The 55562-nt window shown below is 67.6% G+C and carries 53 protein-coding genes (2 of these 53 only partly in view); 25 read left to right on the top strand and 28 right to left on the bottom strand.

Annotated elements, in window-relative coordinates; genetic code table 11:
• The 3 genes from AC07WS_RS09940 to AC07WS_RS09930 form a co-directional block, all read right to left on the bottom strand.
• Positions 1 to 889, bottom strand: partial view of a tetratricopeptide repeat protein gene (locus tag AC07WS_RS09940; protein ID WP_494728875.1) — the 5' portion only. 296 nt of this gene lie to the left of the window's left edge; only the first 889 of its 1185 coding nucleotides appear in the window; it begins with the start codon at positions 887 to 889; its stop codon lies beyond the left edge, outside the window.
• A gap of 122 nt (positions 890 to 1011) precedes the next feature.
• The gene (locus tag AC07WS_RS09935; protein ID WP_494728874.1) at positions 1012 to 2229 is read right to left on the bottom strand and encodes a DUF2863 family protein; all 1218 of its coding nucleotides are present in this window, start codon (positions 2227 to 2229) and stop codon (positions 1012 to 1014) included.
• Between the two features lie 7 nt (positions 2230 to 2236).
• Entirely contained in the window at positions 2237 to 3103 is an 867-nt protein-coding gene (locus AC07WS_RS09930) for an HDOD domain-containing protein (RefSeq protein WP_494728873.1), read from the bottom strand.
• Positions 3104 to 3347: 244 nt separating this feature from the next.
• Here AC07WS_RS09930 and AC07WS_RS09925 point away from each other — a divergent pair, with 244 nt between their 5' ends.
• Positions 3348 to 3917 (top strand): DNA-3-methyladenine glycosylase, encoded by a 570-nt coding sequence (locus AC07WS_RS09925; protein ID WP_494728872.1) that lies wholly within the window; start codon positions 3348 to 3350, stop codon positions 3915 to 3917.
• Here the strand turns inward: AC07WS_RS09925 and AC07WS_RS09920 are convergent.
• A complete protein-coding gene (locus AC07WS_RS09920; protein WP_494728871.1) occupies positions 3822 to 5483 on the bottom strand; it encodes a methyl-accepting chemotaxis protein in 1662 nt (553 codons plus the stop codon). The two genes, AC07WS_RS09925 and AC07WS_RS09920, sit on opposite strands and share 96 nt — an antisense overlap.
• 15 nt (positions 5484 to 5498) lie before the next feature.
• Entirely contained in the window at positions 5499 to 5954 is a 456-nt protein-coding gene (locus AC07WS_RS09915) for a cache domain-containing protein (protein ID WP_494728870.1), read from the bottom strand.
• 229 nt (positions 5955 to 6183) lie between these two features.
• Here AC07WS_RS09915 and AC07WS_RS09910 point away from each other — a divergent pair, with 229 nt between their 5' ends.
• From AC07WS_RS09910 to AC07WS_RS09895, 4 genes are read left to right on the top strand one after another with little or no spacing between them, the layout of a single operon-like run.
• Positions 6184 to 7653: a KamA family radical SAM protein gene (locus AC07WS_RS09910; RefSeq protein WP_494728869.1), complete on the top strand. Its 1470-nt coding sequence runs from the start codon at positions 6184 to 6186 to the stop codon at positions 7651 to 7653.
• A gap of 7 nt (positions 7654 to 7660) precedes the next feature.
• Complete coding sequence (locus tag AC07WS_RS09905; protein WP_494728868.1) at positions 7661 to 8938, top strand: MFS transporter; 1278 nt, start codon at positions 7661 to 7663, stop codon at positions 8936 to 8938.
• Positions 8935 to 9810: a 2OG-Fe(II) oxygenase gene (locus tag AC07WS_RS09900; protein ID WP_494728867.1), complete on the top strand. Its 876-nt coding sequence runs from the start codon at positions 8935 to 8937 to the stop codon at positions 9808 to 9810. Before AC07WS_RS09905 ends, AC07WS_RS09900 begins: the two co-directional genes overlap by 4 nt.
• A 38-nt stretch (positions 9811 to 9848) precedes the next feature.
• Positions 9849 to 10703 (top strand): fumarylacetoacetate hydrolase family protein, encoded by an 855-nt coding sequence (locus AC07WS_RS09895; protein WP_494728866.1) that lies wholly within the window; start codon positions 9849 to 9851, stop codon positions 10701 to 10703.
• Here AC07WS_RS09895 and AC07WS_RS09890 read toward each other — a convergent pair whose 3' ends face one another.
• On the bottom strand, positions 10704 to 12035 hold the full coding sequence (locus tag AC07WS_RS09890) for an aspartate aminotransferase family protein (protein ID WP_494728865.1): 1332 nt from the start codon (positions 12033 to 12035) through the stop codon (positions 10704 to 10706). It abuts the gene before it with no gap.
• A 107-nt stretch (positions 12036 to 12142) separates the two neighbouring features.
• Here AC07WS_RS09890 and AC07WS_RS09885 point away from each other — a divergent pair, with 107 nt between their 5' ends.
• Positions 12143 to 12697, top strand: coding sequence for a carboxymuconolactone decarboxylase family protein (locus tag AC07WS_RS09885; protein WP_494728864.1), 555 nt, complete (start codon positions 12143 to 12145; stop codon positions 12695 to 12697).
• 17 nt (positions 12698 to 12714) lie between these two features.
• Positions 12715 to 13716: a serine hydrolase domain-containing protein gene (locus tag AC07WS_RS09880; RefSeq protein ID WP_494728863.1), complete on the top strand. Its 1002-nt coding sequence runs from the start codon at positions 12715 to 12717 to the stop codon at positions 13714 to 13716.
• A 98-nt stretch (positions 13717 to 13814) separates the two neighbouring features.
• Here AC07WS_RS09880 and AC07WS_RS09875 read toward each other — a convergent pair whose 3' ends face one another.
• Genes AC07WS_RS09875 through yjgA form a run of 3 tightly spaced genes read right to left on the bottom strand, consistent with a single transcriptional unit; the run spans position 13815 to position 15695 of the window.
• Positions 13815 to 14480, bottom strand: a complete 666-nt coding sequence (locus tag AC07WS_RS09875) for an alpha/beta hydrolase (protein ID WP_494728862.1) — start codon at positions 14478 to 14480, stop codon at positions 13815 to 13817.
• A gap of 8 nt (positions 14481 to 14488) precedes the next feature.
• Positions 14489 to 15097, bottom strand: a complete 609-nt coding sequence (gene mog / locus AC07WS_RS09870) for a molybdopterin adenylyltransferase (RefSeq protein WP_494728861.1) — start codon at positions 15095 to 15097, stop codon at positions 14489 to 14491.
• Positions 15087 to 15695, bottom strand: coding sequence for a ribosome biogenesis factor YjgA (yjgA, locus tag AC07WS_RS09865; RefSeq protein WP_494728860.1), 609 nt, complete (start codon positions 15693 to 15695; stop codon positions 15087 to 15089). Before yjgA ends, mog begins: the two co-directional genes overlap by 11 nt.
• 94 nt (positions 15696 to 15789) lie before the next feature.
• Here yjgA and pmbA point away from each other — a divergent pair, with 94 nt between their 5' ends.
• A complete protein-coding gene (pmbA, locus tag AC07WS_RS09860; protein ID WP_494728859.1) occupies positions 15790 to 17142 on the top strand; it encodes a metalloprotease PmbA in 1353 nt (450 codons plus the stop codon).
• A 3-nt stretch (positions 17143 to 17145) separates the two neighbouring features.
• Here pmbA and AC07WS_RS09855 read toward each other — a convergent pair whose 3' ends face one another.
• The 3 genes from AC07WS_RS09855 to paaX form a co-directional block, all read right to left on the bottom strand.
• Complete coding sequence (locus AC07WS_RS09855; RefSeq protein ID WP_494728858.1) at positions 17146 to 18267, bottom strand: hypothetical protein; 1122 nt, start codon at positions 18265 to 18267, stop codon at positions 17146 to 17148.
• Between the two features lie 97 nt (positions 18268 to 18364).
• Complete coding sequence (locus AC07WS_RS09850) at positions 18365 to 19495, bottom strand: M14 family metallopeptidase (protein WP_494728857.1); 1131 nt, start codon at positions 19493 to 19495, stop codon at positions 18365 to 18367.
• A gap of 194 nt (positions 19496 to 19689) precedes the next feature.
• The gene (paaX, locus tag AC07WS_RS09845; protein WP_494728856.1) at positions 19690 to 20604 is read right to left on the bottom strand and encodes a phenylacetic acid degradation operon negative regulatory protein PaaX; all 915 of its coding nucleotides are present in this window, start codon (positions 20602 to 20604) and stop codon (positions 19690 to 19692) included.
• A 176-nt stretch (positions 20605 to 20780) separates the two neighbouring features.
• Here paaX and paaA point away from each other — a divergent pair, with 176 nt between their 5' ends.
• The 12 genes from paaA to paaZ are packed head-to-tail and all read left to right on the top strand — an operon-like array spanning position 20781 to position 32581.
• Positions 20781 to 21767 (top strand): 1,2-phenylacetyl-CoA epoxidase subunit PaaA, encoded by a 987-nt coding sequence (gene paaA, locus AC07WS_RS09840; RefSeq protein ID WP_494728855.1) that lies wholly within the window; start codon positions 20781 to 20783, stop codon positions 21765 to 21767.
• 10 nt (positions 21768 to 21777) lie between these two features.
• Entirely contained in the window at positions 21778 to 22062 is a 285-nt protein-coding gene (gene paaB / locus AC07WS_RS09835) for a 1,2-phenylacetyl-CoA epoxidase subunit PaaB (protein WP_020701068.1), read from the top strand.
• A gap of 12 nt (positions 22063 to 22074) precedes the next feature.
• On the top strand, positions 22075 to 22827 hold the full coding sequence (gene paaC, locus AC07WS_RS09830) for a 1,2-phenylacetyl-CoA epoxidase subunit PaaC (RefSeq protein ID WP_494728854.1): 753 nt from the start codon (positions 22075 to 22077) through the stop codon (positions 22825 to 22827).
• Positions 22828 to 22838: 11 nt separating this feature from the next.
• Positions 22839 to 23384, top strand: a complete 546-nt coding sequence (gene paaD, locus AC07WS_RS09825; protein ID WP_494728942.1) for a 1,2-phenylacetyl-CoA epoxidase subunit PaaD — start codon at positions 22839 to 22841, stop codon at positions 23382 to 23384.
• 7 nt (positions 23385 to 23391) lie between these two features.
• Entirely contained in the window at positions 23392 to 24471 is a 1080-nt protein-coding gene (gene paaE, locus AC07WS_RS09820) for a 1,2-phenylacetyl-CoA epoxidase subunit PaaE (RefSeq protein ID WP_494728853.1), read from the top strand.
• A 22-nt stretch (positions 24472 to 24493) separates the two neighbouring features.
• Positions 24494 to 25285 carry a 2-(1,2-epoxy-1,2-dihydrophenyl)acetyl-CoA isomerase PaaG gene (gene paaG / locus AC07WS_RS09815; RefSeq protein ID WP_494728852.1) on the top strand — a complete coding sequence of 264 codons (792 nt, stop codon included), beginning with the start codon at positions 24494 to 24496 and terminating at the stop codon, positions 25283 to 25285.
• A 1-nt stretch (position 25286) separates the two neighbouring features.
• Positions 25287 to 26879 carry a 3-hydroxyacyl-CoA dehydrogenase PaaH gene (gene paaH, locus AC07WS_RS09810; RefSeq protein ID WP_494728851.1) on the top strand — a complete coding sequence of 531 codons (1593 nt, stop codon included), beginning with the start codon at positions 25287 to 25289 and terminating at the stop codon, positions 26877 to 26879.
• Positions 26872 to 27348, top strand: coding sequence for a hydroxyphenylacetyl-CoA thioesterase PaaI (gene paaI, locus AC07WS_RS09805; protein WP_494728850.1), 477 nt, complete (start codon positions 26872 to 26874; stop codon positions 27346 to 27348). The genes paaH and paaI overlap by 8 nt, the downstream gene beginning before the upstream one ends.
• 22 nt (positions 27349 to 27370) lie before the next feature.
• Positions 27371 to 28681: a phenylacetate--CoA ligase PaaK gene (gene paaK, locus AC07WS_RS09800; protein WP_494728849.1), complete on the top strand. Its 1311-nt coding sequence runs from the start codon at positions 27371 to 27373 to the stop codon at positions 28679 to 28681.
• Between the two features lie 9 nt (positions 28682 to 28690).
• On the top strand, positions 28691 to 29896 hold the full coding sequence (gene pcaF, locus AC07WS_RS09795; RefSeq protein WP_494728848.1) for a 3-oxoadipyl-CoA thiolase: 1206 nt from the start codon (positions 28691 to 28693) through the stop codon (positions 29894 to 29896).
• Between the two features lie 12 nt (positions 29897 to 29908).
• Complete coding sequence (gene paaY, locus AC07WS_RS09790; RefSeq protein ID WP_494728847.1) at positions 29909 to 30520, top strand: phenylacetic acid degradation protein PaaY; 612 nt, start codon at positions 29909 to 29911, stop codon at positions 30518 to 30520.
• Between the two features lie 15 nt (positions 30521 to 30535).
• A complete protein-coding gene (gene paaZ, locus AC07WS_RS09785; protein WP_494728846.1) occupies positions 30536 to 32581 on the top strand; it encodes a phenylacetic acid degradation bifunctional protein PaaZ in 2046 nt (681 codons plus the stop codon).
• A gap of 19 nt (positions 32582 to 32600) precedes the next feature.
• Here paaZ and AC07WS_RS09780 read toward each other — a convergent pair whose 3' ends face one another.
• Positions 32601 to 33110 (bottom strand): MarR family winged helix-turn-helix transcriptional regulator, encoded by a 510-nt coding sequence (locus tag AC07WS_RS09780; protein WP_494728845.1) that lies wholly within the window; start codon positions 33108 to 33110, stop codon positions 32601 to 32603.
• A gap of 78 nt (positions 33111 to 33188) precedes the next feature.
• On the opposite strand from AC07WS_RS09780, the gene AC07WS_RS09775 reads away from it, so the two are divergent.
• The 3 genes from AC07WS_RS09775 (at position 33189) to AC07WS_RS09765 (ending at position 35225) form a co-directional block, all read left to right on the top strand.
• Positions 33189 to 34061, top strand: a complete 873-nt coding sequence (locus AC07WS_RS09775) for an EamA family transporter (protein WP_494728844.1) — start codon at positions 33189 to 33191, stop codon at positions 34059 to 34061.
• 34 nt (positions 34062 to 34095) lie between these two features.
• Positions 34096 to 34707 (top strand): nitroreductase family protein, encoded by a 612-nt coding sequence (locus AC07WS_RS09770; protein WP_494728843.1) that lies wholly within the window; start codon positions 34096 to 34098, stop codon positions 34705 to 34707.
• An 89-nt stretch (positions 34708 to 34796) separates the two neighbouring features.
• The gene (locus AC07WS_RS09765) at positions 34797 to 35225 is read left to right on the top strand and encodes a hypothetical protein (RefSeq protein WP_494728842.1); all 429 of its coding nucleotides are present in this window, start codon (positions 34797 to 34799) and stop codon (positions 35223 to 35225) included.
• A 3-nt stretch (positions 35226 to 35228) separates the two neighbouring features.
• Here the strand turns inward: AC07WS_RS09765 and AC07WS_RS09760 are convergent, their stop codons facing one another.
• Entirely contained in the window at positions 35229 to 36458 is a 1230-nt protein-coding gene (locus AC07WS_RS09760; RefSeq protein WP_494728841.1) for a M24 family metallopeptidase, read from the bottom strand.
• A 155-nt stretch (positions 36459 to 36613) separates the two neighbouring features.
• Between AC07WS_RS09760 and AC07WS_RS09755 the strand changes: the two genes are divergently transcribed.
• Complete coding sequence (locus AC07WS_RS09755; RefSeq protein WP_494728840.1) at positions 36614 to 38242, top strand: CehA/McbA family metallohydrolase domain-containing protein; 1629 nt, start codon at positions 36614 to 36616, stop codon at positions 38240 to 38242.
• On the opposite strand, the gene AC07WS_RS09750 is transcribed toward AC07WS_RS09755, so the two are convergent.
• From AC07WS_RS09750 to AC07WS_RS09695, 12 genes are all read right to left on the bottom strand, one after another.
• Positions 38243 to 40765, bottom strand: coding sequence for a M4 family metallopeptidase (locus AC07WS_RS09750; protein ID WP_494728839.1), 2523 nt, complete (start codon positions 40763 to 40765; stop codon positions 38243 to 38245).
• 128 nt (positions 40766 to 40893) lie between these two features.
• Positions 40894 to 41397: a type II secretion system protein gene (locus AC07WS_RS09745; RefSeq protein ID WP_494728838.1), complete on the bottom strand. Its 504-nt coding sequence runs from the start codon at positions 41395 to 41397 to the stop codon at positions 40894 to 40896.
• The gene (locus AC07WS_RS09740; protein ID WP_161085347.1) at positions 41372 to 41746 is read right to left on the bottom strand and encodes a type II secretion system protein; all 375 of its coding nucleotides are present in this window, start codon (positions 41744 to 41746) and stop codon (positions 41372 to 41374) included. Before AC07WS_RS09740 ends, AC07WS_RS09745 begins: the two co-directional genes overlap by 26 nt.
• 5 nt (positions 41747 to 41751) lie before the next feature.
• Positions 41752 to 42225, bottom strand: coding sequence for a type II secretion system protein (locus AC07WS_RS09735; RefSeq protein ID WP_494728837.1), 474 nt, complete (start codon positions 42223 to 42225; stop codon positions 41752 to 41754).
• A 2-nt stretch (positions 42226 to 42227) separates the two neighbouring features.
• Positions 42228 to 44201: a secretin GspD/PilQ domain-containing protein gene (locus tag AC07WS_RS09730; protein WP_494728836.1), complete on the bottom strand. Its 1974-nt coding sequence runs from the start codon at positions 44199 to 44201 to the stop codon at positions 42228 to 42230.
• Positions 44198 to 44776: a hypothetical protein gene (locus AC07WS_RS09725; protein WP_494728835.1), complete on the bottom strand. Its 579-nt coding sequence runs from the start codon at positions 44774 to 44776 to the stop codon at positions 44198 to 44200. Before AC07WS_RS09725 ends, AC07WS_RS09730 begins: the two co-directional genes overlap by 4 nt.
• A complete protein-coding gene (locus tag AC07WS_RS09720; protein WP_494728834.1) occupies positions 44773 to 45369 on the bottom strand; it encodes a hypothetical protein in 597 nt (198 codons plus the stop codon). Before AC07WS_RS09720 ends, AC07WS_RS09725 begins: the two co-directional genes overlap by 4 nt.
• Entirely contained in the window at positions 45357 to 45917 is a 561-nt protein-coding gene (locus AC07WS_RS09715; protein ID WP_494728833.1) for a hypothetical protein, read from the bottom strand. Before AC07WS_RS09715 ends, AC07WS_RS09720 begins: the two co-directional genes overlap by 13 nt.
• Positions 45914 to 46885 carry a hypothetical protein gene (locus AC07WS_RS09710; protein WP_494728832.1) on the bottom strand — a complete coding sequence of 324 codons (972 nt, stop codon included), beginning with the start codon at positions 46883 to 46885 and terminating at the stop codon, positions 45914 to 45916. The genes AC07WS_RS09715 and AC07WS_RS09710 overlap by 4 nt, the downstream gene beginning before the upstream one ends.
• Complete coding sequence (locus AC07WS_RS09705; RefSeq protein ID WP_494728831.1) at positions 46872 to 48563, bottom strand: GspE/PulE family protein; 1692 nt, start codon at positions 48561 to 48563, stop codon at positions 46872 to 46874. The genes AC07WS_RS09710 and AC07WS_RS09705 overlap by 14 nt, the downstream gene beginning before the upstream one ends.
• Entirely contained in the window at positions 48560 to 49762 is a 1203-nt protein-coding gene (locus tag AC07WS_RS09700) for a type II secretion system F family protein (protein ID WP_494728830.1), read from the bottom strand. Before AC07WS_RS09700 ends, AC07WS_RS09705 begins: the two co-directional genes overlap by 4 nt.
• 113 nt (positions 49763 to 49875) lie before the next feature.
• Entirely contained in the window at positions 49876 to 52410 is a 2535-nt protein-coding gene (locus tag AC07WS_RS09695; protein ID WP_494728829.1) for a M4 family metallopeptidase, read from the bottom strand.
• A gap of 763 nt (positions 52411 to 53173) precedes the next feature.
• On the opposite strand from AC07WS_RS09695, the gene AC07WS_RS09690 reads away from it, so the two are divergent.
• Positions 53174 to 53830 carry a hypothetical protein gene (locus tag AC07WS_RS09690; RefSeq protein ID WP_117013860.1) on the top strand — a complete coding sequence of 219 codons (657 nt, stop codon included), beginning with the start codon at positions 53174 to 53176 and terminating at the stop codon, positions 53828 to 53830.
• A gap of 7 nt (positions 53831 to 53837) precedes the next feature.
• Here the strand turns inward: AC07WS_RS09690 and AC07WS_RS09685 are convergent, their stop codons facing one another.
• Entirely contained in the window at positions 53838 to 54494 is a 657-nt protein-coding gene (locus AC07WS_RS09685; RefSeq protein ID WP_494728828.1) for a DUF6445 family protein, read from the bottom strand.
• A gap of 5 nt (positions 54495 to 54499) precedes the next feature.
• Positions 54500 to 55562, bottom strand: the 3' portion of a protein-coding gene (gene argH, locus AC07WS_RS09680) for an argininosuccinate lyase (protein WP_494728827.1). It continues 335 nt past the right edge of the window; the window shows 1063 of its 1398 coding nt (coding positions 336-1398); the start codon falls outside the window, past its right edge; its stop codon occupies positions 54500 to 54502.

Here is a 55562-nt window from a genome sequence, read left to right as displayed (position 1 = left end):
CCAGGCGGGTGCGCAGCATGGCCGCCTCGGCCTGCTTGTCCGGCGTGTGCTGGGCGTCCAGCGACTGCGCCAGGTTGGACAGGACGATGGTGTTGTCCGGCGCCTGCGACAGCGCGTAGCGCAGCGCCTGCTCGGCCTCGCCCAGGTTGCCGTGGTGCTGGTAGACCACGGCCAGCGTGTTGTAGGCGTGCAGGAATTGCGGGTCTTGTTCGACCGCCTTGCGGGCCGACCAGTAGGCCTCGTCCAGCTGGCCCTGCGACAGCAGCTCGGCGGCGCGGTTGTTCAGGTACATGGCGATGATGGTCTGCTCCTCCAGCGGCTTGGCGTTGGCGCGCGCCTTGGGCGGGATGGGGATGAAGTCCACCGTCAGCGAGTTCGACAGGTCGACGCTGTAGCCCTCGCCGTGGCTGAGACGTTGCCGGCCCAGCGCCAGGTTGACGTGGTTGCTGGCGAAATACAGGTCGCCGGCGCGGCTCCAGTTTTCATCCACCTCCACCTGCTGGAACTGCACCACGAGGTTGAGCTCGCGCGCCAGCGCGGCCGTCATGATGGCCAGCGACAGGCAGTTGCCGGCGCGCGCGGCGAAGGTTTGCGCGGCGTCGCGGGTGATGGCCGAGTCGTATTCGAGCTGCAGCTTGTCCTTGCGGTACAGGGCGTCGAACAGTTCGCGCCGGGGGTCTTTGCGGGTCAGGCTGTGGCCGATCTCGCGGCTCAGGTAGTCGCGCATGGCGGGGCTGACGGCGAACACGTGGGCGGTGTCGACCGGCACCGCCGGCGGCTGGAACAATTGGTCGTGGAATACCGCCGGGGCGGCCGCGCGCGGCGCCAGCGACGGGCCGGCGCAGCCGCACAGCAGCGCGGCGCACAAGGCCAGTATCCATGGTTTCATGACAGGTCTCCCTTTGCCGCGGAGCGCAAGCCGGCGCCGCACCAGGCAGCGGACTCTGTGTTCCGCTTGAGGAAAGTATCCTCGGCTCGTGCGGCGATGTCAAACGGGAATTTGCGTTGGCCTCAGGCCAGCGGACGCGGCTCCACCGGCTGGCCGTCGGCGTCGAAACGCAGCGCCACCAGCACCTCGGCGATGCCGATGCTGGCCAGGGCGTCGCGCAGGTCGTCGACCTCCAGTTCCAGGTCGGCGCCCAGGTCGAGCGGCTTGTCGCCGTGGGCCAGCACGGCCTCGCCCTCGCTCAGCCGCACCCGCAGCACCATCTCGTCGTCGACGTCGAACGGGGCGATGACCGCGCTCAGCTGGTCCGGCTGGCGCGCGCCGATGGCCTGGTTCAGCGCCGACAGCAGCTGCAGCATGGCCCATTCGGACTGGCCCTGCTCGCGGGCGCCGAAGAACAGGTCCTGGTACAGGAAGTTCAGGCGCAAGGGCGCGTCGCCGCGGCCGCGGCCCAGGCAGCGCACCACCAGCGGCGCGTATTGTTCGGTCCATTTCTGGTAGCGCGCGGCGCGCTGGGCGAAGTAGGCGTCGGCCGCCTTTTCGCCGGCCGGCACCTTGTAGAAAGGATCGTCGGCGCGCTTCATGGCAAAGCCGAGCAGGAAGCGCAGCTCGACGGCGGCGTCGTCCGGGCCGAAGCCGGTGGCCGACCAGCCGGCCGCCATGCTGCGCTCCAGCGCCGGCGCGGCGGCGATCTTTTTCTCGGTCAGCGACTGCGCCGCCTCGCGCACCATGCTGTGCAGCTGGCCGTAGGTGACGCGCTCGAACTCCTCCAGGTCGTAGGCGTGGCTGACCAGCACCACTTTGGCTTTCGGGCTTTCCAGGCCGGCGTCGGTGAAGCTGTCGAGCAGGGCGTCGTAGGCGGCGCCGTCCTGGAAGTCGTGGGCCGGGTCCAGGCCGCCCCGGCTGTGCACGAACACCGGGATGGCGAAGGCGTCGATCTCCATCTCGGGCGCGCCCTCGCGCCGCAGGATCACGCTGGCCGCGCCCTCCTCGATGGCGTTGCGCAGGTAGCGGTAGCCGTCGCGCGACTCGTCGCGGGCCAGCTCGACGGCGCCGTACAGCACCTCGTCCTTGCCCTGGTTGAGCAGCTTGCGCAGCAGGCGCTGGAAGTCCAGCCCCTTCTGCGCCAGTTCGGCGCGGGTGCTGTCGGCCACGATGTCATTGTTGAACTCGCCGTCGGCCAGGTCCAGCGCCAGCGCGCACAGTTCGGTGGTGTGTTGTTCGTCTTTCAGTTCCGGGGAATTGGCGGATTTGCGCGGTACGGGGCGCTTATTTTTCGGCATGTTTTTCTTATCGTTCGGTGTGGAAGGCTTCGTGCAGTTCGTCCAGCAGGTCGGCGGTTTCGTCCTCGGACAGGCCTAGGTGGCGGCACGCCCGGTCGCCGCCTTTTTCCCACTCGTAGGACAGCTGGCGGCTGTGGAAGCGGGCGATGCCCTTTTCCGCCAGCAGCGCCAGCGCCACCAGCGAGCGCACGGCGTCGTCGGTGGCCGGGTCGTCCAGCACGCGGTAGTCGTGGTGCAGCAGGATGGCCCAGGAGACGTCCGGCGACAGCCCCCAGTTGCGCGCCAGCAGGCAGCCAATGGCGGCGTGGTTGGTGCTGTAGCGGCTGTCCTCGATGACGGTGAAGGCCCGTTCGGCGTCGTCGCAGGCGTCGGCGTAGGTGGCGGCGTAGTCGGCGAAGCGGTTCATCAGCAGCGGCACGCCGATGTCGCAGAACAGGCCGAAGGTGTGGGCGATGTCGGGCGGGGCGATGCGCAGCTTGCGCGAGAAGAACACCACGGCCTGGGCGCGCCGCGCCGAGATTTCCCAGAACGCGTTCAGGTCGGCTTCCTTGCCCTCGATGGCCTGGCGCGCCAGCAGCCCGGTCAGCAGCGCCGCGCACTGGTTGATGCCGAGGAAGTTGATGCCTTGCTCGACCGACTTGGCCTTGCGCGCCGCGCCGAAGAAGGGCGAGTTGGCCAGCTTGAGCAGGGCGCCGGACATGCCGACGTCGTTGCCGATGATGCGGGCGATGCGGCGCGGCGACGGGTCCGGCTGGGCCAGTTCGCGCTGCAGGTCGACGAGCAGGCTGGGCCGGGGCGGAATACGGATGGAGCGCATCAGCGCTTCTTCCACCGCGTTTTCAACTGGCATGGCTGGGGCTGCTACTGTCGTCATTGTCTTCTTCAGGGGGTAAGGGCTGGCGTTGCCAAGGCAACACTATAAACCAGTGGGCCGACTCATGCTGGGCATGCCTCCCCCGATTATCGCCGCAAGCGCGCGCGGCGCGTACGATTTTCTCCGGATTTTCTGCCGGGGCCGCCATATTTTGTCGCTAAAAGCCGTGGCGCGCGCCGTTTCGATAATCATTTGTCACGCCTTTCGTGGGCGTGCGGTCCAGATTGCCCTTTACAATATGCGGATGGACAAGTATCTGGCTGGCATCGATTTCAGCGCGCCCTCGGCCGAGGTGGCGCGGCGCCTGATCGGCGTCACTTTATTGGTGGACGGGGTGGGCGGACGCATCGTCGAGGCCGAGGCCTACGACCGCACCGAGCCGGCCGCGCACAGCTTCAACGGCCCGACGCCGCGCAACTTCTCGATGTTCGGCCCGCCCGGGCGCAGCTATGTGTACCGCTCGCACGGCCTGCACTGGTGCCTGAACTTCGTCTGCCGCGAGGAGGGCCACGGCGCGGGCGTGCTGATCCGGGCGCTGGAGCCGCTGGCCGGGCTGGAGCGGATGCGCGAACGGCGCGGGCTGGACGACGCGCGCCTGCTGTGCGCCGGGCCGGGGCGGCTGTGCCAGGCGCTGGGCGTCACCCGCGCGCACAACAACCTGGCGCTGGACGCGGCGCCGTTCACGCTGCTGGCGCCGGACGCGGCCGGGATCGCCGTGCTAGCCGGCCCGCGCATCGGCATCAGCAAAGCGGTGGAGCTGCCGTGGCGCTTCGGCCTGGCCGGTTCGCGCTTTTTGAGCAAGCCCATGCGCTGACGGCGCCTCCACCTTGAACACCGACACCGCCTGCGACAGCTGCACCGCCTGCTCCTGCAGGCTGGCGGCGGCGGCGGCCGCCTGCTCGACCAGCGCGGCGTTCTGCTGGGTCACATCGTCCATCTGGCCGACCGCCTGGTTGACCTCTGCGATGCCCTGGGCCTGGGCGGCGCTGGCGTCGCTGATGCGGGTGATCACCTCGTTGACCTGCTGAACCGAGGCGACCACGGCCTCCATGCGCTCGCCGGCCTGCTGCACCGAGGCGCTGCCGCTGTCGATGGTGGCCACCGAGGCCGCGATCAGGGCCTTGATCTCCTTGGCGGCGGCGGCCGAGCGGTGCGCCAGCGTGCGCACCTCGCTGGCCACGACGGCGAAGCCGCGCCCCTGCTCGCCGGCGCGCGCCGCCTCGACGGCGGCGTTCAGCGCCAGGATGTTGGTCTGGAAGGAGATGCCGTCGATCACGCCGATGATGTCGACGATCTGGCGCGAGCTGGCGCGGATCGAGGCCATGGTCTGCACCGCCTGGCGCACGGCGTCGCCGCCGTGCTGGGCCAGGTCGGCGGCGCCGGCCGCCAGCTCGCAGGCCTGGCGCGCGCCGGCCGCGTTGTTCTGCACCGCCTGCGTCAGGCTGGCCATGGCGCTGGCGGTCTCCTCCAGCGAGCTGGCCTGCATCTCGGTGCGGGTCGACAGGTCGAGGTTGCCGCTGGCGATCTCGTGCGAGGCGCAGTCGATCGCCTTGACCGAGGCCAGGATGGCGCCCAGCGTCTGGGTCAGCGTGTGCATGGTGTGATCCAGCATGCGGGCGGTGTCGGCGATCTCGTCGCGGCCGTCGCTGGCGCCGCCCCGGCCGGTGCTCAGGCGCCCGGCCGCCAGCGCCACCACCACGTCGGCGATGGCGCGGATGTCGCGCAGCATGGCGCCGCGCACCGCCATCGTCACGCCCAGCGACAGCGCGATCGACAGCAGCACCATCAGCGCCATGCTGGTGCCCAGCGAATGGAACTCGGCGCGCGCGTGCGCGTAGGCCTGCTCGCTCAGGCTTTTCTCCAGCGCCGACAGCCGCGCCAGCTGTTCGTTGAGCAGCAGGAATTGCTTTTCGCCGTGGGTCATGGCGTTGGTGGCGATGCTCTGGTCGATGCTGGCCATCTCCATGGTGTCCTGCACCGCCTTGCGGTAGGCGCCCAGCGTCTGCAGCAGTTGCCCGGCGATCTGGTGCTCGCCGGCGTCCTCGTCGGCCGCGGTTTGCGCGGCCAGCTGGCGCAGCTGGGTGTCGATGGTGGCGTGGCCGGCCTTGATCTGCCTGGCCAGCGCCTCCACCCTGGGCTGGGAAAAGCTGCCGTTGACCCAGGCCAGCAACTGGTAGATGTGGGCGTGGGCGTAGCGCGTCTCGCCGGTGATGTCGGCCGCCAGGCGCAGGCGGGCCGCGCGCACCTGCACCAGGTTTTCCAGCGAGGCGTTCTGGCGCACCATGCCGTAGTAGGCGGCGGCCGCCGTGGCGATCAGCAGCAGCAGCACCAGGCCGGGCGCCAGCAGCAGTTTGGGACCGATACGCAGTTTGTTCAGCATGGTGCTCTCCCGCCGCTATTTTTTGTAGATGCCCGCTTCCAGCACCACGTCGCCGACCCGCAGCACGTAGGTGGTCTTGGGTTCGATCTTGCCGTTGCCGGGGTTTTTGTACTGGTAGTCGACCCAGCCGTGGCCCTTCTTGGCGGCCACGTCGATGATCTCGCGCCGGTATTTCTTGCCGCTGGCGTCGGGCACGTCGGTCAGGTCCTTGCCGACGATGGAGGGATTGAACGGATGGGCCAGCACCACGCCTGTGGCCAGGTCGCGCAGGTCGATGTACAGCGAACCCTGCACGAACTCCGCATCCTTGGCCGCGACCTTACGGATCATGTCGTCCTTGCCGTGGGCCTTGATGTAGGCGGCGCCCTTTTCCACCAGGGCGATGGCGTCTTTCTCGGTGGGCTCGGCGGCGCCGGCGGCGGTGTGCAACAGCGTGGCGGCGACAGCGGCCAGGATGGCGGTCAGTCTCATGGCAGTTCCTTGTGTGGGGGGGGGGAGGGGGCTTGCTCCCATGAACTGTACGCCGCTGCCGCCGGCCGGAATTGCGCTGCCGCAAGTTCTGGCCGTATGGCAATTTTGTACGCGCTCTGTGTCAAGGGAAAATGTATTTCCGTGCGTCAGTTGATTTACGGCAATCGCAAATTCGGCGGGCGGCCTAGCATGCAGTTTCCGCCCCCTTTTATTGCGATAGGAACCCGCGATGACCTCTACTCCGATAGCCTCCTGGAACAGCGCCGGCGCCCAGGCGCCCAAGTTCAAGCCCTTCATCCGCCAGACCATCTCCCACTCGCGCCAGTGGGAATGGCTCACGCCCGACCTGCAGGAGGCGGTGCAGGTGGTGTCGCACGTGCTGCCGTTCCGCACCAACGAATACGTGATGGACCACCTGATCGACTGGAGCAACATCCCCGACGATCCGATCTTCCGCCTGACCTTCCCGCACCGCGACATGCTGGCGCCGGACGACTACGCCCAGCTGCGCGAGCTGGTGCTGGGGCGCGCCAACCAGCAGGCCTTGACCGAGCTGGTGCGGCGCATCCGCCTGCGCATGAATCCCCATCCGGCCGGGCAGATGACGCACAACGTGCCGCGCGTGAACGACGCGCCGCTCAAGGGCCTGCAGCACAAGTACAAGGAGACGGTGCTGTTCTTCCCCAGCGCCGGCCAGACCTGCCACGCCTACTGCACCTTCTGCTTCCGCTGGCCGCAGTTCGTCGGCATGGACGACATGAAGTTCGACGCCAAGGAATCGCACCAGCTGGCCGACTACCTGCGCGGGCATCCCGAGGTGACGGACGTCCTGATCACCGGCGGCGATCCGCTGATCATGAACACGCGCTCGCTGGAGGCCTACATCGAGCCGCTGCTGGCGCCGGACCTGGCGCACATCCAGAACATCCGCATCGGCACCAAGTCGGTGGCGTACTGGCCGCAGCGCTTCGTCACCGACCGCGACGCCGACGACCTGCTGCGCCTGTTCGAGCGGGTGGTCGGCAGCGGCAAGAACATGGCCATCATGGGCCACTACAACCACGCGGTGGAGCTGCGCCCGGAGATCGCGCAGCAGGCCGTCAAGCGCATCGTCGGCACCGGCGCCACGCTGCGCATGCAGGGGCCGCTGATCCGCCACATCAACGAGGACCCGCGCAGCTGGGCCGAGCTGTGGCAGACCGGCGTGCGGCTGGGCGCCATCCCCTACTACATGTTCGTCGAGCGCGACACCGGCCCGCGCGAATACTTCCAGCTGCCGCTGGCGCGCGCGCACGAGATCTTCCAGCAGGCCTACCAGATGGTGTCGGGCCTGTCGCGCACGGTGCGCGGGCCGTCGATGAGCGCCTTCCCCGGCAAGGTGGTGATCGACGGCATCGTCACCATCGGCGGCGAGAAGGTGTTCGCGCTGCAGTTCCTGCAGGCCCGCAACGCCGACTGGGTGCGCAAACCCTTCTATGCCAGGTTCGATCCCAGGGCCACCTGGATGGACGAGCTGAAACCGGCCTTCGGCAAGGACAAGTTCTTCTTCGAGGAGGAGGGCGGCAGCCGCAGCGAGTACGGCGCCGAGCCGCCGGGCCAGCGCAAGGTGATCCCGCTGATCGCGGCGCGCCAGGACGAGGCGCAGCGCGGCGGCGCGGCGGCTGCGGCGGCCGGCTGCGGCGCCCACAGTTCGGCCTAGGTGCGCCATGTCCGGCCGCGCGGTGTTCGTGCTGGTGTTCCTGCCGTTCGCGCTGGGCCACTATCTGTCGAGCCTGATCCGCACCGTGAACGCGACGCTGGCGCCGCAGCTGATGGCGGCGCTGGCGCTGACTCCCGCCCAGCTTGGCCTGCTCACCAGCGCCTTCTTCCTGGCGTTCGCGCTGGCGCAGCTGCCGGTCGGCATGGCGCTCGACCGCTGGGGCCCGGCGCGGGTGCAGCCGCCGATGCTGCTGCTGGCGGCGCTGGGCGTGCTGGCCTTCTCCGGCGGCCGCGATTTCGCCCAGCTGCTGGTGGCGCGCGCGCTGATCGGGCTGGGGCTGGGCGGCTGCTTCATGTCGGCGGTGAAGGCGGTGTCGACCTGGGTGGCGCCGGCGCGGCTGCCGTCGGTGCAGGGCTATCTGATCGCGGCCGGCGGCCTGGGCGCGGCCTCGGCCACCTTGCCGGTGCGGCTGGCGCTGCACTACACCGACTGGCGCGGCCTGTTCGTCGGGCTGGCCGCCGCGGTGGCCGGCCTGGCGCTGCTGATACGGCTGGTGGCGCCCGCCGCGCCGCCGGCGTCGTCGCCGGCGCGCCCGGCCAGCCTGGCGGTGCTGCGCGAAGTGTTTAGGCATCCGGCCTTCCGCGAGGTGGCGCAGCTGGTCATGGTGCCGCACATGGTGTTCTTCGGCATACAGGGCCTGTGGATCAGCCGCTGGCTGACCGACGTCGCCGGCTATTCCGAGGCGGCGGTGGCCTACCTGCTGTACCTGGGCATGGCGGCGGTGATCTTCGGCGCCATCGCGGTCGGCATGCTCACCGAATGGGCCGGACGGCGCGGCGTGGCGCCGATCAGCGTGGCGGCGGCCGGCGTGGCGTTGTTCGTGGCGGTGCAGCTGGGCTTTGTGCTGAACTGGGCGCCCAGCTTCCAGCTGCTGTCGGTGGTGTTCACGCTGGTGGGCACGGTGACCGGCATCGAGTACGCGATCGTCGCGCAAAGTCTGCCCGCGTCGCTGACCGGGCGCGGCGCCACCTGCCTGAACCTGTTGATCTTCCTGGGCGCGTTCGCGATGCAGGCCGGCTTCGGCATGGTGCTGGGCTGCTGGCGGCCCGACGCGCTGCAGCACTATCCGGCGCAGGCCTACCGGGTGGCGTTCGGCGTGCTGGTGCTGCTGCAGCTGCGGGGACTGTTGTTATTCGCGCGGCGGCGCTGGGGTGCGGCGGCGCATTCCGGTAAAATCGACCATCAATCCGGCAGTCCGGCAACCAGCCCTCCGATCGCACGATGACTACTGCATCCACCGTCTTTGCCTCCCTGCCGGCCGCGTGGCAGGACTGGATCATGGAAAACCTGACGCGCGCCTGCAGTCCGCTCGACATGGCCAACAGCATGGCCGCTTCCGGCCAGCACAGCATGGCGGTGGCGCGCGCCGCCATCGACGAGGCGCTGGCGCTGCGCGCGGCGGACGGCCAGGCGCCGGCGGCCAGCGTGTTCGTGGCGCCGCAGCAGATGCCCTACATCGACCTGGAACGCAACCTGATCGCGGCGCCCGGCTGCGCGGCGGAGGTGCTGTTCGTGCTGAAGCAGCCGCAGATCATCCTGCTGGGGAATGTGCTCAGCGACGAGGAATGCGACGCCATCGTGGCCCACTGCGGCACGCGCTACACCCGCTCCACCGTGACCGGCGAGGCCGACGGCGCCAGCGTGGTGCACGAGGGCCGCACCAGCGAGATGGCCTTCATCCAGCGCGGCGAGGCCGAGGTGGCCGAGCGCATCGAGCGGCGGCTGGCGGCGCTGGCGCACTGGCCGGCCGAATGCGGCGAGCCGTTCCAGCTGCAGAAGTACGGCGCGACGCAGGAGTACCGTCCGCACTACGACTGGCTGGACCCGGACAGCAGCGGCCATCGCAGCCATCTGGCGCGCGGCGGCCAGCGGCTGGCCACCTTCATCCTGTACCTGAGCGATGTGGAGCAGGGCGGCGGCACGGTGTTCCCCGGCCTGGGGCTGGAGGTGTATCCGAAGAAGGGCAACGCGCTGTGGTTCCTCAACACCGACATCAACCATCAGCCGGACAAGCAGACCTTGCACGGCGGCGCGCCGGTGGTGCGCGGCACCAAGATCATCGCCAACAAATGGCTCAGGCAAGGGCGCTACGGTTAGAATGGCGGGCATTGTCCCGCTTTTAACCTAGGAACCCCATGAGACTCGTTCGTTACGGCCGTCCCGGCAAAGAGAAACCAGGCCTGATCGATGACGAAGGCAAGCTGCGCGACCTGTCCGGCGTGATCGCCGACATCGACGCGGCGCAGCTGGCGCCCAAGGCGCTGCGCAAGCTGGAGAAGATCCCGCACGCCTCGCTGCCGCTGGTGCGCGGCAATCCGCGCTACGGCGTGCCGCTCGCGCGCGTGGGCAAATTCATCGGCATCGGCCTCAATTACTCGGACCACGCGGCCGAAGCGGGCATGCCGATTCCGAAGGAACCGATCGTGTTCATGAAGGCGGTGTCCTGCCTGTCCGGCCCGGACGACCCGATCATGCTGCCGCAAGGCTCGAAGAAGACCGACTGGGAAGTGGAGCTGGGCGTGGTGATCGGCACGCGCGCGCAGTACGTCAGCGAGGAGGATGCGCTCAAGTACGTGGCCGGCTATTGCGTGGTCAACGACGTGTCGGAGCGTTCGTTCCAGCTGGAGCGCGGCCCGCAGTGGGACAAGGGCAAGGGCTGCGACACCTTCGGCCCGGTCGGCCCGTGGCTGGTGACGCCGGAGGACATCTACGATGTGCAGAAGCTGGACCTGTACCTGGAGCTGAACGGCAAGCGCATGCAGACCGGCTGCACCGACACCATGATCTTTTCGGTGGCGCAGATCGTCAGCTATCTGTCGAAGTTCATGACGCTGGAGCCGGGCGACGTGATCGCCACCGGCACGCCGCCAGGCGTGGGCCAGGGCCGCAAGCCGCAGCGCTTCCTCAAGAAGGGCGACGTCCTGCGGCTGGGCATCGCCGGCCTGGGCGAGCAGCAGCAGGACGTCGTCGCCTGGACGGCGCCGAAGTAATCACGTCGCGCTGGTCAGCGCGCGGGTCAGCGCGTCGGCCAGGCGGCTGGTGATCTCCGCCAGTTCGGCCTCGGTGGCGATGAACGGCGGCGCCAGCAAAATATGGTCGCCTTGGCGGCCGTCGATGGTGCCGCCCATCGGATAGACCATCAGGCCGCGCGCCATGGCCTGCTCCTTGACCGCCGCGTGCAGCTGGCAGGCCGGATCGAAGGGCTGCTTGCTGTCGCGGTCGCGCACCAGCTCCAGCGCCAGCAGCATGCCGCGCCCGCGGATGTCGCCCACGTGCGGATGGTTGCTGAAGGCCTCGCGCAGCATGCGGCGGAAGGCCGCGCCGCGCACCGTCACGGCGCCCAGCAGGCAATCCCGCTGGATCACCTTCTGCACCGCCAGCGCGGCGGCGGCAGCCACCGGATGGCCCATGTAGGTGTGGCCGTGCTGGAAGGCGCCGCTGCCGTCGCGCAGGCGCTGCACGATGTACGTGCGCGCCAGCACCGCGCCGATCGGCTGGTAGCCGGCGCCCAGGCCTTTGCCCAGCACCACCAGGTCCGGCACCACGCCGTCCTGTTCGAACGCGTACAGCGTGCCGGTGCGGCCCATGCCGCACATGACTTCATCGAGGATCAGCAGAATGCCGTACCGGTCGCACAGCTTGCGCACGCCCTTGAAGTAGCCGGGCGTGGGCGGCACCGCGCCGCCGGTGGCGCCGACCACCGTCTCGGCGACGAAGCCGATGATGCGCTGCGGGCCCTGTTCCAGGATGGCCGCCTCCAGCTCGGCCAGCAGGGCGGCGGTGTAGTCGGCGGTGCTCTGGCCGTCGGCGCGGCCGCGGTACTCGTTGCAGGCGGAGACGCGCGGCACGTCCATCAGCAGGGGCTCGAACGGGCGGCGGCGCCACTCGTTGCCGCCGATGGCCAGCGCGCCCAGCGTGTTGCCGTGGTAGCTCTGGCGGCGGGCCAGGAACACACCGCGCTCGGGCTGTCCGGCTTCGAGCCAGTACTGGCGCGCCAGTTTGAGGGCGGTCTCCATCGCCTCCGAGCCGCCCGAGACCAGGTAGACGTGATCGAGGTCGCCCGGCGCGTCGTTGGCCAGGCGGGTGGCCAGTTCCTCGGCGGCGTCGCAGCTGAAGAAGGCGGTGTGGGCGTAGGCGTTGCGGTCGATCTGCGCGTGCATGGCGGCCAGCACGTCCGGGTGGGCGTGTCCCAGCGAGGAGACGGCGGCGCCGCCGCTGGCGTCGAGATAGCTGCGGCCCTGGCTGTCGCGCACGGTTAGGCCGGCGGCGCTGACGGCCAGCGGCGGGGGGCGGCGCAGATTGCGGTGGATGATGTGGCTCATGGCGTCCTTTCGGTCGGGGTGACGAAGAGCAGACGATAGCCGCGATCGGCTTGTATTCTGTTGATCTATGCCGCACCATGAGCGAATATTTTTTTTGGATGCCTGCCATGGATGATCGTTTGGGACCCATACCGTTTGCCGACATGAGCGCCGCCCAGCAGGTGGCCGCGCAGGCTGTGATCGACGGGCCGCGCGGGGCCTTGTACGGCCCATTCGTGCCGCTGATCCGCAGCCCGGAGCTGATGGCGGCGGCGCAGCGCATGGGTGAGTACCTGCGCTACCGCAGCGCGATCGGCACGCGGCTGACGGAGCTGGCCATTTTGGTGACGGCGCGCCAGTGGAGCCAGCAGGTAGAGTGGGCGATCCACGAGCCGATCGCGCGCCAGTACGGTATCTCGGACGAGGTGGTGGCGGCGGTGGCGGCGCGTCGGCGGCCGGAGGGTATGGCGGCCGACGAGGCGCTGGTGCACGACTTCTGCATCCAGCTGCACCAGCGGCAGCGGGTCGACGACGAGACCTACGCGGCGGCGCTGGCGGCCTTCGGCGAGCACGGGGTGGTGGACCTGATGGGCATCAACGGCTACTACACCTTCCTGGCGATGGTGATGAACGCGGCGCGGACGGCGGTGCCGGCGTCGGCCGCCGTGCCGCTGCCGGATTGACGAGCAAAGCGATAGTGATGGATCAACTGAGAGAATATTTTTTGCGCCTGCAGGCGTCGCTGCCTGTCGATGGACCTGGTTTCAGCGCGCTGGTGCTGCGCGATGGCGAGGTGACGTTCGAGCTGCATCATGGCCTGGCGTCGCTGGAGCTGGAGGTGCCGTTGTCGGCGCGGTCGGCGTATTACCTGGCGTCGGAGTCCAAGCAGTTCACGGCGGCGGCGGTGCTGGCGCTGGTGCGCGCCGGGAAGGTCGGGCTGGACGACGACGTGTGCGCGCTGCTGCCGGAGCTGGCCGGCTTCGAGCAACCGTTCGCCTTGCGCAGCCTGCTCAATCACAGCAGCGGGATCCCGGACTACTTCCAATTCCTGCGCTGCCAGCCGGGCCGGCACGAGGACGACTATTTCAACAACGCCGACATCCTGCGCATCATCGCGCGCATGGACACGCTCGACGGCGGCTCGGGCCACCGCTACAGCAACAGCAATTACATCCTGCTGGCGGCGCTGATCGAGCGCCTGAGCGGCATGCCGGCCGCGCGTTATCTGCGCGAGACGCTGCTGCTGCCGCTGGGGATCACGCGCATGGGCTTCGACGACGACCGCCAGAACGTGCTGCCGCACCGGGTGTGCAGCTACGAGGCCGATGCGGCGCGGCCGGGCGGCTACCGCCAGCATCTGGGCAATGCCAATACGGTGGGCGACGGCGGCATGTACGCCAGCACGCGGGAGCTGGTGCTGTGGGAGCGCGAATGGCATCGCCAGTGGGCGCAGCCGGACAGCCTGCTGCGGGCGATGCTGCAGCCGTCGCCGCTGGAAGACGGCTCGCTGCCGGACTACCGCTTCGGGCTGGAGTGGGTGCGGCGCCAGGAACACGACGTGGTGTTCCATGGCGGCTGCCTGTGGGGCTTCAATACGCTGATCGTGCGCCTGCCGCAGCGGCGCATGTCGGTAATCCAGCTGGCCAATTCGGACGGCGCGCAGCCGGACATGGAGCAGCTGGTGGCGGCGGCGCTGGCCTAAACGGTGGGGTCAAGTCTGACATTCGGACACGAGCTCTGCTGTATGCGGCGCCTACAGCAGAGCTCGTGTCCGAATGTCAGACTTGACCCCAAATGGGTTTACAGCACTTTTTTCAGCCAGGCACTGATGTGGTCCACTTCTTCTTGGCACAGCGAGTGCTGCATCGCGTAGTCGTGCCACTCGACGTTGTAGCCGAGCTGCTTGAGCAGGTCGCGCGACTGTTCGGCGCGGGCCACCGGAATCACCGGGTCCATGCGGCCGTGCACCATGAAGATCGGCGTGGCCAGGCTGGCTTGCGTGTGCTCGGCGGCGGCCTTGGCGGCGATCGGCACGTAGCCCGACAAGCACATCATGCCGGCCAGCTTTTCCTGCAGCCGCATGCCGGTCTGCAGCGTCATCGCGCAGCCCTGCGAGAAACCGGCCAGGATGATGCGATCGGCCGGAATGCCGCGCGCCTTCTCGCGCTCGATCAGCGCCTCCACCTTGGCTTGCGAGGCGCGCAGGCCGGCTTCGTCTTCCTGGCGGCCCAGGTCGTTGGCGACGATGTCGTACCAGGCCCGCATCACGTAGCCGTTGTTGATGGTCACCGGCATGGTGTCGGCGTTGGGGAAGATGAAGCGGATCGGCGGCAGGCCGCGCAGGTCCAGCTCGTGCAGCATGGGCACGAAGTCGTTGGCGTCGGCGCCCAGGCCGTGCATCCAGATGATGGCCACGCTCGGGTTGGCGCCGGTTTCTTTTTCGATGGTTTGCAGCAGGGTGCTCATGGGCGTCCTCAGGGTTGGGGGCGTTGCGCGGATTTGGGCCGGAAGGCCTTGCACACGGACGGGTCGGTTTCCATGTAGGGGCCGCCGATCAGGTCGACGCAATACGGCACGGCGGCGAAGATGCCGCCCACCAGCGTGGCGCCGGCCGCGTCCTTCAGGCCGCCCAGCGTTTCGGCGATGGCCTTGGGCTGGCCCGGCAGGTTCAGCACCAGCGCGGCGTGGTCGGCGGTCTCGCGGATCACGGCGGTCTGGCGCGACAGGATGGCGGTCGGCACGAAATGCAGGCTGATCTGGCGCATCTGCTCGCCGAAGCCCGGCATCTCCTTGGTGCCCACGGCCAGCGTGGCCTCGGGCGTGACGTCGCGCCGCGCCGGGCCGGTGCCGCCGGTGGTCAGCACCAGGTGGCAGCGGGCCACGTCGACCAGCTCGGTCAGCGTGGCTTCGATCTGTGCGCGCTCGTCGGCGATCAATCGGGTTTCAACACGGTAGGGAGTGGTGAGCGCGCGCGCCAGCCAGTCTTGCAGCGCGGGCAGGCCGAGGTCCTGGTAGACGCCGCCGCTGGCGCGGTCGGACACCGATACCAGGCCGATGACCAGGGTGTCGGTGTTACTCGTCATCGGACTCGCTGTCTTCTTCGTCGCCGGCGTCGGCCGGCTTGGCCTTGCCCTTGCCAGCCTCGATCTGCTTGAGGATCTGGAAGATTTCGCGGTAGGCCTTGGGCGGCTTGTTCTCGGCCTGTTCCTTGCGGGCGTTGCGGATCAGGGTGCGCAGGTGCTGCACGTCCAGTTCCGGGTTTTCCGCCAGCAGCGTGGTGAGCGCCTTGTCGTCGGTGAGCAGCTTGTCGCGGCGGCGTTCCAGCGCGTGCATGGCCGCGGTCTCGGACTTGGACGCGCCTTTCCAGGCGTCGATCGCTTGCTGGATCACGGCCACTTCGGTCTCGTCGAGCGTGCGCATCTTCTTGCCGACGAATTGCAGCGCGCGGCGCCGGCCTTCGTGGTTGGTGATCTGCTGGCATTCGAGGATGGCGTCGCGGACGTCCTCGGGCATGGGCACGCGCTTGACGCGGTCGCGCGGCGATTCGACCAGGGTCTCGCCCATTTTCTGCAGGGCGTCGGACTGGCGCTTGAGTTCGGATTTGGAAGGACGTTCGTACTCTTGCTCGAATTCGGTGGAGCTGAAGCCCACGCCGCCGCTGCCGCGATTGGGATTTACCATAATATTAACTTTCTGTCAGGCGCGTGGCCGCACCTGTAAACTGTAAACGACTGCTATGATACCTGTTTTAGTGCCCACCCGAAGATTACAGCCCATGAGCGATACCCATTTCACCCACACCCAGGACCAGTTGAAGCAGCTTGCGCGCGATGTGCTGGCGTTTGCCAAGGCGCAGGGCGGCACCGATTGCGCCGTCGAAATCAGCGAGGGCAGCGGCCTGTCGGTGTCGGTACGCAAGAGCAAGATCGAGACCATCGAGCAAAACAAGGACAAGGGCATGGGGGTGACGGTGTTCATCGGCCAGCGCCGCGGCAACGCCAGTACCTCGGACTTTTCCCCCGCCGCGCTGAAGGCGACGGTGGAGGCGGCCTACAACATCGCCCGCTTCACCTCGGACGACGACTGCGCCGGCCTGGCCGACGCCGACCAGCTGGAAATGGCGCCGCGCGACCTCAAGCTGTTCTATCCGTGGGACATCAGCACCGCCGACGCGGTGGCGCTGGCCCAGCGCGCCGAGGCGGCCGGCTTCGACGTCGACCCGCGCGTGACCAATTCCGAGGGCGCCGGCGTGCACGTGCAGCAGTCGCACTTCGTGGCGGCCAATTCGCGCGGCTTCATCGGCGGCTATCCGTATTCGCGTCACACGCTGTCGGTGGCCATGATCGCCGGCAAGGGCTCGAAGATGCAGCGCGACGACTGGTACACCTCGGTGCGCGACGCGAAAAAAATGTCGGGGCCGGAAGCGATCGGCCGTTACGCGGCCGAGCGCGCGCTGGCGCGCCTGAACGCGCGCACCATCGACACCCGCACCTGCCCGGTGCTGTTCGAGGCGCCATTGGCGGCAGGCCTGCTGGGTGCCTTCGTGCAAGCCACCTCGGGCGGCTCGCTGTACCGCAAGTCCAGCTTCCTGCTCGACTCGCTGGGCAAGCAGGTGCTGCCCAAGCATATCCAGATCAAGGAAGACCCGCATGTGATCGGCGGCGTCGGCTCGGCGCCGTTCGACGAGGAGGGCGTGCGCACCGTCAAGCGCGACGTGGTCAAGGATGGCGTGGTGCAGGGCTATTTCCTGTCGACCTATTCGGCGCGCAAGCTGGGCATGAAGACCACCGGCAACGCCGGCGGTTCGCACAACCTGTCGCTGACCTCGTCGCTGACCAAGAAGGGCGACGACTTCGCGGCCATGCTGCGCAAGATGGGCACCGGCCTGCTGGTGACCGAACTGATGGGCCAGGGCACCAACTACGTGACCGGCGACTACTCGCGCGGCGCGTCGGGCTACTGGGTGGAGAACGGCGTGATCCAGTATCCGGTGGAGGAGATCACCATCGCCGGCAACATGAAGGACATGCTGGCGCAGATCGTCGCGGTGGGCGCCGATGTGCTGGTGCGCGGCACCAAGCAGACCGGCTCCATCCTGATCGAAAACATGGTGGTGGCGGGCGGTTGACCGTCACTCGCGCTTGCACAGCGCGCTAGCCGGCAGGCCGCAGGTGATCAGGCGGCCGACGTCGGGATTGGTCAGGTAGTTCAGGTGGGCGTAGTCCGGGCGTTCCAGCAGGCCGAAATAGGTCGGCGCGTTGGAGGCCAGGATGTTGTAGACCACCACGCCTTCGCTGGCGTACTTCTCCGGCGGCAGCGTGTACGACAGCAGATCGTTGGGATCGGTGAACGCCACCAGGGTCAGGCGCTGATCCACGGCGGTCGCCGCGCGCCTGGCGTTCATCCGCTTTTGCAGCAGCCGTTGCAGGCTGTCCGGGCCGGCCGCGGCCAGCGGCGCGGCGCCGATCTGCTGGTCCGCCAGCGACAACAGCGGAATCTGATTGGCCGCCATCACCAGCAGGCGCAGGCGGTCCACGGCGCGCTGCGCCACCAGCGCAGCCGGCGAGCCGGGCGCTTCCTCCGACATGCGCAGCAGGGTGTCGAACAGGATCTTGCTGCCCATGCTATGCGAAATCACCACCAGCGGCACCTCGGGCGAGGCCTCGCTCGTCCCCATCACTTGCAGGATCGCGTCGCGCATGCGGCGCTGGATGTCGTCGCGCGCCACGCCCTGGTAGACCAGCGCGTCGGGCAGGCAGTCGTCGATCAGGCCGTCCTTGAAGCGGGCGTTGAGCCGCGCGCGCGACGGCGTGAACGGCGGCGCGCCCTCGCAGACGGAGGACTTGCCGGTCTGGTCGTAGCACAGCTGGCGCTTGAGCGGCGTGGTCAGCGGCGACCAGATCAGCGCGTCGAAGCGCAGCTTGCCGGCGGCGCTCGCCACGTTGGATGAGACGATCTGAATCTGCGGCCCGCCGGCGGCGGCTTCGCGCACGGACGCGGCGCTGGTGGCGGCGTTGAGCGACTGCATCAGTTGCGACACGACCACGCCGGCCCAGCTGGCGTCGTGGGTACAGATGCCGTGCACCAGCAGCACGTCGGCGGACTTGCCGCCGGCGCTGGCGGCCAGGTCGATCAGGCCGGGGAAGTTGGTGTTGGCGTCGAGCGGTTGCGGCGGTTGGTAGGGCGTGCTGCAGGCGCACAGCGTCAGCGCGGCTGGCAACAGCGCGCGGCGTATCCAAGTCAGGGTATTCATGCTGAACCTCCAGTGGCGGCGCGCGGATGCGCCGATGAGGTCCAGTGTATTTTTCCCTGCGGCGGCGACCTTGTCGCGCCGCAGGGAAGGGCTCAGCTTACTGCTGTGCGACCAGCGATTGCAGCACCGGCTGCAGGATGGACTTGCCCAGCTCGGCGCTGCGGGCGCCGTTCCAGCCGGTCTCCGGATCCGGATCGTTGGCGTTGTCCTTGAACGGCATCTCCAGCGTCAGCGACAGGCAGCCGAAGGCGTGGGTGATGTGCGGCGAGCCCATCGTCAGCGTCTCGTCGGTGTACGGCGTTTCGCCGTAGCCGTGGTCGTCCTGGAAGTCCGGGCTGGCGATCAGGAAATTGTCGATGAAGTATTGCTGCGCTTCCGCCTGGTCCGGCGTGAAGTTTGGCAGCGACTCGCTGCCCGCCACGAACACGTAGGGCAGGCCCTCGTCGCCGTGGATGTCCAGGCACAGGTCGCAGCCCACTTCCAGCATCTTGTTCTTGACCAGGAACACTTCGGGGCTGCGCTCCATGGTCGGGTTCAGCCACTCGCGGTTCAGGTTGGCGCCGGCCGCGTTGGTGCGCAGGTTGCCGCGCACCGAGCCGTCCGGGTTCATGTTCGGCACCACGTAGAACACCGCTTCCTTCAGGCACTGGCGGCCGAAGGGATTGGCCGGGTCCAGCAGCGCCTCGACCATGCCTTCGACAAACCACTCGGCCATCGTCTCGCCCGGATGCTGGCGCGCGATGACCCAGACCTTTTGCTCCGCTTCGGGATCGCCGATCACCAGCATGTTCAGGTCGCGGCCGTCGATGGTGCTGCCCAGGTCGACCAGCTTGACCAGCGGCGACAGTTGCGCATTGTCCAGCAGCGACAGGTGGCGTTCCCACGAGTATGGCTCGAAATAAGCGTAGTAGACGCTGTCGTATTCCGGCGTGTGGTTGATGGTCATCACGGAGCCGTCATAGGTGGTGGGCACGCGGAACCAGTTGTCGCGGTCGTAGCTGGCGACGGCCTGGTAATCCTTCCAGCCGTCCGGATAGGCGGCGGAGCCGGCGTTGAGGAAGCGCAGCGACAGCGGCGTGGACTGCGCGCCCTGCACGCGGAAATAAAACCACTGGGTGATGTCCGCGTGGGAGTCCTTGCGGATGTTCAGGTCGATGGCGGCCGGATCGTCGGCACGCAGGACCTCGATGGCGCCGGCGTCGAATTGCTGGCTGATTTTGATAGACATGGCTGAATCCCGGTAATTTCTATGTAAGAAGTTTGTTTGCGCTTGTGGCGCAGTGGCGACATGATACAGCGTCTGGGGTCAAGTCTGACATTCGGACACAGCGTCTGGGGTCAAGTCTGACATTCGGACACGGGCTCCGCCGTAGCGGCCGCTACGGCGGAGCCCGTGTCCGAATGTCAGACTTGACCCCAGTTTTAGATCAGCCCGCCGAAGCGGTCGAAGAAGGCCGGCTCGGCGGCGGGGGCGTCGGCGTCCTCGCGGCGCAGCGTGGCGTCGATGTGCTGCTCGGCCGCCGCGAACACGGCCAGGTAGATGGCCCGCGTGAGCTCGTAGGCCAGCGCGCCCGGCCACGGCGTCGGCAGCAGCTCGACCGGCAATTGCGGATCGTGCAGCTGCACCCGGCGATAGGCGTGGATCAGCAAGGTGCGCACCACGTAGGCTTGCTGCGGCGCCAAGCCACCGTCCGCTGCGGCCGCCAGCAGCGGCTCGAATTGCGCGATGAAGTGCTGGTAAGCCTGCGCCACGCCGGTCAGATCCCAGCCCGCCGCCACCAGCTCGCTCAACGGCCGGCCGCTGACGTGGCGCATGGCCTTGCCCTGCACCACGTACAGCTTGCCCGCCACCCCCAGCCGCTTGAGCAGCTCGTCGAGCGCCGGGCCGTCGGCGGCCGGATGGCCCATGATGCCGGGCGCGATCACGCTGTAGCCTTCCCACAGCAATTCCTTGCGCACCGCGCTGCGCTCGGCCGCGTCCAGCGCGCCGTCGCCGTTGAGGATCAGGGTCCAGCTGCCGTCCCAATGCACATTCAACGGCGCGTAGATGCGGCGGTAGGCGTGCACGAAGCGCGCCATCGCCGGCGGCGTGATCGCGTACGAACTGCGGCGCCCGTCCCGCTGCGCGCCCAGCCAACCCTCCTGCGCCAGCCGGAACACCGCCGTGCGCAGCAGCCGGTCGTTGACGCCGAACGGCGCCAGCAATTCGATCAGGCTGCCCAGCCACACCATGCCCCCGTGCGGCACGATGGCGTCGCCGAAAATGGTCACCACCAGCGATTTCGAGCGGGGCGGGTCGCTGGCCAAAAAGCCGGCTATCCAGTCGTTGCAATTCATGGGCAGACATCTCTTTCTATACACACAAACAAGAGTTTACTTTGCCTGACCATCGGCGCAGCATTTATTTCACGTCCCTTGCCAATGGGATACTGTTTTGCGATCTGAGTCAAAAAAAACGTAGTCAAAGAAAAATATGTATCGTATTATTGCCCATCAGCGATGAGGAGACAGCGATGTATGCACAAATGGTGGAGACGGGCCTGAGCAAGGTCCGCACGGCGGACGACATGGCCGCCGAGGAGCGCGCCTTCCAGGCCCGCATCGACGACGGCGTCAAGATCGAGGCCAAGGACTGGATGCCGGACGCCTACCGCAAGACCCTGATCCGGCAGATTTCCCAGCACGCGCACTCGGAGATCGTCGGCCAGCTGCCCGAGGGTAACTGGGTGACGCGCGCGCCTACACTGAAGCGCAAGTCCATCCTGCTGGCCAAGATCCAGGACGAGGCCGGCCACGGCCTGTACCTGTACAGCGCCGCCGAGACGCTGGGCGTGTCGCGCGACGAGCTGCTGGCCGCCCTGCACAGCGGCAAGGCCAAGTACTCCAGCATCTTCAACTACCCGACCCTGTCGTGGGCCGACATGGGCGCGATCGGCTGGCTGGTCGACGGCTCGGCCATCATCAACCAGATCCCGCTGTGCCGCTGCTCCTACGGCCCGTACGCGCGCGCCATGATCCGCGTCTGCAAGGAGGAGTCCTTCCACGCCCGCCAGGGCTACGACATCATGATGGCGCTGGCCCAAGGCACGCCGGAGCAGAAGGCGATGGCGCAGGATGCGCTCAACCGCTGGTGGTGGCCGTCGCTGATGATGTTCGGCCCGTCCGACGCGGAATCGGTCAACAGCGCGCAATCGGCGCAGTGGCGCATCAAGCTGTTCTCCAACGACGAGCTGCGCCAGCGCATGGTCGACCAGACCGTCCCGCAGGCCGAGTACCTGGGCCTGACCATCCCCGACCCCGATTTGAAATTCAACGCCGACACGGGCCACTACGAATTCGGCGCCATCGACTGGAGCGAATTCCACAACGTCTTGAAGGGCAACGGCCCGTGCAACCGCGAGCGCCTGCGCACCCGCGTCAAGGCCTGGGAAGACGGCGCCTGGTTCCGCGAAGCGCTGGTGGCACACGCCGACAAACACGCCGCCGCCAAGGCGGCATAAGGAGATCAAGATGAGCAAAGAATGGCCACTGTGGGAAGTCTTCATCCGCAGCCAGCACGGGTTGGCGCACAAGCACGTCGGCAGCCTGCACGCGCCGGACGCCGAGATGGCGGTCAACAACGCGCGCGACGTCTACACCCGCCGCAATGAAGGCGTGAGCATCTGGGTGGTGCGCGCGGCCGACATCGTCGCCAGCAGCCCGGGCGACAAGGGCGCGCTGTTCGAGCCGTCCAACAGCAAGGTGTACCGCCATCCGACCTTCTTCCCGATGCCGGAAGAAGTCAAGAACCTGTAAGCGGAGTCCAACGTGCAGACCAAAGTAAACTACCTGCTGCGCCTGGGCGACAACGCCCTGATCCTGAGCCAGCAACTGTGTCAGCTGTGCGGCAAGGGCCCGGCGCTGGAAGAGGACATGGCGCTGACCAACGTGGCGCTGGACCTGCTGGGCCAGACCCGCCTGTGGTACGAGTACGCGGGCGAGCTGGAAGGCGCGGGCCGCGACGAGGACAAGCTGGCCTACCACCGCGACGCCCACGACTTCAAGAACTGCCTGCTGCTCGAGCAACCGAACGGCAACTACGCCGACACCATGGTGCGCCAGTTCTTCTTCGACGCCTGGCACTACTTCCTGATCGTCGGCCTGACGCGCAGCAGCGACGCGCGCATCGCCGCCATCGCCGAGAAATCGCTGAAGGAAGTGACCTACCACCTGCGCCGCAGCGGCGACCTGGTGGTGCGCCTGGGCGATGGCACGGATGTCAGCCGCGCCAAGACCCAGGCCGCCGTCAACGACCTGTGGATGTACAGCGGCGAAGTGTTCGCCTACGACGCGGTCGACGAGGCGATGGTGGCCGAAGGCGTGGCCCCGGCCGCCGCCGGCCTGCGCGCGCAATGGCTGGCGCACGTGGCCGAGATCTTCGCCGAAGCCACGCTGACCATGCCGCCGGCCGACGCCTGGATGCAAAGCGGCGGCAAGCAAGGCCGCCACAGCGAGCACCTGGGCTACATCCTGGCCGAGATGCAGTTCCTGCAGCGCGCCTATCCCGGCGCCACCTGGTAAGCGTGAACGCCATGACAGCCGCCATCAACGCCGCTGACCGTTCGCCCGCCGCCGCCCAGGTGTGGGCCTGGCTGGCCGAGGTCTCCGATCCCGAGATCCCGGTCATCTCCATCGTCGACCTGGGCATCGTGCGCGAGGTGCAGCTGGCCGCCGACGGCGCCTGCACCGTCACCATCACGCCCACGTACTCCGGCTGCCCGGCCATGCAGGTGATCGCCGACGCCATCACCGCCGCGCTGCACGCGCACGGCCTGCAAGACGTGCGCCTGCAAAACCAGCTCTCGCCCGCCTGGACCACCGACTGGATGAGCGAGGAGGGCAAGGCCAAGCTGAAAGGCTACGGCATCGCCCCGCCGGCGCAGCAGGTGATCGACATCAGCGGCCTGCACGCCGGCGCCGCCGTCTCGCGCCGCGCGCAGCCGCGCCTGACGGTGGCCTGTCCCAACTGCGGCTCCACCCACACCGAAATCACCAGCCAGTTCGGCTCCACGCCCTGCAAGGCGCTGTACAAATGCCTGGACTGCCGCGAGCCCTTCGACTACTTCAAGTGCCACTAAAAAGATCATGAGCAAATTCCACCCGCTGACCGTCTCGCAAGTGCGCCACGAAACGCGCGACACCATCGCCGTCACCTTCGCCGTGCCGCCCGAGCTGCAAGAGAGCTTCAAATTCCAGCAAGGCCAGCACCTCACGCTGCGCGCGCAGATCGGCGACGAGGACGTGCGCCGCTCGTACTCGATCTGCTCCGCCGTGCAGGAAGGCGCGCTGCGCGTGGCCATCAAGCGCACGCAGGGCGGCCTGTTCTCCAGCTGGGCCAACGACACCATTAAGCCCGGCACCACGCTCGACGTGATGCCGCCGATGGGCCACTTCAACGTGCCGCTGGACGCCGCCAACCGCAAGCACTACATGGCCTTCGCCGCCGGCAGCGGCATCACGCCCATCCTGTCGATCATCAAGACCACGCTGGCGGCCGAGCCGCACAGCCGCTTCACGCTCTTCTACGGCAACCGCGCCTCGTCGTCGGTGATCTTCAAGGACGAACTGTCCGACCTGAAGGACACCTACATGGAGCGCCTCAAGCTGGCCTACGTGATGAGCCGCGAGCAGCAGGACATCGAATTGTTCAACGGCCGCATCACCAAGGAGAAGGCCGCGCAGTTCCTCAAGCACTGGGTGTGGGTGGAAGACATCGATGTCGCCTTCATCTGCGGCCCGGAGGACATGATGCACGGCGTCTCGGAAGCGCTGCAGGAAGCCGGCATGCCCAAGTCGCAGATCAAGATCGAGCTGTTTGCCGCCAGCATCCCCAAGCACCAGCACAAGCCGCGCGCGGTCGATCCGCAGGCCGGCCGCCACGAAACCGAAGTCACCGTCATCCTGGACGGCAACGCGACCAGCTTCACCATGGACCAGGACAAGGAATCCCTGCTCGACGCGGGCCTGAAGGCCGGCATCGACATGCGCTACTCGTGCAAGGGCGGCGTGTGCTCGACCTGCCGCTGCAAGCTGATTGAAGGTAAAGTCGACATGGACGTGAACTACGCGCTGGAAGACTACGAGATCGCGCGCGGCTATGTGCTGAGCTGCCAGAGCTTCCCCATCACCGACAAAGTCGTCATCGACTTCGACCAGGCCGAATAAGAACCATTCCACCGGAGACGCCATGAACTACGAGAACATCCTCTTCGACATCACCGACGGCGTCGCCACGCTGACGCTGAACCGTCCCGATAAGCTCAACAGCTTCACCCAGGCCATGCACGAGGAAGTGCGCCACGCGATGCACAAGGTCGCCCACGACAAGAGCGTGCGCGTGATGGTGCTCACCGGCGCCGGCCGCGGTTTCTGCGCCGGCCAGGATCTGTCCGACCGCGCGGTGGAGCCGGGCGCCCGTCCGGTCGACCTGGGCGACTCGGTGGAAAAGAACTACGCCCCGCTGGTGCTGGCGCTGCGCGCCTTGCCGATGCCGGTGATCTGCGCCGTCAACGGCGTGGCCGCCGGCGCCGGCGCCAACATCGCGCTGGCGTGCGACATCGTGCTGGCCGCCAAATCGGCGTCCTTCGTCGAGGTGTTCTGCAAACTGGGCCTGATCCCCGACACCGGCGGCACCTACTTCCTGCCACGCCTGATCGGCAGCGCGCGCGCCATGGGCCTGGCCATGCTGGGCGATAAGCTCAGCGCCGAAAAAGCCGAAGCCTGGGGCCTGATCTGGAAGGCCGTGCCGGACGCGGAACTGGCCGCCGAAACGCAGGCGATGGCGCGCCACTTCGCCACCGCCCCGACCAAGGGCCTGGCCTTCACCAAACAAGCCTTGCACTGCAGTCCGCACAATTCGCTGCAACAGCAGCTGGCGCTGGAATGCGAAATGATGAGCGAACTGGGTCGCAGCGACGACTACCGCGAGGGCGTGGCCGCCTTCATGGAAAAGCGCGCCCCGCAATTCAAGGGGAAATAACATGGCAGCACTCCACACCGACCGCGCCATCGCCGTCATCGGCAGCGGCGCCATGGGCGCCGGCATCGCCCAGGTGGCGGCCGTCGCCGGCTACACCGTCAAGCTGTTCGACACGCGCCCGGAAGCCGTGGCCAAGGCCATGTCCGACATCGCCGCAGCCCTGAACAAGCTGGTGGCCAAGGAGCGCATGAGCGCCGTCGATTGCGCCGCCTCCATCGCCCGCGTGCAGGCGGCCATCACGCTGAACGACGTCGCCGGCTCCGCGCTGGTGGTCGAAGCCATCGTCGAAAACCTCGACGTCAAGCGTGGCCTGTTCGCCGAGCTGGAAGCCATCGTCGGCGACGACTGCATCCTCGCCACCAACACCTCGTCGATTTCGGTCACCGCCATCGCCGCCAAGCTGCGCGTGCCGGCGCGGCTGGTCGGCATGCACTTCTTCAATCCGGTGCCCTTGATGGCGCTGGTGGAAGTGATCAGCGGCCTGGCCACCGATCCCGCCGTCGCGCAAACCGTGTACGACACCGCCGCCGCGTGGGGCAAGCAGCCGGTGCACGCCAAGTCCACACCGGGCTTCATCGTCAACCGCGTGGCGCGGCCGTTCTACGCCGAAGGCTGGCGTTTGCTCAGCGAGCAGGCCGCCGACGCCGCCACCATCGACGCCGTCATGCGCGATTGCGGCGGCTTCCGCATGGGACCCTTCGAGTTGATGGACCTGATCGGGCATGACGTCAACTTCTCGGTCACGCAATCGGTGTTCGGCGCCTACTTCAACGACCCGCGCTTCACGCCGTCGGTGCTGCAGCAGGAGATGGTCAACGCCGGTTTCCTGGGCCGCAAATCGGGGCGCGGCTTCTACCACTACGGCGATGCCGCCCCCGCCATGCCGCAGCCGCAGGCCGAAGCCGTGCAGCCCAAGCCGGAATTCGTCAGCTACAACATCGAGCCGGGTGCGGCGGTCGGGCCGTCGCACGCCATCGGCGGCGCCGTCAGCGACGCGCTGGCGGCGCGCCTGCGCGCCTCCGGCATCAACGTCGCACACCGCAAGACACCGGAAGCGCGCAGCCACGTCGTCGGCACCGACGACGCGCCGGCCTTCCACTGCAACGGCGCCGCCATCTACCTCACCGACGGCCGCAGCGCCACCCAGCGCGCGCACGACAGCCATTATCCGGACACGGTGCTGTTCGACCTGGCGCTGGACTACGCCAGCGCCAAGCGCATCGCCATCAGCCGCGCCGACCAGTGCTCGAACGAGGCCTACCAGTCCGTGGTCGGCCTGTTCCAGTCGGCCGGTTTCACGGTCACGCGGCTGGACGACGTACCCGGCATGGCCGTCATGCGCACCGTCGCCATGCTGGCCAACGAGGCGGCGGACGCCGTCAACCAGGGCGTTTGCAGCGCCGCCGGCGCGGACCTCGCCATGCAGAAGGGCGTGAACTATCCGCGCGGTCCTCTGGCCTGGGCGGACGCGGTGGGCATCGGCCAGATCGTGACCGTGCTGTCCAACCTGGCCGCGGGTTATGGCGAGGACCGCTACCGCGTGTCGCCGCTGCTGCGCCGCAAACACGCGGCGGGAGGGCGCTTCCATGACTAAGTCCGCAACCCTGGCCGCCGCGTCCGCGCTCAGCGCCGACGAGGCACTGGCGCTGGCGCAAGCCGTCGGCGCCGCCATGTTCGACAGCGATCCGGCCTCGCAGGGGCTGGGCATGAAGGTCGACGCCATCTCGCCCGGCCACGCCCGCATGTCGATGGCGGTGCGCGCGGACATGTTGAACGGCCATGGCAGCTGCCACGGCGGCTTCATTTTCACGCTGGCCGACAGCGCCTTCGCCTTCGCCTGCAACAGCCACAATCTGACCAGCGTGGGCGCCGCCTGCACCATCGACTATCTCGCGCCCGCCCGCCTGCACGACGTGCTGACCGCCGACGCCAGCGAGCAGGCGCTGGCCGGCAAGAGCGGCGTCTACGACGTCAAGGTCACCAACCAGGACGGCCGCATCGTCGCCCTGTTCCGGGGTAAGTCGCACCGGGTCAGTGGCCACATCGTTCCCGTGCCGCAGTAAGCCGAACAAGGAGGAGACACCGATGGTTCAACGCATTCCCGCGCCGTCCGATCTGGAACCGATCGAACGCGCCAGCAAGGACGAACTGCAAGCGCTGCAACTGCAACGCATGCAATGGTCGCTCAAGCACGCCTACGACAATGTCCCGCACTACCGCGCCGCATTCGACGCCGCCGGCGTCCATCCCGACGACCTGCGCACGCTGGCCGACCTGGCCAAGTTCCCCTTCACCGGCAAGAAGGAGCTGCGCGACAACTACCCGTTCGGCATGTTCGCCGTGCCGCGCGAGCAGGTGGTGCGCGTGCACGCCTCCAGCGGCACCACCGGCAAGCCGACGGTGGTGGGCTACACGCAGAACGACATCGACACCTGGGCCAATGTGGTGGCGCGCTCGATCCGCGCGGCCGGCGGCCGGCGCGGCGACATGGTGCACATCTCCTACGGCTACGGCCTGTTCACCGGCGGCCTGGGTGCGCATTATGGCGCCGAGCGCCTCGGCTGCACGGTGGTGCCGATGTCCGGCGGCCAGACCGAAAAGCAGGTGCAGCTGATCGAGGACTTCAAGCCGTCCATCATCATGGTGACGCCGTCGTACATGTTGAACATCATCGAGGAGTTCCAGCGCCAGGGCCTGGACCCTGCCGCAAGCTCGCTCAAGGTCGGCATCTTCGGCGCCGAGCCGTGGACCGACGCCATGCGCGGCGAGATCGAGCAGCGCGCCGGCATCGACGCGGTGGACATCTATGGCCTGTCCGAAGTGATGGGCCCCGGCGTGGCCAGCGAGTGCATCGAGAGCAAGGACGGCCCGGTCATCTGGGAGGACCATTTCTACCCCGAGATCATCGACCCCGAAACCGGCGAGGTGCTGCCGGACGGCGAGGAGGGCGAGCTGGTATTCACCTCGCTGAGCAAGGAAGCGCTGCCCGTGATCCGCTACCGCACGCGCGACCTCACGCGGTTGCTGCCGGCCACCTCGCGCTCCATGCGCCGCATCGGCAAGATCACCGGCCGCTCGGACGACATGCTGATAATCCGCGGCGTGAACGTGTTCCCGTCGCAGATCGAAGAGCTGATCCTCAAGATGCCGAAGCTCGCGCCGCAATACCAGCTGGTGATCTCGCGCGACGGCCACCTCGACAAACTGGATGTGCTGGCCGAGCTGCGACCCGGCGTGGCCGACGACGAGATCGCGGCGCTGGCGCGGGAACTTGAACACCGCATCAAAACCAACGTCGGCGTCAGCACCAAGGTGCGCCTGCTGGTCCCCAACGGCATCGAACGCACATTGACGGGCAAGGCCCGCCGCGTGGTCGACCAGCGCCCGAAACATTAAGGAGATTCCGTGAACGACGCTTTTATTTGTGACGCCATCCGCACCCCATTCGGCCGCTACGGCGGCGCCCTGGCCGGCGTGCGCGCCGACGACCTGGCCGCGCTGCCCATCGCCGCGCTGATCGCCCGCAATCCCGGCGTGGACTGGTCCAAGGTGGACGACGTCTACTACGGCTGCGCCAACGGCGCCGGCGAAGACAATCGCAACGTCGGCCGCATGGCCGCGCTGCTGGCCGGGCTGCCGGTCGATGTGCCGGCCAACACCATCAACCGCCTGTGCGGCTCCAGCCTGGACGCGGTGGGCATCGCCGCGCGTTCCATCAAGGCCGGCGAGGCGCAGCTGGTGATCGCCGGCGGCGTGGAGAGCATGACCCGCGCGCCCTTCGTCATGGGCAAGGCCGACAGCGCGTTCTCGCGCGCGGCCAAGATCGAGGACACCACCATCGGCTGGCGCTTTGTCAATCCGCTGATGAAGGCCAAGTACGGCATCGACAGCATGCCGGAGACGGCCGAAAACGTCGCGCAGGAATTTGGCATCAGCCGCGCCGACCAGGATGCGTTCGCGGTGCGCAGCCAGCAGCGCTGGGCCGCCGCGCATGCGGCCGGCGTGTTCAAGGACGAAATCGTGCCGGTCACCTTGGCACAGAAAAAAGGGGATCCGAAGATCGTCGACACCGACGAGCATCCGCGCCCGGACACCACGGTCGAGATGCTGGCCAAGCTCAAAGGCGTGGTCAAGCCGGATGGCAGCGTCACGGCCGGTAACGCCTCGGGCGTGAACGACGGCGCCTGCGCGATCCTGCTGGCGTCGGCCGCCGCCGCCGAGCAGTACGGCCTGCGCAAGCGCGCCCGCGTGCTGGGCATGGCGACGGCCGGCCTGGCGCCGCGCATCATGGGCTTCGGTCCTTCGCCGGCGTCGAAGAAGGTGTTGGCGCAGGTCGGCCTGACCATCGGCCAGATGGACGTCATCGAATTGAACGAAGCCTTCGCCGCGCAGGGCCTGGCCGTCACGCGCGACCTGGGCCTGGCCGACGACACGGCCCACGTCAATCCGAACGGCGGCGCCATCGCCATCGGCCACCCGCTGGGCGCATCCGGCGCTCGGCTCGTGCTGGCGGCGCTGAACCAGCTGGAACGAACCGGCGGCCGCTACGCGCTGTGCACCATGTGCATCGGCGTCGGGCAGGGCATCGCCCTCGTCATCGAACGCGTGTAAGCGGGCGCCGTCATGGTCAAAGTCTACGAAATCAACGGCGTCACGCCGGTGGTCCACCCGACCGCCTACGTGCACCCCAGCGCGGTGCTGATCGGCGACGTCATCGTCGGCCCGCGCTGCTACGTCGGCCCGCTGGCCGCGCTGCGCGGCGACTTCGGCCGGCTGATCCTGGAGGAGGGCGCCAACCTGCAGGACACCTGCGTCATGCACGGCTTCCCCGGCTGCGACACGGTGGTCGAACGCGACGGCCATATCGGCCATGGCGCCGTGCTGCACGGCTGCCGCATCGGCCGCAACGCGCTGGTCGGCATGAACAGCGTGGTGATGGACAACGCCATCATCGGCGCCGACAGCATCGTCGCCGCCATGAGCTTCGTCCGCGCCGGCATGCAGGTGCCGCCCCGCAGCCTGGTGGTCGGCACTCCGGCCAAGGTGGCGCGCGAACTGCGCGACGACGAGATCAAATGGAAGACCGAGGGCACCGGCCAGTACCAGGAACTGGCGGTGCGCTCCATGAACACCATGCGCGAAGTCGATGCGCTGACCGAAGTGGAACCTGAGCGCAAGCGCGTCGAGTGGGAAAGCTCGCTGCCGCTGCACCTGCATAAAAACGCCCAAGCATAATCAACGGAGATATATATGGCATCAACTCTGCAAAGCTGGATCGGCGGCCGATGGATAGGCGCCGAAGCTTCCGCGCCGCTGCACAGCGCCTTGAACAACGCGGTGATCTGCCACACCCACGCCGAGAAGATCGACTTCGACGAAGCCGTGACCTACGCCCGCAAGACCGGCGTGCCGGCGCTGATGAAGATGGACTTCCAGCAGCGCGCCGCGCGCCTGAAGGCGCTGGCGCTGTACCTGGCCAGCCGCAAGGAAGAGCTGTACGCCATCTCGCACCTGACCGGCGCCACCCGCGCCGACAGCTGGGTCGACATCGAAGGCGGCACCGGCACGCTGTTCGCCTACGCCAGCATGGGCAGCCGCGAGCTACCTTCGTCCAACGTGCTGCACGAAGGCCCGGCCATGGCGTTGGGTAAGAACGGCGGCTTCTCCGGCACCCACATCCTGGTGCCGCGCGGCGGCCTGGCGGTGCACATCAACGCCTTCAACTTCCCGATCTGGGGCCTGCTGGAGAAGTTCGCGCCCAGCTTCCTGGCCGCCATGCCGTGCATCGGCAAGCCTGCCTCCGCCACCAGCTACCTGACCGAAGCGCTAGTGCGCATGATGAACGACTCCGGCCTGCTGCCGGCAGGCGCGCTGCAACTGGTCATCGGCGGCACCGGCGACCTGCTGGACCGCCTGGGCGGCGCCGACGTCGTCACCTTCACCGGTTCGGCCGACACCGCCGCCAAGCTGCGCACCAACCGTAACCTGATCGCCAACTCGGTGCCGTTCACCGCCGAAGCGGACTCGCTCAACTGCGCCATCCTGGCGCCGGACGTCACGCCCGACGACGCCGAATTCGATCTGTTCGTCAAGGAGGTGGCGCGCGAGATGACTGGCAAGGCCGGCCAGAAATGCACCGCCATCCGCCGCATCATCGTGCCGGAAAATATGGTGGACGCCGTCGGCACCCGCCTGCGTGAGCGCCTGGCCAAGGTCAGCGTCGGCGATCCGTCGGTGGAGGGCGTGCGCATGGGCGCACTGGCCTCCAAGGACCAGCAGCGCGACGTCGCCGAGCGCGTCGAGCTGCTCGCGCGCGGCAACGAGGTGCTGTTCAGTGAACGCGACGGCTTCAAGCTGGTGGGCGACGGCGTCGCCAACGGCTCCTTCTTCTCGCCGACGCTGCTGCTGTGCCGCGACGGCATGCGCAACGACGCCGTGCACGACATCGAAGCCTTCGGCCCGGTCAGCACCATCATCAGCTACAACGGCATCGACGAGGCGCTGGCGCTGGCCGCGCGCGGCAAGGGTTCGCTGGTTTCCACGCTGGTGACCAAGGAGCCGGCAATCGCCGCCTACGCCGTGCCGATGGCCGCCGCCTCGCACGGCCGCGTGCTGATACTGGACCGCGAAGCATCGGTCGATTCGACAGGCCACGGTTCGCCGCTGCCGCAGCTCAAGCACGGCGGCCCTGGCCGCGCCGGCGGCGGGGAGGAACTGGGCGGCATCCGCGCGGTGCGCCACTTCCTGCAGCGCGCCGCCATCCAAGGCTCGCCGACCATGCTGGCCGCCGTCACCGGCGAGTACGTGCGCGGCGCCAAGGTGCAGGAGAGCGAAGTCCATCCATTCCGCCGCTACTTCGAAGACCTGAAGATGGGCGACTCGCTGCTGACGCACCGCCGCACCGTGACCGAAGCGGACATCGTCAACTTCGGCGGCGTCTCCGGCGACTACTTCTACATGCACTTCGACGACATCGCCGCCAGGGACACGCAGTTCGGCAAGCGCATCGCGCACGGCTACTTCGTGCTGTCGGCAGCCGCCGGCCTGTTTGTGTCGCCGGCGCCCGGCCCGGTGCTGGCCAACTACGGTCTGGACAACCTGCGCTTCATCACGCCGGTGGCCATCGGCGACACCATCCGCGCGCGCCTGACCTGCAAGCGCAAGGTGGACCGCAACCGCACCGACGACAAGGGCGTAGGCCAGGGCGTGGTCGCATGGGATGTGCAGGTGACCAACCAGAACGACGAACTGGTGGCCAGCTACGACATCCTGACGCTGGTGATGAAGCGCGGCTGAGCGTTGCGGCCGGCGGGCCTTACTCCGCCGGCTCCAGCACCGCCAGCAGTTTGATCAGCCCCGTGTCCAGCAGCGCCAGTTCCGCTGGGCTCAGGGGCGACAGGATCTTGTGTTCATTGTCGACATGCGCGGCCACCGCGCGGTCGATCAGTTCCAGCCCGGCCGGGGTTAGCCGCACCAGCAGGCTGCGGGCGTCCGTGGGGTTGGGCACCCGCTCGACCAGCGCGCTGGCTTCCAGCCGCTGCAGCCGGTGCGTCATGGTGCCGGAGGTGATCATCATCGCCGAGAACAGCGCGGTCGGCGCCAGGCAGTAGGGCGCGCCGGAACGCCTGAGCGTCGCCAGCACATCGAATTCCCACGCACCCATTCCAAATTCCGCGAAGGTCGCGTCCAGCCTGCGCTGCAGCAGCGCGGCACTTCGCTTCAACCGTCCTATCGTCGCCATCGGCGCCACGTCCAGGTCGGGACGCTCACGGCGCCACTGCGCCACGATGGCATCCACGGCATCCATCGGTCTCTCGTTCGGCATAGCACACTCCAATTTATCTTGACATCAAGATTGTTTTTGATCAGACTTCCATTTTATCTTGAAGTCGAGACAAATGCCATGAGCGAGAAAAGCACGACATCATCCCTGATCACCACACTGACCACCGCGCTGGCGCCGGCCATCTGGGGATCGACTTACATCGTCACCACGCAGCTGCTGCCGCCCGACCGGCCCTTTATCGCCGCGCTGCTGCGCACCCTGCCGGCCGGCGTGCTGCTGCTGGTTTTCGTGGGCCGGCTGCCGCCGCGCGCCGAGTGGGGCCGGCTGGCGGTCCTGTCGGCGCTGAACATCGGCTTTTTCCAGGCGCTGCTGTTCATCGCGGCCTATCGTCTGCCGGGCGGCTTGGCGGCGGTGGTCGGCGCGATCCAGCCCTTGCTGGTCATGGGCCTGGCCTGGCTGCTGGAGCGGCGCCCGCCGGCGCGGCTGGCCGTGGGCGCCGGCGTGCTGGGCGTGCTGGGGATGGCGGTGCTGCTGCTGTCGCCGGGCGCCGCGTGGGACGCGGCCGGCATCGCGGCGGCGCTGGCCGGCGCGGCCTGCATGGCGGCCGGCACCTATCTCACGCGCCGCTGGCGCAGCGAACTGCCGGTGCTGGCCTTGACCGGCTGGCAGCTGCTGCTCGGTGGCCTGATGCTTGCGCCACTGGCCGTGCTGATCGACCCGCCGCTGCCGGCGCTGGGCGCGGTGCAGGTGCTGGGCTATGCCTATCTGTCGCTGGCCGGTGCGCTGCTGGCTTATGCCTTGTGGTTCCGCGGGATCGCCCGGCTGTCGCCGGTGGCGGTGTCCTCATTGGGCTTGCTGAGTCCATTGGTCGCGGTGGTGCTGGGCTGGGCCTTGCTGGGACAGGCGATGAGCGGCCTGTCGCTGGCCGGCCTGGTCACGGTACTGGCCAGCATTCTGGCGGTGCAACGGGCTTCCGCGCAGCCCCGCTGATACGCGCTTTTCAACCACTCACAGAGAGAACTAAATGAACATCAAACACCTGATCGAATCGCGCATCTCCGCCAACCGTTTCGACACCAGCCGCGCGCTGAGCGACGCCGACATCTCGGAGCTGGTGCGCCTGGCGACGCTGGCGCCGTCGGCCTACAACTTCCAGAACTGGAGGTTCATCGCGGTGCGCACGCCGCAAGCGAAGGAGCGCCTGAAGGAGGTCGCCTTCGGCCAGCAGAAGGTGGCCGATGCGCCGGTCACCTTCATCGTCGTCGGCACCCTGGACGCGCACGCAGGCCTGCCGCAGGCGTTGAAACCGTCGGTGGACGCCGGGATCATGCCGCAAACGGTCGCCGATGTGTGGGTGGGCATGGCGCTGCACACGCATCCCGGCAATCCGCAGCTGCAGCGGGACGAAGCGCTGCGTTCCGCCTCGCTGGCGGCGATGACGATGATGCTGGCCGCCGAGGGCATGGGGCTGGCCAGCAGCGCCATGAGCGGATTCAACGCCGCCGGGGTGAAACGCGAATTCAACCTGGGCGAGTCCGACGTGCCGGTGATGCTGCTGTCGATCGGCTACGCCGCCGCCGGCAACTGGCCGCAGAAGCTGCGCAAGCCGCTGCAGGAAGTGATGGAATTCGTTTGAGCCGCGTCATGGCCGCACCGGGAATGGCTGGATTTTCCCGGCGCGGCGGCGCAGAATGCTGACTTCTTTTTCACGACAGGGCAGCGAACATGGCGCAGACTTTCCACAAGCAGTCGATTGGCTTCAATCCCTTCCTGAGCACGCGCGACTGGATAGTTTGGGGGTGTCTGGTCGCCGGCTTCCTTGCCGTCGCATTGTTGGCCAGTTACTGGGAGCCGAGTGCGCTCGTGCGGGGAGTGCTGGTCGGCGCGTGCGTAGGCCAATTGCCCTCGCTGTTGATGTGCCTTCCGGTGCGCGGCACCGTGGATGCGGCTGGGGAGACGGCCTTCGTCGGCCGCGTGCAGCAATTCGGTTTCGTCCCTGCGGGCGAAACCGATGAGGGCCGCATCTTCAACTACAAAGGCCCACGCTGGATGCGCTGGGATTCCAACCGTGTCGTGATCCGCCGCGCCGACGGCGTGCTGCATGTCACCGCGCCGCTGTACTTCTACGACCGGCTCAAGCGCATGCAGGCATAAGGCCTACTTGCGCAGGCCGAACGGATCGTCGATGCTGTGCGCCGGCTCGGTGAACCATTTCGGGCCGTTCTCCGTCATGTAGAAGTGGTCCTCGTGGCGCACGCCGAATTCGCCGGGGATGCAGATCATCGGCTCGTTCGAGAAGCACATGCCCACGTCCAGCGGCGTCTTGTCGCCGCCGACCAGGTAGGGCCACTCGTGGATATCGAGGCCGATGCCGTGGCCGGTGCGGTGCGGCAGGCCAGGCAGCTTGTAGCCGGGGCCGAAGCCGTCGGCCTCCAGCGAACGGCGCGCCGCCTGGTCCACCTGCTCGCACGGCACGCCCAGCTGCGCCGCGTTGAAGGCAGCCAGCTGCGCTGCCTTCTCGCTGTTCCACACCGAGCGCTGACGCTCGCTGATCTCGCCGTACACATAGGTGCGCGTGATGTCGGAAATGTAGTTGTGCAGTTTGCAGCCTGTATCGATCAGCACAGTGTCGCCCCGTTGCAACGTTTGCACATAGCTCACGCCATGCGGATACGCGGTCGCCTCGCCGAACAGCACGATCACGAAGTACGAACCGGACGCGCCGACCTTGCGGTGCGCGCGGTTGATGAACTCCTCCACTTCGGTCGTGGTGATCCCTTCGCGCAGCATGCTGGCGGTGGCCACGTGCACGGCCAGCGTCATGTCCTTGGCGCGCTGCATCAGCGCGATCTCGTTGGCGGACTTGCGGGTGCGGCAGTGCGCCGTGACCTGGCGCGCGTTCTCCAGCGCGTAGCCGTCGGCCAGCGGACGGATGCCGTCGTAGATGAAGAAGGCCGCGCTCTCGCAGATGCCGATGCGCGGAGCTGCGCCGCCGGCTGCGGCAGGCGCGATGCCCATGCGCTTGAGCGTGTCGATGAACAGCTGGTATGGGCTCTCATGCTCGTGCCACGTATTGACGTTGCCCTCGATCCGCATGAAATCCTTCAGCGTGCTCTCCTCGAAGGCCGGGGCGATGTACTCCACCGCGCCGCTGGCCGGCAGGATGGCGCCGACCATGCGCTCGCTGGCGCTCCACTTGGTGCCGGTGAAGTAGGTCATGTTGGAGCCGGCGTTGACGTAGATCGCCGCGATGCCCTGGTCGCGCATGTAAGCCTGCGCGCGCGCCAGTCGCTGGAGGTGTTCGTCCTTGCCGATGGGGACAGCGCCCCCGGTCATGTCGGACAGCGAGGCCAGAGCCTCTTCCATGGTTTTTCCGCCAATAGTCATTTTTATATCCCTGGTGTGATTTGCGTGGCCGCGCGGATCTTGGTCTGCGCCAGCCGACGATCATAGCAGTTTTGCCCGCGCCGCCAAGTCACAGGCAGGTAATAGTCCGATGCTAGTGTGCCGAATTCCGCATCCACCTTCAGGACTCATTTATCATGTCGTTCGTCTCCCATTTTCGCCCACGCCAATTGCTGATCCCCACCGCCATTGCCATCATGCTGACCGCCGTTGCCTGCGGCGGCGACCAGCCCGCGGACGTCGTCGTGCCGCCGCTGCCGGCCGGCCGCTGGATCGCCGGCGACCTGCACACCCACACTACGCAGTCGCCTGACACGGACGTCAGCCAGACGCTGGACAAGGTGCTGGGCAAGGCCTTCACCAGCTATGGCCTGGACTGGATGGCGGTCAGCAACCACCTGCGCCTGTCGTCGCGCGACGAAAAGGGCGCGTCGCTGCCGGCGGGGATTCCGCTGTCGCTCGGCGTCGAACGCTACGAGATCCCGCGCGTGCAGGCCTTGCAGGCGGCCGGCACCTACGCCGACAAGTTGATCTTCTCCGGCTTCGAATGGGACATGCCCACCCATGACCACATCGGCATCGGCCTGTTCGAGGGCGGCGACAAGCTGGCCTCCAGCACCAAGGGCATGAAGGAGTTCGAATACCTGTTCACCACCCGCGACCCGGCGCTGTTCGATGCCGCCGATGTCGCCGCGTGGAAGGTCAAGTACGGCGCCAACCGCTACAACGCCAGCGCCGACGACGCGCTCAAGGCCATCAGCTGGTTGAAGGACAACTACCCGGACACCAGCTACGCCGTGGTCAACCACCCGTCGCGCAACAAGGGCAGCTACACCGTCGACGACTTCCGCCGCTTCAACGACATCGCGCCGAACATCGTGTTCGCCATCGAAGGCATGATCGGCAACCAGATGGAGCCCGACCGCGGCGGTTACACGGCCGCCTACACGCCGGAGAACGCGCCGCTGCGCGCCTACGGCGGCGTCGATTACGTCGTCGCCAAGGTCGGCGGCGTGTGGGATGCGCTGCTCGGCGAGGGCCGCCGCATCTGGAACCTGACCGATTCGGACACCCACTTCAAAATCGTCGGTGGCAACAGCAGCGGATACTTCCCCGGCGAGTACGCGAAGAACTATGTCTTCAACAGCGCCCAGGGCAAGCCGGCCGCCAGGGATCTGCTGCAAGGTCTGCGCTCGGGCAAAATGTTCTCGGTCTACGGAGACTTGATCAACGCGCTGGACTTCAACCTGGCCAGCAGGGACGACCGCAAGGAGATGGGCGGCGAATTGAAGGTCGTCAGCGGCGACAAGGTGACGATCACCATCCGCTTCAAGTCGCCGGCGAAGAACAACTACGAGAAGCCGGTCGACAGCGGCACGGCGGCCAACGTCAAGCCGGTGGTCGACCATGTCGACCTGATCGTCGGCGACGTCAATGCCAAGGCCACGCCGGGCAGCGCCGCCTACAGCGTGGCCACCAACGCCAGCACGCGCGTGGTGAAGCGCTTCACCAGCGCGGACTGGAAGGTCGATGCGGACGGCTACTACAGCATCAGCTACGAAACCACCGCCAGCAAGAACCAGTACTACCGCCTGCGCGGCACCAACCTGGGCACCGACGTCGCCGGCCTGACCCAGGACGGCGAACCGCTGGCGGACCAGCGCACCGGCACCGCCGACAACACGGCGCGCTTCAACGACATCAACGACCGTAACTACCGCAGCCTGTGGTTCTATTCGAACCCGGTGTTCGTCAGCCTGCGCTGATTACTTCGTCAGCAGGCTGACCTTGTCGACCACGAAGGAGGTCTGCTTGCCGCTGTCCTCGCGCATGACGAAGGACAGCGTCACCGTGCGGCCCTTGAACGCCGACAGGTCGAAGCTGCGGATCTGGTAGCCGTCGGCGGCGTCGAGGTTGGACCAGTTGGCCAGCGTGCGCAGCACCGCGCCTGTGCTGCTGCGCACTGTGACGGTCAGCCGGTCGTAGACCCTGTGGGCGGTTTCGTCCGTGTCGATGTGCAGCGCGAAGGTCAACATCGCCGACGCGGCGTTTGACGGTATCGTCACGGTCTGGGTCAGCGTTTCGATCGCATAGAAGCCGTTGCCGCCCATCCAGGCGTAGCGCGTGCCTTCGTAGGCCTGCTGGCCGGAGAAGCTGCCGATGTCGCCGGTGCTGCCATGCCAGCCGGTGGTGCCGTTTTCGAAGCCGCCGTTGGTCACCAGTTCGTTGCCGCCGCCGGCGGCCACCGTCAACGTCGCCTTGGCCGAGGTGGCGCTCTTCGGCGGCGATGACGCATCGCCGACGACCGCGTTGAACATCGCGCCGTTGTCGGACAGCTGCGCGGTCAGCGAGTAGGTGGCCGAGGTGGCGCCGGCGATCTCCGCGCCGTTGCGCAGCCACTTGTAGGAGTAGGGCGGTGTGCCGCCGCTGGCGGCCACGCTGAACGACGCGGTGGCCCCCGGCGCCACGGTCACGCTGGCCGGCTGCGTGGTGATCGTGAGGTCGCCGCCGGTGGATCCGGTTTCGTCGACGTCCGCGCCGACGTTGATCGCCGCGTACGCGCGCTGCACCGCGATGGCTTCCTTCGAGCCGGCGCCGTACAGTTCCTGCGCCGATGCCAGCACCTTGGCGCGGGCATCGGCGTAGTTGGTCGTCGAGGTGAACTTGGTGGTCAGCGATTTGAACCAGATGCGGTAAGCCTTGTCGTTGCCTATGCCGGTCATCGCGGCCGGATTCTTGACCAGGTACTTGCTGTAGTAGTCGGTGGACGGGTCGGCGCTGGAGCCCTGCGACAGGAAGTAGTACATGCGGTTATTCGGCCCGCTGGCGTAATGCACGTCCAGGTATTTCAGGGTGCTGCTCCACGCATCGGGGCTGCTGCCATCCTTGCTTGGCTTGTACAACCAGCGCAGCGGCTGGCCGCTCTTGCTGATCTCCTTGCCCATCATCCAATCGTTGCCGGTGGCCGGGATCACGCTGCCGGCGCCACCATTGCGTGCGTAAGCTTCGATCATCTCGCCGCCGATGTCGGAGTTCGATTCGTTCAAGCCGCCCGATTCGCCGGAGTACACCAGGTCCGCCGTTGACGCGGTGACGCCGTGCGACATCTCGTGCCCGATCACGTCGATGGAGCCCAGGCTGTAGAAGGTGTCGCCGTCGCCGATGTACATGCACTTGCAGCTGTCGTCGTAGAAGGCGTTGTCGTAGGAGGTGTCGACGTGGGCGGCGATGTAGGTGGCGGTGTTGTTCCCGTCCAGCGAGTGCCAGCCCAGCGCGTTTTTCAGGCCGTCGTAGGTGTTCATCAGGCCCCACAGCGCGTTGACCGCGGCGGTCTGGCCGTTGGCGTTGGTGGTGCTGCCGCCGTTGTAGTTTTGGCCGTCGCCCCAGACGTTGGTGCCGTTGACGTAGATGCTGCCGGGGTCCGGGTTGTTGGCCGAACTGTGGTTGGCGTTGGTGATCGCCATGCCGCCGAATTTTCCGCCGGTGCCGCGCGTATCGTCCAGCATCTGGTAGCCGCTGGCGGTCTGCGAGGTATTGATCGGCACCACGCCGTTGTACTGGCTGTTGCCGGTGCCGACCACCGTCTTCAGCGCCTGCCACTGCGCGATGATGGCGCCGGTCATGGCGTTGACGACGGTGTCGAAGTAGACCGGCTTGCCGTCTTCGGCCAGGCGCAGCTTGACGTAGTAGGCCAGCTCGTAGCGGTCCACCACTTCTTCCAGGTCCAGCGCATTGAGGTCGGCCTCGGGCTTGCCGGCGGCGGAGGGCATGCGCACCGTCTTCATGACCGGGTAGATCAGCAGCTCGGCGCTGGGTGGCCAGCGGTTGGTGCCGCGCGGCGCGATGGACTTGGTTGCCACGGCGATGGCGTCGCCGGCGCTCAGCTTCGGCGCCATGTCGCTGACGGAGGCCGGCGCCAGGCCGGCGGCCAGCTGGCCGCGCCGGTCGGCGGTGGAGACGCTGACGATATTGCCCGCCGTGTCGGTGACTACCACCGACTCCGAGCCGAACACCCGCAAGCCCCTGTACGTGTGCTGGGCGCGGACGATCTTCTGTCCGGCCACGCCGGGATGCAGGCTGCCGATGCGGAAGCTCAGGTCCGGCGGCACGCCGCGCGCGGCGTCCATCGCCGCCAGCTTCGCGACCAGGCCGGAGCTGTCCTGCGGCGTGAGCGTGTTGACCGGAGGGGCCATCAGTTGGTCTGCCGCGAGCGTCGCGGTGGCGGCCAGCAGCGACGTCGCGGCGGCGACGGCGGTGGTGGCGGTGAGCAGGCGTGTACGCAGGATCATCTCATCCTCCCAATTTCAACCATTCCAGCTGGCATCGAATGATGTCGCCGATTCCGCATGGCGGATGAATCACGCTAGATCGCGGATGGGCGGGGCGTTCTGTCCCATATCAAGAAGTTCGCAACAAGTCAGCGTTTGGCGTCGGCGTTCTGCGGCACCGTGAACAGGTCGTGCGGATAGGTGAACACCCAGTCGGCGTAGCGCTGCTTTTTCGCCAGGCCGGCGTCGTCGTCGTCGAAGTTTTCCTGCTTGATGGGGCGCTGCGCGGAGGTGGAGCGGATGCCGACGATGCGGCCCTGCTGCAGCACCAGCGCCCAATCGGGCTTGCCGGTGACCGGGTCGTTGTACAGGCGGCGCAGGTGGCGCTTGGCGCTGGGGAAGCGCGGGTCTTTCAGCAGCTCCTCCAGCGTCAGCGGATACTGGCCGGCGCCGTTGGCCTTGGTGTAGCCCTCCAGCGCGTGGCGGAATTCATGGCCGATGAACAGCAGCTCGCGTTCCTTGTCGCGACGCATGGCGGTGGCATACAGGTCGGCGGCGATGGTCAGGCCCACGCCCATGAAGGCCACCAGCATCAGCGTCCACAGATAGGCGAAGCCGCGCTGCCGCCTACAGCTGTTCGTATGGCGTGCCATCGCGCGTTTTTCCTTTGGCGCCGCTGCGGATGTCGGCCACGCCGGGTTTTTCGGCGTCGGCGGACGGCAGCAGCAGCCAGGTGGTGGCCGATTCCGTCACCGGGTCCAGCGGCACTTTGCGGAAGTAGCGCTGCGTGACCAGGTCCGCCAGCGCCGCCGGGTACTCGCCCTTGTCGGCGTAGTATTTGTCGATGCCGCTGCGGAGTACTTGCAGGTTCTCGCGCAGCGCCACCTCCTTCGATTTGTCGACCGAACTGAAATAGCGCGGCAGCGCGATGGTCAGCAGCAGCGAGATGATCGCCAGCACCACCAGCAGTTCGACCAGCGTGAATCCCTTGTTGCGCTTCATTGGCGTCACCATTGTTTGAGGGGGATGCCGTTCAGGCCCATGACGGCGGAGCGCGAGCCGACATCGAACACGTCTTCGCCTTCGGACGGATTGTCCGGCGGCGAGGCGTAGGAGCGCAGCGCCCAGCCGGCGCCGTTGCTGTCGGCCGGTGCGAAGGGATCGCGCGGTATGCGGCGCAGGAAGTACATGTTCTGCTTGCGCGGGCTGCGCTGGTCCGGCACGCCGGCGACCAGGTCCTCCAGCTTCTTCGGGTAGCCGGAATCGCCCATCGACAGTTTGATGCGGCCGTTGTCGGCGGCGCGCTTGTAGGCGTCGATGGCTTCGCGGATCTCGATCAGCGCGGCACGCAGCTGGTGCTCCTTTTCGCGCTGCAGCGCCACCTGCGCCATCGGCGCGGCCACCATCGCCAGCGTGGCGAGGATGGACAGCGTGATCATCAACTCGATGAAGGTGAAGCCGCGTTGACCCTTGCGTTGCATGGCTACTGGCCTTTCTTCGGCGGCGTGTAGTGCACGGGATTGACCGGCTCCGGCTTGGCCGGCGGCGTCTGTGGCGCGGCCGGCGACGGCGGTGTGTCGCCGCCGGTCATGCCGGAGCTGCCGGTCATGGACGTATCGCCGGGTGCCAGGGCCGGCGCCGCATCGCGTGGCGTGGGCGCCATGTCGGATGCCGTGTCGGGCACGGAGGCCAGCGTGGTGCCCAGCTGGCTGCGGCCGCCGATGTCGGTTTCGGTGCCGGAATTGAACTCCGCCGCCGACAATTCCGGCCGGCGGATGGAACGCAGCACGCGCGGCGTGATCGACAGCACGATCTCGCTGCGGGTCGAATCGTCCTTCTGGCTGCCGAACAAGCGGCTCAACACCGGCAGCTCGCCCACTCCGGGCACCTTGTTGGCGGTGGTGCGGTCCTCGTCGCTGATCAGGCCCGCCAGCACCTGCGTTTCGCCGTCCTTCAGGCGCAGCACGGTGGCCGCGCTGCGCGTGCCGATCTGGTAGGCCTGCGTGCCGGATTTGCTGACGATCTCCTTGACCACGCTGCTGACCTCCAGGTTGATCTTGATCGCCACTTCGTCGTCCAGGTAGACGTTGGGCTCCACGTCCAGCTTGAGGCCCACGTCCACGTAGTTCACGCTGTCCGAGCTGACGCCGTTGTTGGTGGTGACGGTGATCACCGGCACGCGGTCGCCGATCAACACCTTGGCCTTGTCTTTGTTGCGCACGCGGATGCGGGGATTGGCGAGGATGTTGCTGTCGGTGTCGTTCTTGTTGGCGTTGATGGTGACGGTGCCGAAGCCCACGCCGATCCTGTCGCCGTTGATCTTGCGCAGGTCGCCCACGTTCAGCGCGCCGTACTGGCCGCTGCCCAGCAGGGTCAGGCCGACGGTGTCGGGCCAGCGCACGCCCAGCTCCTGGATGCGCGAGCGCTTCACTTCCAGCACCTCCACTTCCAGCATCACCTCCGGGTCGGCCACGTCCTGCACGGCGATGATGCGTTCGGCCATGCGTATCATCTCCGGCGTGTCGCGCATAATGATGGTGCCGATGCGTTCATCGGTGACGATGTCGCGCGCCTTCAGCAGCGTCTTGAGCGAGAAGGCCACTGTCTTCACGTCGGAGTTCGCGAGGAAGAAGCTGCGCACCAGCAGCTGCTGGTAGTCCTTCTGCTTTTGCGGGTTGTTCGGGTAGATGGTGATCGAGCGGTCGCCGGTGACGCTTTGTTCCAGCTGGTTGGCGCTCAACAGCATGCCGATGGCTTCCTCGATGCTGGTGTCGCGCACCGAGATGGTGGCGCGCAGGTTGGGATCGACGTCGCGGTCGAACACGAAGTTCAGGCCCGATACCTTGCTGATGAAATCGAACACGGCGCGCAGCGGCGCGTCGCGAAACTCCAGCGTGACCGGCTTGCGGTAGGCCATCGCAAGCCGTCCGCTGGCGGGGCGCAGGCGGGTCTGGGCATCGCTGATCTGGGTCTTGAGCCGCAGCAGATCGCGCTGGTTGGGACGTTCCACCAGCAGGGGGCGCAGCAGCTCCTGCGCCTGCGCCAGATTGGCGTCGCCGCCGCGCTGCAGCAGCGCCTCCGCTTCGCCGATGGCCTGCTGGTGGCGCTGGTCCTGCGCCAGCGCGGCCTTGCCCTGGCGCGCCACCAGGTTGGCCGGGTCGATGGCCAGCGCCTGCTCGTACAGCGCGCCGGCTTCGGCGGCCTGGCCTTTCAGACGCAGCGTGTCGGCGCGGCTGTTCATTGCGTTGACCAGCTTGAGTTTGCGGTTCAGCAGGACGATGCGGTATTCGGCGTTGTGCGGGTCGTCGCGCGAGGCCTGTTCCAGCTTGGCCAGCCCCTGGTCGATCTGGCCGGCGTCCAGCAGGGCGTTGCCTTCCTTGAAGGTCTGGCTGCCGGCGCAGGCGCTCAGCAGCAGTGTGACGGCCAGCAGGTGCAGGCAATGGGCGGTTGGCTTCAATTGGTGTCCCCTACGACTAAGGTTTGTTTTTGGTTGAGCGGCAGGTAGACGAAGTTCATCGTATTGCCGCTGACGCTGTCGAGCAGGTAGCTGTCGTTGACTTTTTCACCGGGACGGGCGACCACGTTCTGGCCGTCGATTTGCAGGAAGTAGGCGGTCTTGCCTTCGTCCGTGAAGCGGCCCATGAACTGGAAGGGCAGGGCCGGCGGGCCGGATGGCGCGCCGGCCTGCTGCGCCGCCTGTTGCGCCAGCGCCTGATCCATCATGATTTTCTTCGGCGTCTCCGGCGCCCAGCTTTGCTTGGCGAAGACGTTGCCCATCTCGCCGTCCGCCACGCGCGGGTGGATCTGCAGGTCGATGCCGTCCGCGCCGGGGGCGGGCGCGCTGGCTGTTGCGGCGCCTGCGGTGTCGGCTGGCGGTGCTGCGACGGCCACCGGCGCAGGCGCGGCGGCTGCCGGCGCGGCTTCGCGCGTGGTGGCGGCTGCGGGGCCGACCACGCCACCGTCCTGGTCGGGCGCGAACCACGCGGCCACCAGCGTGGCGACGGCGGCTGCGCCGATTACGATCTTCCTCATCGCCGCGCCTCCTGCCGCACCAGCAGCACGAACTGGATGCGCGCCTCGATCTCGCCGGACTCGATCTGTTCGCGCTTGAAGGCGACCGAATCGAGCGTCAGCGTCGGCAGCGCCTGCAGTGCGCCGATGAGGAAGGTTTGCACGCTCGCGTAGTCGGCTTTGACCGGCAGCGTGATGCGATAACGTAGGAAGCCGGCCTTGGCGTCCGGCTCCGGCTTGTATTCCGCCTTGTTGAGCGCTATGCCGCTTTGCTGCGCCACCTTCACCAGTTCCTTGAGCTGGTCGGGGATCGCGTCGTGCGCGGGCAGGTAGGCGTAGAACGCGGCCACGCCGCCGGCGGCGGTTGGCGCGGGCGTGTGCGGGATGGCGGCGGCGCGGGCGGCGGCGTTGAGCTGCCGCGTCAGGGCGGTCTGGCGCAGGTCCAGCTGTGTCGCGTGCCATTGCGCCAGCACGGCCAGCAGCGCGCAGGCGACGCCGGCCACCGCGCCGGGACCGGCCTGGCGCAGCAGGCGGCGCGTTTGCCACGCGAGCCGTGGCGCGAGATTGGGCGCGAGCTTCAGCTTGGGCAGCGCGCCGGATTTTATTGCCGCCATTGGGCCTCCAGCTGAAAGTGATACGGCCGTTCGCCGGCGCCGGCCATCATCTCGTGCTTGATCAGGTACACGGAGCGGAACATCGGCTGCTGGTTGAGGAAGGCCAGGTAGTTGATCATGTCTTGCGCGGTCTCCGCTTCGGCGGCGATCTTCAGCGCGCCCGATGGGGCGGCGGTGTCGGCGCCGTCCTGCGGCGCTTGGCCGTTCAGGTCCAGCGCCAGCAGGGCCACGCGCACGTCGGCCGGCGCGACGACGGCCTTGATCACCCGCGTGACCGGCAGGTTGAGCTGGCGCACCGCTTCGGCCACGGCCTTCACTTGCAGGTCAAGTTCGTGCTGCTGCGCTGGCGCCAGCGCGGGGCGCGTGAGGCGCGTCGGTTGCGTGGCGGCTGTTTGCGCGTCCACCCGCGCTTCCAGGCGGTTGACCGTTTGCAGTTGCGAGAGCCAACTGGCGGCGGCGGGCAGCAGCATCAGCACGCCGACGGCCAGCAAGGCGAGTCGCCAGCCGGTCGGCTGCGTAGCGCGTGGCAGGAAGTTCAGGCGCGTCATGCCGCCACCTCCGGCTCGGCGGCGGTTGATGGCGCTTGCGCTGCCGGCGTGACGACGGTGGCGTGTTCGCCGAAGGGATTGGCGTTCAACCGGAAGCGCGATGGCAGCGCGTCGGGCACCAGGTGCAGCGCGGCGGCGGCGGACGGCGCTACCGCGGACGCGGGCGCCGGCGGCAGCGCGCTCAGGTCCGTGATGGCGATTTGTTCGATGCTGGCCAGTTCGGGCGCGCGCAGCGTCCAGCGTTGCCAGGCTTGCGGCAGTTCGAGCCGCCATGCCTCGCTGGCCGGCTGCGACTGGATCGCGACGATGCGCTGGTCGCGCAGCGCGGCCATGGTGATGCGGCCTGGCTCGATCAGCGCCAGCGCGCCGGTGGCGGCGGCTGCGTCCTTGCGCGGTTGCTTCGGTGGCGGCGTCTCCAGCGCGCGCAGGGCGGTGCCCAGCAGCGGCTCGATTACGCGGCAGGTGCGGCCGCATTCGGCGGCGACATCCTTCAGCGCTTGCAGCAGCGTGCTGTCGACGCCGCAGACCAGCCGCGTGTGGCCGTATGGCGCGTCGTCGCCGACCACGCCCCAGCCGCGCGCATTGTCGCCGTACAGGGCGGCCAATTGCGTTTGCAGGAAGCGGCTGGCCGACGGTTCGGACAGCAGCGCGTCGCTCCACGGCGCCAGCACCAGCTGGCTCCAGCGTCCCGACAGGCTGACCTCCAGCGGCAGCCTGGCCGCCGCGATATCCGGCTGCTGCAACAGCGCTCGCAGCGCGTCGATGGCGGCCTGCCAGTGGCCGCCGGTGCCGGCGCTATCGACGGCGATCTGCTGCGCGCTGCCGTCCACCAGGCGCCCGCCATGGCGGACCACGCACAACAGCTGCTGCGGCGACAGCAGCACGCGCAGCCTGCGCTGCGCCAGCGGCGCCCAAGCGCCCCGCGACGCGAACGGCGCCAGCCGGGCAAGACGTTCAATAAGTGACACGATTGAGCTCCAGTAAAGTCGTTTCCCCCTGCCGCACCAGATCCAGCCCGGCGCTGCGCGCCAGCCGGAAGCCCATGGTGGCCGCTTCCTCCTTCATGCGGCTCACCGGCGCCCGGGTGCAGATCATCTCGCGCATGGCGTCGTTCAGTATCAGCACCTCGGCCACCGCCTTGCGGCCCTTGTAGCCGGTGCCGCGGCAATGGCCGCAGCCGCCGCCGGCCTTGAAGCGCCAGTCGCGCACGTCGTCGGCGCTCAAGCCGCTGTCGGCCAGGTCCTGCGGATCGGGCGCCACCTCCACCGCGCAGTGCTCGCAGTTCAGGCGCAGCAGCCGCTGGGCGACGATGCCGTTGAGCGCAGCCGCGAAGCTGTACGGGTCCACGCCCATGTGCAGGAAGCGGCCGACCACGTCGAACACGTTGTTGGCGTGGACGGTGGTGAACACCAGGTGGCCGGTCAGCGAGGCCTGCACCGCGATCTGCGCGGTTTCGTCGTCGCGGATCTCGCCGATCATGATCTTGTCCGGATCGTGGCGCAGGATGGAGCGCAGCCCGCGCGCGAAGGTCAGCCCCTTCTTCTCGTTGACGGGAATCTGCAGCACGCGCGGCAGCCGGTATTCCACCGGGTCCTCGATGGTGACGATCTTGTCGCGCCCCGTGTTGATCTCGGTGATGGCGGCGTACAGCGTGGTGGTCTTGCCCGAGCCGGTCGGCCCGGTCACCAGCAGCATGCCGTGCGGCTTGGCGGCCAGGCGGCGGATCTGCGCGATGGCGTCGCCGTTCAGGCCCAGGCTCTCGAGCCGCAGCGCGGCGGCGGCCTCGGTCAGCGCGCGCCGGTCCAGCAGGCGCAGCACCGCGTCCTCGCCGAAGATGTTGGGCATGATGGAGACGCGGAAGTCGATCTCGCTGCCCTTGACGCGCACCTTGAAGCGGCCGTCCTGCGGCACGCGGCGCTCGGCGATGTCCAGCTCCGCCAGCACCTTGATGCGCGAGATGATCTGCTCGGCCATCTGCAGGCCCTGCACCGTGCCGGCCTGCACCAGCACCCCGTCCACCCGGTACTTGATCACCAGGCTGGCCGCGTCGCATTCCAGGTGGATGTCGCTGGCCTGGAACTTCAGCGCGTCGTAGATGGTGGAGTTGACCAGCTTGACCACCGGGCTGCTGTCCTCGCTGATGCGGATCAGCGAGATGTCCTCGATGGTCTGGTCCAGGCCCGCCGTCTCGCCGTGGCTGCCGTCCTCCATCATGTCCTGCATGGCCTGCTGCACGCTCTCCTGCTGCACCAGGTAGGCCGCCAGGTCGTCGGGATGGGCCAGCGCCACCGTGTAGTCGCAGCCGATGGCGTAGCCGGCCCACTGCAAGGTGTCCTCGGCGAAGGGATTGCCGATCACCAGCACCGGCACCGCGCCGGCCGCGCCGCCTTCGCGCAGCAGCACGCAGTCGCGTTGCGCGCAGTCGGTGTAGGACAGCAGGTCGAAGGCCGGCAGCGCCGCCTGCAGTCTGCCCATCGGCCAGGCCGGATAGCAGAACAGCGCGGCCAGCTGGCGCGTGAGTTCCTCCGGCGTCAGGCCGCAGGCTTCCTGCAGCAGCGCCATGGTCGGACGGCCCTGCGCCAGCGCGGCGGCGCGCGCTCCGTGCAGCATCCCGGGGCTGAGGACAGCCGGTTCGCGTGCGTTCATGACAGGCTCCCCGCCAATTCGAAGATCGGCATGTACATCAATACGACCACCCCGCCGATCACCACGCCGATCACCGTCATCAGCACGGGTTCGAGCAGGCGTGAGGCCCAGTCCACCCAGCGCGCGAATTCCTCGTCGTGGAACTTGGCCGAGCGTTCCAGCATGTCGCCCAGGCGGCCGGTGTTCTCGCCCACCTTGAGCAGCGACTGCGCCACCGGCGTGGCCAGCGCGTTCTGTTCCAGCGCGGTGGAAAACGGCAGCCCCTGTTCGACCGCGCGGCGCGTCTGCACCAGCTGCACCTGCTGCGCCGGCAGTAGCATGGCGCCGGTCATGGCCAGCGCCTTGGCCAGCGGTATGCCGGCGTGCAGCAGCAGCGACAGCGCGCGGTAGAAGCGCGCCAGCCTGAACTCGGCGGCCTTGGCCGACAGCACCGGCAGCCGCAGGATGGCCAGCACCAGGCGAGCGCGCAGCGCGGCGTTGCCCAGGCCGAGCACCACGCCCAGCACCACCCCGGCCAGCGCGCCGGCGCATAGCCAAGGATGCGCGGCCAGCGCCTGGCCGAACGACAGCAGCAGGCGCGAGGCCCACGGGATCTCGCGCCCCGAGCCTTCGTACACCACGCTGAACTTGGGCACCACGTAGCCCATCAGGAACAGCGTGACCAGCGTGCCCACCACCAGCAGCATGGCCGGGTAGATCGCGGCCGAGACCAGCTTCTTGCGGATGGCGTCGAATTGCAGCTGGTAGCCGACGAAGCGCGCCAGCGCCTCCGGCAGGTTGCCCGAGCGCTCGGCCGCGTGCACGGTGGCGACATACAGTTCGGGGAAGACGGCCGGAAAATCGGCCAGCGTGTCGGAGAAGCTTTTGCCCTGTTGCAGCGAGCGCTGGATCGCGGCCAGGGTGGCGCGCGCGCCGCCGCGGGTTTCCTTGTTGAGCAAGGTGGCGGTGGCTTCGCTCAGGTTCAGGCCCGCTTCCAGCAGGGCCAATAGCTCCTGGCTGAATTGCAGCAGCGGGAAGGGCTGCTTGCTCAGGCGCGCGGGCGCGCGCGCCCCCGCACCCGTGGATTCGGTACCGCCGATGGCCAGCACGCGCCAGCCGTTGCGCGCCGCCTGCCGGATCGCGTCCGCCTCGCTGGCGGCGTCGATCGCTATGGTTTGCGGGCCGCCCGGCCCGCCCTGCACTTGGAGATGGTACTGCATTGCATGCGTACTGCCTTAAACACTCGATCAGCCGGAAAAAAACGAGGCGGCGATGGACTGCCGCCCCGGCAAAAAACAGCCCCGTCGGGTCGGGCGGGGCTGTCTTACCACACTTACTGGGTGATCAGGCTGACCTTGTCCACCACGAACGACGTTTGCAGCGACGAGTCTTCATTCATCGCGAACGACAGCGTGACGGTCTGGCCCTTGTACGCGAGCATGTTGAAGGTGCGCACCTGGTAGCCGGTGGCCGCGTTCACGTTCGAGTACGTGGCCAGGGTGCCCAGCACCGAACCGGCGCTGTTCTTCACCGTCACCACCAGCTTGTCGTAGGCGGTGCTGCCGGTTTCGTCGGTGTCGATGTGCAGCGCGAAGGTCAGCGTGGCCGAGGTGGCGGTCGACGGGATCGTCACGGCCTGGGTGATGGTCTCGGACGCGGTGGTGCCATTGCCGCCCAGCCAGGCGAACTTGGTGCCTTCGTAGGCGGTCTGGCCGCTGTAGCTGCCGATCACGCCGGTGGTGCCGCTCCAGCCGGTGACGCCGGACTCGAAGCCGCCGTTGGTCACGCGCTCGGTGGTGCCGCCGCCGGAGCCGACGGTCAGCGTGGCGTTGCCCGAGGTGGCGGTCTTGACCGGCGACGACGAGTCGCTGACCACGGCGTTGAACACCGCGCCGTTGTCGGCCGTCTGCGCCGTCAGCGAGTAGGTGGCCGAGGTGGCGCCGCTGATGACGGCGCCGTTGCGATACCACTTGTAGCTGTACGGCGAGGTGCCGCCGCTGGCGCCCACGGTGAACGAGGCGGTGGAACCGGCCGCCACGCTCACGTTCGACGGCTGGGTGGTGATCGACACGCCGCCGGTGGCGCCGCTCTCGTCGATGTCGGCGCCGACGTTGATCGCCGCGTAGGCGCGCTGCACCGCGATGGCTTCCTTCGAACCGGCGCCGTACAGCTCGGTGGCCGCTGCCAGCACCTTGTTGCGGGCGTCGGCGTAGTTGGTCGACGAGGTGAACTTGGTGGTGTTGGCCTTGAACCAGATGCGGAATGCCTTGTCGTTGCCGATGCCGGTCATCGCGGCCGGGCTCTTGACCAGGTATTTCGAGTAGTAGTCGCTGGAGGAGCTGGAGTTCGAGCCCTGCGACAGGAAGTAGAACATGCGGTTGTTCGGGCCGCTGGAGTAGTGCACGTCCAGGTTGGAGATCGAGCTGCTCCAGGCGTCCGGGCTGCTGCCGTCCTTGCTCGGCTTGTACATCCAGCGCAGCGGTTGGCCGGATTTGCTGATCTCCTTGCCCATCATCCAGTCGTTGCCGGTGGCCGGGATCACGCTGCCGGTGCCGCCGTTGCGGGCGTAGGCTTCGATCATCTCGCCGCCGATGTCCGAGTTCGACTCGTTCAGGCCGCCCGACTCGCCCGAGTAGTTCAGGTTGGAGGTGGAGGCGGTGACGCCGTGCGACATCTCGTGGCCGATCACGTCGATCGAACCGAGGCTGTAGAAGCTGGAGCCGTCGCCGATGTACATGCACTTGCAGCCGTCGTCGTAGAAGGCGTTGTCGTAGGCGGTGTCGACGTGGGCGGCGATGTAGGTGGCGGTGTTGTTGCCGTCCAGCGACTGCCAGCCCAGCACGTTCTTCAGGCCGTCGTAGGTGTTCATCAGGCCCCACAGCGCGTTGACCGCGGCGGTCTGGCCGTTGGCGTTGGTGGTGCTGCCGCCGTTGTAGTTCTGGCCGTCGCCCCAGACGTTGCTGGTGTTGGTGTAGATGTTGCCGGCGTTCGGGCTGTTGGCCGAGCTGTGGTTGGCGTTGGTGATCGCCATGCCGCCGTAGGTGCCGCCGGTGCCGCGGGTGGAGTCCAGCATCTGGTAGGTGCTGCCCGACAGCGAGGTCTGGATCGGCACCTGGCCGTTGTACTGGCTGTTGCCGGTGCCGACCACGGTCTGCAGCGCCTTCCACTGGGCGATCACGGCGCCGGTCTTGGCGTTGACCATGGTGTCGAAGTACACCGGCTTGCCCTTGTTGGCCATGCGGGTCTGCACGTAGTAGGCCAGCTCGTAGTGGTCGACCACCTGTTCCAGGTCCATGGCGTTGAGCGCGGCCTCGGACTTGTTCACGGCCGAGGGGATGCGCACCGATTTCATCACCGGATAGATCAGCAGTTCGGCGCTGGGCTGCCAGCGGTGGGTGCCGCTCGGCGCGACGGCCTTGACCACCAGCGCGATGGCGTCGCTGGCGCTGAGCGTCGGCGTCCAGTCGGCCTGGGCGACGGTGGCCGAGCGGCCGCCGGAGGCCGCGGGGGCGTCCAGCGCGGCGCGGCGGTCGGCCACCGATTCGCTGATGATGTCGCCGGCGTTGTTGGTGACGATCACCGATTCCGAACCGAACACGCGCAAGCCCTTGTACGTGTGGTTGGCGCGGGTGATCTTCTCGCCCACCACGCCGGGATGCTGGCTGGCGATGCGGAAGCTGTGGTCGGCGGACAGGCCGCGCTGGCTGTCGAGCGCGGCCATCTTGGCCACCAGGCCCGCGCTCTCTTGTGGAGAGGCCTGGGCCACGGGTGCGGACATCAGCTGTGCCGCCGCTTGGGCTGCGTTGGACGCCATCATCGGCAATGCGGCGACGATGGATGCAGCGAGTAGGGTCTTACGTAAATTCATCTCTTCTCCATGGGGTCTGTGTGTTTTCGCTTGGTGCGGCCTTGGCCGGGATAGTGGCCAACTCGGCGTTCCCGGCGCTGCGGCGGCGGTTGACCGTGCAGCGTTTTTGTGCGGCTAAAACGGCGAGTAGGGGCGACACTATTCCTGTCGCGATGACGAAGTCAAAAAACTTGGAAAATTAGTCGCGGAAGAAAAAAATGTCTGAAATGAGACACTCCGGCGAGGCGCCGCGCGGGGCCGGCGTGGCTGTCATACCAGAAGTTGACGGCAGGATTGCGCACGATAGGGGCGGTTTGTCTTATATCAACAACGAACTAGACGCCGCCCTCTATTTTCGGTGGCTACGCAACACTATGCCCAATTTTTCAGCAAATCGTGGTTGCAGAGTTCTAATATTGCGAATTAAACTAGTTGACGCCAGCGCGAATTATGGTTCGCGACCGGCATATAAAAAGCGCAGGGCACGACCCTTGGTAACAAGCGCAACGGGAACCACAGGAAGAAAACAATGACCGCACACCCAACGCATGATGTCAGTTCCGCCCGCGCTCTGCGCGCCGCCCACACGACGGCGCCGCCACCGACTTAACATCGCCCTCCATTTGTCACCGCTTGCCGCAGCCTGACTGCCGCCGCGCCGCCATCCGTGGCGCCGGCAGCGGGTTTGCGTCGCCGCGCGGGCGCCGACCACGGCGCGCCGCACGGCGCAGCGCCTGCTGTTAGTTGAGTTTTTGTCCGCCGGCGCGCGGACAGGGGAGCTTGTATGCTGTCGATTGCTACCAAAGTTGAACGCATCGTCATGGATTCGTCGTTTCTCACCGAGGGGTTGCGGCGCAATCTGATCAATCTGTCGGAGCTGGCGCGCCAGCTGCAGCCGCAGCTCGAGAGCGACATGTGGAAGCCGGTCGGCCAGGCGGCCGTGGTGATGGCGCTGCGGCGCGTGGCCGAGCGCCTGCCGGAGGCCAGCAACCAGCCATTGGCGCTGGCGCAGAAAACCGGCGAGCTGACCACCCGCACCGAGCTGACCGAGTACACCTACCGCTATTCGGACAGCATCAACGAGTGCCACCGCCGCCTGCTGTCCAAGGCCGAGCCGATGCGCGGCGCCTTCGTCACCGTCACGCGCGGCGTCAACGAGGTCATGGTCATCAGCAGCCGGGTGCTGACCACGATGGTGGAGGAAGTGTTTGCCGGCGAGCGCCTGCTGGCGCGCCAGGACAACCTGAACGCGGTGACCCTGCACCTGAACCCGGACACCAGCCGCACGCCGGGCATCTACCACGCCATCCTCAAGCAGCTGGCGTGGGACAAGATCAACCTGGTCAACATGATCTGCACCTACACCGAGCTGACCATCCTGCTCGAGCAGAACCAGACCGGCGCGGCGTTCTCGGTCTTGTCGAAGATCGTCACGCAGTAGGCGCTGCTCAGGCCATCCAGAAGAACACGGCGGTCATGCGCTTGTCGTCGTGGTCGCAGCCGAAGTAGCCGCTGGCCGAGTGCACCAGGTTGGCGCGGTACAGCAGCATGCGGTTGAAGCGGTTGTCGATGCGCTGCTCCTCATGCCAGGCCTGCGGGGGCAGGCTGGTCACGCCCAGCGCCTCGCGCAGGTTGGCGTGCGGCGGGCTGCAGTAGTTGCCGCCCAGCGTGCCGTCCGGGTAGCGCAGGCGGTAGAACGAGGTGCCGGCCGCCGGCAGCGGGTCGGGCGACAGGTAGATCACGGCGGCGTAGCGGCACAGCTTGAGCGAATCGGTGTGCGGGCGCGGGCCCGATTCGATGCCGCCCACCAGCTGCACGTAGTTGTGGTTGAGGGTGCTGCCCTGCGGCGTGGCCTCCTGCCACAGCTTCTTGGCGCCGGTGACCTTCCTGACCCAGGCTTCCACCAGCGCCAGTTCGTCCGGCAGCAGCGCGCCCTTGCTGCGCATGCCCGGCCACGGCTCCGGGCGGTGCGGCGCGCCCAGTTCCCAGTCCTCGCGGGCGAAGCAGCGCCGCGCCACTTCCTGCGCGTTCGGCAGGATGTCGTCGATGACCCAGTAGTCGCGCCCCGGCTGCGGTTTGCGGTAGGTGAGCGTCGGGCGCGCCATGGCCTTTATTTGGCCAGCTGCTCGCGCACGCGCGCGATGGCCTGGCGCACCTGCTTGGGCGCGGTGCCGCCCACGTGGTCGCGCGCGGCCACCGAGCCCTCCAGCGTCAGCACGGCGAACACGTCGTCGTCGATCAGCGCCGAGTAGGCGCGCAGCTGCTCGAGCGACATCTCCGACAGGTCGATCTTCAGGTCGTCGCAGGCGCGCACGGCGCGCGCCACGGCCTCGTGGGCGTCGCGGAACGGCAGGCCCTTCTTGACCAGGTAGTCGGCCAGGTCGGTCGCGGTGGCGTAGCCCTGCAGCGCGGCGGCGCGCATCGCCTCCGGCTTGACGCTGATGCCGCCGGCCATGTCGGCGAAGATGCGCAGCGTGTCGACCACGGTGTCGACGGTGTCGAACAGCGGTTCCTTGTCTTCCTGGTTGTCCTTGTTGTAGGCCAGCGGCTGGCCCTTCATCAGGGTGAGCAGGCCCATCAGGTGGCCGTAGACGCGGCCGGTCTTGCCGCGCGCCAGTTCCGGCACGTCCGGGTTTTTCTTTTGCGGCATGATCGACGAGCCGGTGCAGAAGCGGTCGGCGATGTCGATGAAGCCCACGCGCGGGCTCATCCAGATCACCAGCTCCTCCGACATGCGCGACACGTGGGTCATGATCAGCGCGGCGGCGGCGGTGAACTCGATGGCGAAGTCGCGGTCGGAGACGGCGTCCAGCGAGTTGTGGCAGACGTCGTCGAAGCCCAGCGTTTTGGCCACGCGCAGGCGGTCGATCGGGAAGGTGGTGCCGGCCAGCGCGGCCGCGCCCAGCGGCAGGCGGTTGACGCGCTTACGGCAGTCGGCCATGCGCTCGGCGTCGCGGCCGAACATCTCGACATAGGCCAGCATGTGGTGGCCGAAGGTGATCGGCTGCGCCACCTGCATGTGGGTGAAGCCGGGCATGATGGTGTCGGCGTTCTTCTCGGCCAGGTCGGTCAGCGCGCCGCGCAGCGCGGCCAGCAGGGCCAGCACGTCGTCGATGGCCGAGCGCACGTACAGGCGGATGTCGGTGGCCACCTGGTCGTTGCGCGAGCGGCCG

Source organism: Duganella sp. GW821-FHT01E12 (assembly GCF_059422325.1).
The sequence above is the reverse complement of the archived record's forward strand: the minus strand, read 5'-3'. Positions and strand labels throughout refer to the sequence as shown.

Bases quoted from the DNA above. Each gene is read 5' to 3' on its own strand.
- paaX (WP_494728856.1), bottom strand. From the start codon at position 20,604: ATGAATTGCAACGACTGGATAGCCGGCTTTTTGGCCAGCGACCCGCCC.
- AC07WS_RS09890 (WP_494728865.1), bottom strand. From the start codon at position 12,035: ATGAGCCACATCATCCACCGCAATCTGCGCCGCCCCCCGCCGCTGGCC.
- paaI (WP_494728850.1), top strand. From the start codon at position 26,872: ATGACTAAGTCCGCAACCCTGGCCGCCGCGTCCGCGCTCAGCGCCGAC.
- AC07WS_RS09780 (WP_494728845.1), bottom strand. From the start codon at position 33,110: ATGCCGAACGAGAGACCGATGGATGCCGTGGATGCCATCGTGGCGCAG.
- paaE (WP_494728853.1), top strand. From the start codon at position 23,392: ATGAGCAAATTCCACCCGCTGACCGTCTCGCAAGTGCGCCACGAAACG.
- AC07WS_RS09880 (WP_494728863.1), top strand. From the start codon at position 12,715: ATGGATCAACTGAGAGAATATTTTTTGCGCCTGCAGGCGTCGCTGCCT.
- AC07WS_RS09745 (WP_494728838.1), bottom strand. From the start codon at position 41,397: ATGGCACGCCATACGAACAGCTGTAGGCGGCAGCGCGGCTTCGCCTAT.
- AC07WS_RS09700 (WP_494728830.1), bottom strand. From the start codon at position 49,762: ATGCAGTACCATCTCCAAGTGCAGGGCGGGCCGGGCGGCCCGCAAACC.
- AC07WS_RS09715 (WP_494728833.1), bottom strand. From the start codon at position 45,917: ATGACGCGCCTGAACTTCCTGCCACGCGCTACGCAGCCGACCGGCTGG.
- AC07WS_RS09760 (WP_494728841.1), bottom strand. From the start codon at position 36,458: ATGACTATTGGCGGAAAAACCATGGAAGAGGCTCTGGCCTCGCTGTCC.
- AC07WS_RS09740 (WP_161085347.1), bottom strand. From the start codon at position 41,746: ATGAAGCGCAACAAGGGATTCACGCTGGTCGAACTGCTGGTGGTGCTG.
- paaY (WP_494728847.1), top strand. From the start codon at position 29,909: ATGGTCAAAGTCTACGAAATCAACGGCGTCACGCCGGTGGTCCACCCG.
- AC07WS_RS09930 (WP_494728873.1), bottom strand. From the start codon at position 3,103: ATGACGACAGTAGCAGCCCCAGCCATGCCAGTTGAAAACGCGGTGGAA.
- AC07WS_RS09915 (WP_494728870.1), bottom strand. From the start codon at position 5,954: ATGAGACTGACCGCCATCCTGGCCGCTGTCGCCGCCACGCTGTTGCAC.
- AC07WS_RS09875 (WP_494728862.1), bottom strand. From the start codon at position 14,480: ATGAGCACCCTGCTGCAAACCATCGAAAAAGAAACCGGCGCCAACCCG.
- AC07WS_RS09775 (WP_494728844.1), top strand. From the start codon at position 33,189: ATGAGCGAGAAAAGCACGACATCATCCCTGATCACCACACTGACCACC.
- AC07WS_RS09685 (WP_494728828.1), bottom strand. From the start codon at position 54,494: ATGGCGCGCCCGACGCTCACCTACCGCAAACCGCAGCCGGGGCGCGAC.
- paaG (WP_494728852.1), top strand. From the start codon at position 24,494: ATGAACTACGAGAACATCCTCTTCGACATCACCGACGGCGTCGCCACG.
- AC07WS_RS09920 (WP_494728871.1), bottom strand. From the start codon at position 5,483: ATGCTGAACAAACTGCGTATCGGTCCCAAACTGCTGCTGGCGCCCGGC.
- AC07WS_RS09935 (WP_494728874.1), bottom strand. From the start codon at position 2,229: ATGCCGAAAAATAAGCGCCCCGTACCGCGCAAATCCGCCAATTCCCCG.
- AC07WS_RS09885 (WP_494728864.1), top strand. From the start codon at position 12,143: ATGGATGATCGTTTGGGACCCATACCGTTTGCCGACATGAGCGCCGCC.
- AC07WS_RS09905 (WP_494728868.1), top strand. From the start codon at position 7,661: ATGTCCGGCCGCGCGGTGTTCGTGCTGGTGTTCCTGCCGTTCGCGCTG.
- AC07WS_RS09725 (WP_494728835.1), bottom strand. From the start codon at position 44,776: ATGAGGAAGATCGTAATCGGCGCAGCCGCCGTCGCCACGCTGGTGGCC.
- AC07WS_RS09690 (WP_117013860.1), top strand. From the start codon at position 53,174: ATGCTGTCGATTGCTACCAAAGTTGAACGCATCGTCATGGATTCGTCG.
- paaK (WP_494728849.1), top strand. From the start codon at position 27,371: ATGGTTCAACGCATTCCCGCGCCGTCCGATCTGGAACCGATCGAACGC.
- paaB (WP_020701068.1), top strand. From the start codon at position 21,778: ATGAGCAAAGAATGGCCACTGTGGGAAGTCTTCATCCGCAGCCAGCAC.
- AC07WS_RS09695 (WP_494728829.1), bottom strand. From the start codon at position 52,410: ATGAATTTACGTAAGACCCTACTCGCTGCATCCATCGTCGCCGCATTG.
- AC07WS_RS09720 (WP_494728834.1), bottom strand. From the start codon at position 45,369: ATGGCGGCAATAAAATCCGGCGCGCTGCCCAAGCTGAAGCTCGCGCCC.
- AC07WS_RS09705 (WP_494728831.1), bottom strand. From the start codon at position 48,563: ATGAACGCACGCGAACCGGCTGTCCTCAGCCCCGGGATGCTGCACGGA.
- mog (WP_494728861.1), bottom strand. From the start codon at position 15,097: ATGACGAGTAACACCGACACCCTGGTCATCGGCCTGGTATCGGTGTCC.
- AC07WS_RS09755 (WP_494728840.1), top strand. From the start codon at position 36,614: ATGTCGTTCGTCTCCCATTTTCGCCCACGCCAATTGCTGATCCCCACC.
- AC07WS_RS09765 (WP_494728842.1), top strand. From the start codon at position 34,797: ATGGCGCAGACTTTCCACAAGCAGTCGATTGGCTTCAATCCCTTCCTG.
- AC07WS_RS09750 (WP_494728839.1), bottom strand. From the start codon at position 40,765: ATGATCCTGCGTACACGCCTGCTCACCGCCACCACCGCCGTCGCCGCC.
- paaA (WP_494728855.1), top strand. From the start codon at position 20,781: ATGTATGCACAAATGGTGGAGACGGGCCTGAGCAAGGTCCGCACGGCG.
- AC07WS_RS09855 (WP_494728858.1), bottom strand. From the start codon at position 18,267: ATGAATACCCTGACTTGGATACGCCGCGCGCTGTTGCCAGCCGCGCTG.
- AC07WS_RS09770 (WP_494728843.1), top strand. From the start codon at position 34,096: ATGAACATCAAACACCTGATCGAATCGCGCATCTCCGCCAACCGTTTC.
- AC07WS_RS09900 (WP_494728867.1), top strand. From the start codon at position 8,935: ATGACTACTGCATCCACCGTCTTTGCCTCCCTGCCGGCCGCGTGGCAG.
- paaZ (WP_494728846.1), top strand. From the start codon at position 30,536: ATGGCATCAACTCTGCAAAGCTGGATCGGCGGCCGATGGATAGGCGCC.
- yjgA (WP_494728860.1), bottom strand. From the start codon at position 15,695: ATGGTAAATCCCAATCGCGGCAGCGGCGGCGTGGGCTTCAGCTCCACC.
- AC07WS_RS09925 (WP_494728872.1), top strand. From the start codon at position 3,348: ATGGACAAGTATCTGGCTGGCATCGATTTCAGCGCGCCCTCGGCCGAG.
- paaH (WP_494728851.1), top strand. From the start codon at position 25,287: ATGGCAGCACTCCACACCGACCGCGCCATCGCCGTCATCGGCAGCGGC.
- AC07WS_RS09850 (WP_494728857.1), bottom strand. From the start codon at position 19,495: ATGTCTATCAAAATCAGCCAGCAATTCGACGCCGGCGCCATCGAGGTC.
- pmbA (WP_494728859.1), top strand. From the start codon at position 15,790: ATGAGCGATACCCATTTCACCCACACCCAGGACCAGTTGAAGCAGCTT.
- AC07WS_RS09735 (WP_494728837.1), bottom strand. From the start codon at position 42,225: ATGCAACGCAAGGGTCAACGCGGCTTCACCTTCATCGAGTTGATGATC.
- AC07WS_RS09895 (WP_494728866.1), top strand. From the start codon at position 9,849: ATGAGACTCGTTCGTTACGGCCGTCCCGGCAAAGAGAAACCAGGCCTG.
- paaD (WP_494728942.1), top strand. From the start codon at position 22,839: ATGACAGCCGCCATCAACGCCGCTGACCGTTCGCCCGCCGCCGCCCAG.
- AC07WS_RS09910 (WP_494728869.1), top strand. From the start codon at position 6,184: ATGACCTCTACTCCGATAGCCTCCTGGAACAGCGCCGGCGCCCAGGCG.